The sequence below is a fragment of the Gemmatimonas aurantiaca genome (assembly GCF_037190085.1).
Lineage (GTDB): Bacteria > Gemmatimonadota > Gemmatimonadetes > Gemmatimonadales > Gemmatimonadaceae > Gemmatimonas > Gemmatimonas aurantiaca_A.
Genome location: NZ_JBBCJO010000001.1, coordinates 173014 through 230684 on the forward strand (window position 1 = coordinate 173014; position 57671 = coordinate 230684).

General features: G+C 63.9%; 39 protein-coding genes (2 of these 39 only partly in view). 20 read left to right on the top strand and 19 right to left on the bottom strand.

Features of this window, described 5'->3' with window-relative positions:
• Positions 1-757 carry the 5' portion of a hypothetical protein gene (locus WG208_RS00755; protein ID WP_337169398.1) on the bottom strand. It extends 77 nt beyond the left edge of the window, so 757 of the gene's 834 nt are visible here — the first part of the coding sequence; it begins with the start codon at positions 755-757; its stop codon lies off the left edge, out of view.
• 489 nt (positions 758-1246) lie between these two features.
• Between WG208_RS00755 and WG208_RS00760 the strand changes: the two genes are divergently transcribed.
• The 12 genes from WG208_RS00760 (at position 1247) to WG208_RS00815 (ending at position 20148) form a co-directional block, all read left to right on the top strand.
• Positions 1247-4114, top strand: a complete 2868-nt coding sequence (locus tag WG208_RS00760; RefSeq protein ID WP_337169399.1) for a lantibiotic dehydratase — start codon at positions 1247-1249, stop codon at positions 4112-4114.
• On the top strand, positions 4111-5052 hold the full coding sequence (locus tag WG208_RS00765; protein ID WP_337169400.1) for a thiopeptide-type bacteriocin biosynthesis protein: 942 nt from the start codon (positions 4111-4113) through the stop codon (positions 5050-5052). Before WG208_RS00760 ends, WG208_RS00765 begins: the two co-directional genes overlap by 4 nt.
• 109 nt (positions 5053-5161) lie before the next feature.
• Positions 5162-6985: a lanthionine synthetase LanC family protein gene (locus WG208_RS00770; RefSeq protein ID WP_337169401.1), complete on the top strand. Its 1824-nt coding sequence runs from the start codon at positions 5162-5164 to the stop codon at positions 6983-6985.
• On the top strand, positions 6986-7732 hold the full coding sequence (locus WG208_RS00775) for a S8 family serine peptidase (RefSeq protein WP_337169402.1): 747 nt from the start codon (positions 6986-6988) through the stop codon (positions 7730-7732).
• 167 nt (positions 7733-7899) lie between these two features.
• Positions 7900-9759, top strand: coding sequence for a hypothetical protein (locus WG208_RS00780; RefSeq protein ID WP_337169403.1), 1860 nt, complete (start codon positions 7900-7902; stop codon positions 9757-9759).
• Between the two features lie 481 nt (positions 9760-10240).
• The gene (locus WG208_RS00785; protein ID WP_337169404.1) at positions 10241-10924 is read left to right on the top strand and encodes a hypothetical protein; all 684 of its coding nucleotides are present in this window, start codon (positions 10241-10243) and stop codon (positions 10922-10924) included.
• 784 nt (positions 10925-11708) lie between these two features.
• Entirely contained in the window at positions 11709-15104 is a 3396-nt protein-coding gene (locus WG208_RS00790) for a SusC/RagA family TonB-linked outer membrane protein (protein WP_337169405.1), read from the top strand.
• Positions 15105-15116: 12 nt separating this feature from the next.
• On the top strand, positions 15117-16808 hold the full coding sequence (locus WG208_RS00795) for a hypothetical protein (protein ID WP_337169406.1): 1692 nt from the start codon (positions 15117-15119) through the stop codon (positions 16806-16808).
• 40 nt (positions 16809-16848) lie between these two features.
• A complete protein-coding gene (locus WG208_RS00800) occupies positions 16849-17286 on the top strand; it encodes a hypothetical protein (RefSeq protein WP_337169407.1) in 438 nt (145 codons plus the stop codon).
• A gap of 41 nt (positions 17287-17327) precedes the next feature.
• On the top strand, positions 17328-18206 hold the full coding sequence (locus WG208_RS00805) for a hypothetical protein (RefSeq protein WP_337169408.1): 879 nt from the start codon (positions 17328-17330) through the stop codon (positions 18204-18206).
• 126 nt (positions 18207-18332) lie between these two features.
• Positions 18333-19517 carry a hypothetical protein gene (locus WG208_RS00810; protein WP_337169409.1) on the top strand — a complete coding sequence of 395 codons (1185 nt, stop codon included), beginning with the start codon at positions 18333-18335 and terminating at the stop codon, positions 19515-19517.
• A gap of 34 nt (positions 19518-19551) precedes the next feature.
• Positions 19552-20148 carry a hypothetical protein gene (locus WG208_RS00815; protein ID WP_337169410.1) on the top strand — a complete coding sequence of 199 codons (597 nt, stop codon included), beginning with the start codon at positions 19552-19554 and terminating at the stop codon, positions 20146-20148.
• Between the two features lie 91 nt (positions 20149-20239).
• Here the strand turns inward: WG208_RS00815 and WG208_RS00820 are convergent, their stop codons facing one another.
• The 4 genes from WG208_RS00820 to WG208_RS00835 all read right to left on the bottom strand — a co-directional run bounded on the left by WG208_RS00820 (position 20240) and on the right by WG208_RS00835 (position 25880).
• On the bottom strand, positions 20240-21634 hold the full coding sequence (locus tag WG208_RS00820; RefSeq protein ID WP_337169411.1) for a carboxypeptidase regulatory-like domain-containing protein: 1395 nt from the start codon (positions 21632-21634) through the stop codon (positions 20240-20242).
• A 61-nt stretch (positions 21635-21695) separates the two neighbouring features.
• Positions 21696-22145 carry a hypothetical protein gene (locus tag WG208_RS00825; RefSeq protein ID WP_337169412.1) on the bottom strand — a complete coding sequence of 150 codons (450 nt, stop codon included), beginning with the start codon at positions 22143-22145 and terminating at the stop codon, positions 21696-21698.
• A 173-nt stretch (positions 22146-22318) separates the two neighbouring features.
• A complete protein-coding gene (locus WG208_RS00830) occupies positions 22319-25033 on the bottom strand; it encodes a carboxypeptidase regulatory-like domain-containing protein (RefSeq protein ID WP_337169413.1) in 2715 nt (904 codons plus the stop codon).
• Between the two features lie 79 nt (positions 25034-25112).
• Positions 25113-25880 carry a hypothetical protein gene (locus tag WG208_RS00835; protein ID WP_337169414.1) on the bottom strand — a complete coding sequence of 256 codons (768 nt, stop codon included), beginning with the start codon at positions 25878-25880 and terminating at the stop codon, positions 25113-25115.
• Between the two features lie 255 nt (positions 25881-26135).
• Here WG208_RS00835 and WG208_RS00840 point away from each other — a divergent pair, with 255 nt between their 5' ends.
• The 4 genes from WG208_RS00840 (at position 26136) to WG208_RS00855 (ending at position 32105) form a co-directional block, all read left to right on the top strand.
• Positions 26136-28004 carry a CocE/NonD family hydrolase gene (locus tag WG208_RS00840; protein ID WP_337169415.1) on the top strand — a complete coding sequence of 623 codons (1869 nt, stop codon included), beginning with the start codon at positions 26136-26138 and terminating at the stop codon, positions 28002-28004.
• Between the two features lie 39 nt (positions 28005-28043).
• Positions 28044-29354 (top strand): CitMHS family transporter, encoded by a 1311-nt coding sequence (locus WG208_RS00845; protein ID WP_337169416.1) that lies wholly within the window; start codon positions 28044-28046, stop codon positions 29352-29354.
• A gap of 56 nt (positions 29355-29410) precedes the next feature.
• Positions 29411-30961: a hypothetical protein gene (locus tag WG208_RS00850; protein WP_337169417.1), complete on the top strand. Its 1551-nt coding sequence runs from the start codon at positions 29411-29413 to the stop codon at positions 30959-30961.
• Between the two features lie 307 nt (positions 30962-31268).
• Positions 31269-32105, top strand: coding sequence for a hypothetical protein (locus WG208_RS00855; RefSeq protein ID WP_337169418.1), 837 nt, complete (start codon positions 31269-31271; stop codon positions 32103-32105).
• Here the strand turns inward: WG208_RS00855 and WG208_RS00860 are convergent.
• From WG208_RS00860 to WG208_RS00880, 5 genes are all read right to left on the bottom strand, one after another.
• Positions 32102-34822 (bottom strand): lanthionine synthetase LanC family protein, encoded by a 2721-nt coding sequence (locus tag WG208_RS00860; RefSeq protein ID WP_337169419.1) that lies wholly within the window; start codon positions 34820-34822, stop codon positions 32102-32104. The genes WG208_RS00855 and WG208_RS00860 overlap by 4 nt on opposite strands.
• Positions 34815-35699, bottom strand: a complete 885-nt coding sequence (locus tag WG208_RS00865) for a thiopeptide-type bacteriocin biosynthesis protein (protein WP_337169420.1) — start codon at positions 35697-35699, stop codon at positions 34815-34817. The genes WG208_RS00860 and WG208_RS00865 overlap by 8 nt, the downstream gene beginning before the upstream one ends.
• Positions 35696-38452 (bottom strand): lantibiotic dehydratase, encoded by a 2757-nt coding sequence (locus WG208_RS00870; RefSeq protein WP_337169421.1) that lies wholly within the window; start codon positions 38450-38452, stop codon positions 35696-35698. The genes WG208_RS00865 and WG208_RS00870 overlap by 4 nt, the downstream gene beginning before the upstream one ends.
• 644 nt (positions 38453-39096) lie before the next feature.
• Positions 39097-40488 carry a glycosyltransferase N-terminal domain-containing protein gene (locus WG208_RS00875; protein WP_337169422.1) on the bottom strand — a complete coding sequence of 464 codons (1392 nt, stop codon included), beginning with the start codon at positions 40486-40488 and terminating at the stop codon, positions 39097-39099.
• Between the two features lie 107 nt (positions 40489-40595).
• Positions 40596-41375: a thioredoxin domain-containing protein gene (locus WG208_RS00880; RefSeq protein ID WP_337169423.1), complete on the bottom strand. Its 780-nt coding sequence runs from the start codon at positions 41373-41375 to the stop codon at positions 40596-40598.
• Positions 41376-41718: 343 nt separating this feature from the next.
• Here WG208_RS00880 and WG208_RS00885 point away from each other — a divergent pair, with 343 nt between their 5' ends.
• From WG208_RS00885 to WG208_RS00895, 3 genes are read left to right on the top strand one after another with little or no spacing between them, the layout of a single operon-like run.
• Positions 41719-42546, top strand: coding sequence for a TPM domain-containing protein (locus tag WG208_RS00885; RefSeq protein WP_337169424.1), 828 nt, complete (start codon positions 41719-41721; stop codon positions 42544-42546).
• A 4-nt stretch (positions 42547-42550) separates the two neighbouring features.
• On the top strand, positions 42551-43267 hold the full coding sequence (locus WG208_RS00890; protein ID WP_337169425.1) for a hypothetical protein: 717 nt from the start codon (positions 42551-42553) through the stop codon (positions 43265-43267).
• Positions 43268-43304: 37 nt separating this feature from the next.
• Entirely contained in the window at positions 43305-43931 is a 627-nt protein-coding gene (locus WG208_RS00895) for a LemA family protein (RefSeq protein ID WP_337169426.1), read from the top strand.
• Between the two features lie 172 nt (positions 43932-44103).
• Here WG208_RS00895 and WG208_RS00900 read toward each other — a convergent pair whose 3' ends face one another.
• From WG208_RS00900 to dnaE, 8 genes are all read right to left on the bottom strand, one after another.
• Positions 44104-45036, bottom strand: a complete 933-nt coding sequence (locus WG208_RS00900; protein ID WP_337169427.1) for a prepilin-type N-terminal cleavage/methylation domain-containing protein — start codon at positions 45034-45036, stop codon at positions 44104-44106.
• On the bottom strand, positions 45036-45470 hold the full coding sequence (locus WG208_RS00905) for a prepilin-type N-terminal cleavage/methylation domain-containing protein (protein ID WP_337169428.1): 435 nt from the start codon (positions 45468-45470) through the stop codon (positions 45036-45038). Before WG208_RS00905 ends, WG208_RS00900 begins: the two co-directional genes overlap by 1 nt.
• Positions 45471-45487: 17 nt before the next feature.
• Positions 45488-46060: a type II secretion system protein gene (locus tag WG208_RS00910; protein ID WP_337169429.1), complete on the bottom strand. Its 573-nt coding sequence runs from the start codon at positions 46058-46060 to the stop codon at positions 45488-45490.
• A 12-nt stretch (positions 46061-46072) separates the two neighbouring features.
• Positions 46073-47938, bottom strand: coding sequence for a hypothetical protein (locus WG208_RS00915; protein WP_337169430.1), 1866 nt, complete (start codon positions 47936-47938; stop codon positions 46073-46075).
• Positions 47939-48225: 287 nt separating this feature from the next.
• Complete coding sequence (locus tag WG208_RS00920) at positions 48226-49761, bottom strand: methionine--tRNA ligase (protein ID WP_337169431.1); 1536 nt, start codon at positions 49759-49761, stop codon at positions 48226-48228.
• Between the two features lie 9 nt (positions 49762-49770).
• Entirely contained in the window at positions 49771-51063 is a 1293-nt protein-coding gene (gene ricT, locus WG208_RS00925; RefSeq protein ID WP_337169432.1) for a regulatory iron-sulfur-containing complex subunit RicT, read from the bottom strand.
• Positions 51064-51095: 32 nt separating this feature from the next.
• Positions 51096-52064, bottom strand: coding sequence for an acetyl-CoA carboxylase carboxyltransferase subunit alpha (locus WG208_RS00930; protein ID WP_337169433.1), 969 nt, complete (start codon positions 52062-52064; stop codon positions 51096-51098).
• A gap of 39 nt (positions 52065-52103) precedes the next feature.
• A complete protein-coding gene (gene dnaE, locus WG208_RS00935) occupies positions 52104-55601 on the bottom strand; it encodes a DNA polymerase III subunit alpha (protein ID WP_337169434.1) in 3498 nt (1165 codons plus the stop codon).
• A gap of 9 nt (positions 55602-55610) precedes the next feature.
• On the opposite strand from dnaE, the gene WG208_RS00940 reads away from it, so the two are divergent.
• Positions 55611-56723: an aminopeptidase gene (locus WG208_RS00940; RefSeq protein WP_337169435.1), complete on the top strand. Its 1113-nt coding sequence runs from the start codon at positions 55611-55613 to the stop codon at positions 56721-56723.
• 181 nt (positions 56724-56904) lie between these two features.
• On the opposite strand, the gene WG208_RS00945 is transcribed toward WG208_RS00940, so the two are convergent.
• On the bottom strand, positions 56905-57671 hold the end of the coding sequence (locus tag WG208_RS00945) for an insulinase family protein (RefSeq protein ID WP_337169436.1). The gene runs 2044 nt beyond the window's last position; the window shows 767 of its 2811 coding nt (coding positions 2045-2811); the start codon falls outside the window, past its right edge; it ends in the stop codon at positions 56905-56907.

The window sequence follows — 57671 nt, forward strand, 5'->3', positions numbered from 1 at the left end:
ATCTACGCAATACCATCTCGATCACCCATTGCCAGCCCAGCGTCGAAACGAAGAACCGTGGTGTCACGCCGATATCCTGTTGAACGATGGCGCGGATCGTTCGTACATCACGCTCGAGATCGAATGCGAGCCGTTCGAGAGAAACTCCACGCCCTGCGAAGGGTGCGATGATCATCACGTTCTTCCAGGCGGCCGGGCCCGTGGTGCTGAACCTCCGAAAAGCCTCGTAATAGGCCGATCGTGAGATCGCCTGTCGCACCCACGGTTCCTCCTGCAATGCCGAATGGATGAGCTCAGCGGTGGCAGGGTGCGCACACCGCAGCTTGAGATAGCGATACAACAACACTGGCGAAACGGACAGTTGGCGAAGTGCGGCAGCCGCCCGATCACACTCGCAGAGTCGCCGTGCTTCGATATGAACGGCAAGCGGAAGCAATCGCATCGCAAGGCGAATCTCTGCGCGGAGCACTCCGTCGTGCTCGACGATGACGGGGAGCCACGGACATCGCTCGGATTCACGGACGATCCGCTCCACATCGTCGGCAGAGGCGGACGCTTCGACGATCAGAATATCGCCGATGCGCTCGATGCTGTTGACGTATTCCGCCGTGGGGCCGTAGCTCGCCATCTGGCTGCGAATTGTCATGAATGAAGCGTCCTTTATATCGGCACGTCCACTGTATTCGGGACAATCCACAACGACTCTCTGTGGATATACGCGCTCAATCATTGGATACAGCGAAACGAATGTCAACATCGGAGCACATTGTAGTGCACTACAGCCTCGGTAGGTGAGGTTTCCACGCGGATGCGAAATCCGCGCAACACGAACGTCCGGAATGACGGACGGCATTGCATTGACGCTGGATCGAGTCACCCGAAGATTTGGTGTTCGCGCAGGCCTTTTGCTGTGCAACAACTCATGGGGGGACAAGAAAGTGGCCAAGAAGCTGAAGCTGGACCTGAGTGAACTCGAGGTGCAGGTATTTGCGGTCCCGGATTCGTACGAGAATGTCCGGGGCACCGTGCAGGGGCAAACCGCGGATGGTGATACCTGTGGTATTGGCGTGACCTGTCTCGAGGAACACACGTGTACGTGCACGTGCGACCCCGAATACACACAGCTCTGCCCGACCATAGGCTGTCCGACGGGCCAGTGTGGTACGCAGACACCTGGTGATACGGTCTGCTACGACACCATCACCTGCTGCGAGACCTGAGTTCGGTGAGTGCTCGCGAAGATCGGATGATCCTCGAGCGCGCATCGCAACGACCGCAATACACGGCACGATCGAGCGGTAGTGAGGAAACCTCCGTAGCCCATACGGAGTTCCATTCCTCATTGCCGCTCATCGATCCGTTGGTGTTCGCGCGTGTTGCCGCACTTCCGGTCTCTGCGGTGCACTCCGCGTCCGGCACGACGGCACGAAGGCAGCACGCGCTGCTGCAAGCGGAGCGTGCACTCGCCGCTGATATCCCGCGCGTGAGCGATATCCTGTTCGAAGCCGTGCCACAGACGAAAGATCGCGACCACCGGCGACATCTGTTATCCCTCCGTCGTCGCATTTTCCAGCTCGATGGAAGCTTCACCGATTCCGAGTTGCGAGCTCTCGATGTTGGACTGTCCGGTGAGAAGCGAGAGGAGGTCCGTCGATTCGTCGCGCAGCTGGATGCCCTGACGACCTGCCGCGGCGGGTTGGATGAGCAGTACGCCAATGACCGGATCGTTGCCCAGCGGGAGCTGGAGCGGGCGATTCGTGCCACCTCGTTTCAGAAAGGGTTGGCATCATCGAGCGACTCCCTGTTCAGACTGCTCTCTCGCGATGGACGACCGGATCGCCGAATGTCGGCGACCCGCAGCGCGCAACGAGCACGTGGTCTGCTTCGATATCTGTCGCGCGCCTCCATGAAGGCGACCCCCTTCGCGACGTTCTGCCAGTTACTGGGTGTGGTCATCGACGATGCGGAGGAGCCGCTCCGGCTTGTCGGAAGCCTTGCGACCGTACCATCGATCGTGCGCGTGAACAAATCGGCACTCAGAAGTTTGCGCGCGGTGCTGTTTCCGCTGCCATCGGTACGCGAATGCCTCCACGTCGCCCTCAATGATACCATCGAGGTGGATGGGAACTATCTGCGCGTCTTTGCTCTCTCCGGGCATCGCGAAGCCTTTGTCCGCCTGCGCCGCACCCCCGCGCTGCAATGCGTGCTCACTGCGTTGGAACGCTGCACCCGTGTACGCGTCCGCAACCTGATCGAGGCAGTCCTGCATGACGCCGAGGTGGATGCCACCCGAGAAGAGTGTGTACACTACATCGACGGGCTGCTCAACTGCGGGCTCCTGCGCCTTGTTTCACCAGTGGATGATCAGATTGCGGATTGGGAGCCGTTGTTGAACGCCTTTCTGCGCGACATCCGCGATGCACCGAGGGAGGTGACGAACGCGCGTCAGTTGTTGGATGCGTTGGCGACACAGATTTCGGTCTTTTCCGGGGCATCGGCGTGGGGCCGTCATGCCATGCAACAACGCAGTTTGCGCCTGATGCACCGGTATCTGCACGACGCGGGAGCGACACGCGCGGTACGCAAGTCGTTGATGTTCCACGAGGATTGTGGTGCGGCAGCCCACATTGTCATCGATCGTCGGTCGCTTGCAGGGGCACTCGATGATCTGCGGCGCTATGTCGCCGATTCGGCTCCGCTGGCCTATACACGGATGGAGGCCGCGGTTGCCCGCGAGATATTCGAGCACGCGAATCCCGGGGTGGCGCGCGTTCCGTTGCTCGCATTTGCGGAGCAGTATTCCCGGCATCGAATGGAACACAATGGAGGGAAAAAATCAGAAATTCCAACGAAGGCCGGCGAATCACCTCCCACAGTTCTTCAGACACTGCGTCAGGCCCGTGATACGCTCACGGGGGCTCTGGCGAGCGCATGGTTCCTCGCACCGCCGACCGCCGACGAGATCGAGGTCACGTCCGGCATGCTGCGGTATGCGGCGCAGGATGCACCGCCGGCTGGTCCGGGGCCGCGGTCGGTCAGTGTGTTCTGCAATCTGATACCACCGTGCGGCGACAGGGGATGGCGTGTCGTGGTGAACCAGGGGCGGTACCTGTCCGGCTATGGCAAATACATCTCACGGTTTCTCCCGGTGCTTCCACACCACCAGTGGACCGCAGTTCGCGAACGGAATGCCTCGTCTCCGTGGGGTCGGATCGTCGAGATTGCCGACGATGGCGATTTCAACCCCAATCTGCATCCGCGTCTCACCGATTCGATTATCCAGTATCCCACGGGATCCCATCACGGGCGATCCGATGCGATTGCGCTGACCGATCTGGAGGTCGGTCCGGATGCCGCAGATCCAGCCCGGTTGGCCCTGACACGGCGGAGCACCGGTGAGCGAATATGGCCGGTCGACCTGGGTTTTCTCAGTCCGCGGCTGCGTCCGCCATTGTTCCGGTTGCTTCGCACACTGGGGCCCGACGCACAGTTTGCGCTGTCGCTGCCCTGGTCTCTTCCTGACGCCAACGGTTCAGTGGGTCTGGATCGACTCGATACGATCGTCGTACGTCCGCGCTACACGTTCGGAGAGCACCTCATTCTCGCGCGACGCGCGTGGCATGTGCCCTCGGTCTGCTTTCCGCGACTGAAGTCGAACGAATCGCCTGCCAGGTATTTTGCGCGAGTCCAGCGATGGCGGTTCGAAGCGGACATTCCGGAGAGCGTGTACGTCCGGATCTTTTCGATTGCCCCAAAGCCTGAGGCCGCTTCCCTGGACAGCGGTGAGGAGGAGCGCGGAGAAGAGGCCGGGATGGATGCAGCCGAGATGGAGCTCGATGACACCCAGACGCCCACGACTCGAAAGACCAGTCAAGCGACGACACACGAATCGGCCGTACCTCGTGCGCCGCAGATTTCGGCCGATGCGCAGAAGCCGCAGTTCATCGATTTCACCAATCCTCTCTTCGTGGACCTGTTCAGCCGGTTGCCTGGTGGACTGGACACCTTTACGGCTTCCCTCGAAGAAGTCTTGCCGGAAGCGGGTGACTATCCGCGTCACGGCGAGGATACGTACTGCACCGAATTCATGGCGCAGCTGGATCTCGACTCATGAGCGGGATGTCGGCCTACGCAGACGTGCGATCCGATGAACACCGCTGGTTCAGCGTGCATCTCTATCCGGGAACGAAAGACTCGCTGTACGGCAGTGCATTTGACGGGTTCGTCATCCGGATCCTTCGACACCTGAACAACAGCGCCCTCGCGGGAGCATCGCGTTTTTTTGTTCGCTACTCGGATCCGTTGCCGCATTTGCGCATTCGCGTGCGTGTGCCGTTCGACATGTCCGATGATCAGGCTGTCGAGAACCTCGATCTTCCGGATGCCGGGCAGGGCGGGCTCTTCGCAAGGATGGTGGTCTGCGGCTACGAACCGGAGCATGGACGATACGGCGGTCCCGCAGGGGTGAGACTGGCCGAGGCGGCCTTCTGTGCGTCCAGCGATTGGGTGCTACTCCGGCTTGGTGCACTACACGATCGGGCGCGTCCGGCAAAAGTGGGTGCCGGTATTCTTGCGTCCTATGTTGCTCTCCAGGCGGCCTTCGGGACGCGTGCGACGATCGGAGAGATCTCCGCCTGGATTCGGGACATTGAGCTCGGATTGTTTGTCGAGCCCGGGGAGCAATACCGCGCCGCATTCGACGCGTCATTGGAAAGCCAGCTTGACACCATCGTCGATTTCCTGGACCAGGCTGATGAGTCGTTGACGCAGGAGCACGGTGCGGGATCTCTCTTCGAGTCATTCCTGCCCACATGGGAGGATGTCCTTCACCAATATCGACAACTCGGCAGGGACGGAAAACTGAAGTTTCTCGGAGACCCGGTGTTCAACGCGATGGAAGCGCAACGTCGCCTCATCCCCTCCTTCCTTCACATGACGAACAACCGCATGGGCCTTTCACGCCTCGATGAGGCATATGTCGCGCACGCCATAGCCGAAGCGTGTCGGTGTGCACCAGTCGTCGCGCAGCCGTTCGTGAAAACCGATGCGTGATCCTCTCGATGTCGCGGAAAGCATCGGGCAGCGCCTTATCCGGACGGCGGTGTGGGACGGCGACATGTGCGTGTGGGAAGCACCTGTTGTCCGCAAACCTCACTCGCAAATGACGTCATGGCAGATCGACACGTCCGTATACCGGGGCAGTGCGGGGATCGGCCTGTTTCTCGCCGAACTATACGGAGAAATCCACGATCCCGAATTGCTGCGCGTTGCACGAGGCGCCCTCCGGCATGCAGTCAACAACAGCGGAAGCGTCGTGTTGCCGTGGAGTGCGTTTTCCGGGATCGTCGGCATCGTGTACGCACTCGGCCGACTGGCCGCGGTCTCGGGTGATGGTCGGGCCGCGGACGACGTGCGCATGTTGTGGCGACGCCTCGAGAGCTCCAATACCCATGTGCAGGGTGACGTCATCAGCGGCGCGGCCGGTGCAATTCCGCTGCTCATGCAGCTCGAACACCTCATCGACCGGAAGACGATCGAACAGGTGGTGCATCGTCTTGGAACGACTATGCAGCGCGCGGCGGTGCATACGGTGTCCGGAACTGCGTGGAGGGGAGTGCCCACCGCGCATCGTCCACTAACAGGGTTCGCCCATGGAGCGTCCGGGTATGCCTATGCGCTGCTCGCGGCATGGCAATACTGTGGTGCCTCACGATTCCTGTATACGGCTCTGCAGGCCATCCTGTATGAGCGCGTGGTCTATGATCGCGGAATCCGCAATTGGCCTGACTTCCGACACTCCGAATTCGGCAAACTCATCTGGGATTTCGACGAAGAGACCTCCCAGTCGATGGTGCGATCCGGATGGGAACCCGCACCCTACCAACTGCATGGCATGCACGCCTGGTGTCACGGGGCTCCCGGTATCGGCCTGGTCCGTCTGCGCGCCGCCGAGCGATTGGGGCTTCCCTGGTTGTGGCGCGAAGCGCATGCGGCGGCCGATGCCACATCGGCATCGATCGATCGTGAAACGCACAACTGGTCGCTCTGCCATGGTATCGCCGGCAATTCGGAATTCCTCATAGCCGCCGCCGGGAGTCTTGGCCGGCCCGATCTCCGCGAGTGTGTGCTGGAACTGGCGGCAGCGGGCGACGAGACGTTCGAAAGCCGCGGTGTCCCATGGCCCAGCGGCTCGGCGGATCGCCTGCCGGATCCCTGTCTCCTGCTCGGCGATGCCGGCATCGGGCTGCACTACCTGCGACTGCACGCGCCTCACGTTCCGTCGGTGCTGTTTCCGGCGCTCCCTTCTCCCACGGGGGCGGCATTCACATTCGAGCAGTCCGACGCCATCGCGTATCGACGTGAGCTCATGCGCACACTGTTCCGGCACGCCGATGGGCTGCCGGACGGAGACGACCTGGACGGATTGGCGGGGGCATGGAACGTCAGGGCGTCGAGGCCCGACCTGTCGACGGTGGCATCGTGCGTCCGCCGGCGTCGATCCACACTCACCGACGATGCGGCGCGAGGTGCGATCGCTCGCGATCTCGCGTGCGTCGAACCGGGGGAGCGGCAACTGAGCGACGTGCAACGCAGGATGGACGGATTCCTGGTGCGTCCCCCGGGTGAAATCCTGTGGTCCGGGACGTGCTTCCGCTTGCGCGGAGACATTGCAATACATGGCGTCCGTGCTGAACGCCGCGGCGGACGGATCAGGCCGTATATGGTCAGGCCGGATCCGCATGGTCAGTGTGTCGCTGAGGATCTAACACCGTTGGCCGCGCTCGTTCTCGATGCGTATGGTTCGGCGGCCCGTATGGACGATGTCGCTGTCCGTATCTCCGTTTATGTGAATGGCGAGCGACGCGCCCGGATTCGCGCTCTTGTCGAGGAGCAGACACGATCGGCGTATGAGGCGGGCTTTCTGGTGTGCGCACCGGAACCCGATATGGAGAGTGCTGCCGGGAACGCCAAGCTGGCTGGATGAATGCAGGAGTCTCCCGGGTTCCTGTCGGCCGATCATGGGGTGCGGCTGGGTTCATTCACCGGACGTGGTATTGGCATCGCTGTCGTCGATTCAGGTCTGTCCTCTGACGGTATGCGTGTGCGCCACGGTGCCGGTGTGGCATTTCGCCGGGATCAGAGCAGTCGTGGAATCATCACATCGTCGGATACCAGCGACCGGATCGGCCATGGTACCCGCTGCGCCTTGCAGATTGTGCATGTGGCTCCGGATGTCCAGGTCATTCCGGTCAAGGTGTTCCATGAGAGATTGGAGGCCGATCCCTCCGTGGTGGAACATGCGATCGATTGGGCCACGGAGCAGGGGGTACATGTGATCAGCATGAGCCTCGCCACCACCCGTCGTGATGTGATCGGGCCGTGGTATCGGGCGTGTGCCCGCGCCGCTTCACGGGGGGTGACCCTGGTGGCGGCGGCCAGCCCGTCATCAGAACCTTCGTTTCCTGCCGCATTCGATTGTGTGTTTGGCGTGCGGCCAGCGAGAACTGCTTCACCGTTTGAGTTCCTGTTCCGGGCCGCCGATCGGTACGAGTGTGGCGCCTGGGGCAGGGCGCCGTCCGTCGATGCCGGAGCGACCGAAGGCGTGGGTGTCAGTAGTCTTGCCGCGGCCACGATGGCGGGGGTGATTGCGGCGATAATCGAGGGTCACGCACCCGAAAATCAGCAGGCATTGCGTGCTCTGCTTGCTCGTTGTGCATCGGACACGACCTGACAAGCGGAATCACGAGCCGCGACGAGTGACCACCCACTGGGTTGGACAGTTCTCGTCGTCGGCAAGTGGTGAGGGCGCCCGGGGGCGTCATACCGTCAGGACAAACGGCTTTGCGAATCGTCGAGTCGCCGGTTGCCACCCTCGTGTGCCCGTGCATCATTCAGTGCATGCCAACCCCCGGCACTTCCGCTGTTCCGTTCTGGCGCCGTCCGGTCGTGCTGGCTCTTGCCGCCGCGATGGTGACGGGATTGCTCCTGTGGTGGATCTATGCGCCGCTGTTCGGGGCCTCGTTTCTCAGATGGGACGACGGCCACAACATCACGCGCAATCCCCTGCTCAGTGGTGACACGTCGTGGACCGAGATGTGGGCCCGACCCTGGTTCGGGCTCTATATCCCTGTCACGCTCTCCATCTGGCGCGCGCTGCTGGATCTCGGGGCCGGCGCCGTGCCGTTCCGTGTGTTCAATGTGGTGGTGCATGGCTTCAATGCAGCGCTCGTGGCGCTGCTGACATGGCGTCTGTCTCGGTATCTCCACGGGAGTGACGGGATTCGTGGGCCCCACGAGCGCGCCCGTCTCATGGGTGCGGCGATCGCGGCGCTGCTCTTTGCCGTGCATCCCCTGCAGGTGGGAGCGGTGGGCTGGATCAGTGGGGGACGCGATCTCGGCGCTACGTGCTGTGCGTTGCTCGCGGTGGTGGTCCTTGGTACCTCCGCCGTGCCCACCGGTATCGCACTCGCCGTGTCATCGGTGCTGTTCACGGCAGGGCTGTTGTGCAAACCGTCCATCGCGGCCGTTCCGCTCGTCATGGGCCTCGTGGCCGTGCTGTTGCAGGCATCCTGGCGGCGACGTTTCCTGGCGGCCACTTTCATCTGGAGTGTGCCGACTGCAGCGGTGACGATCATCACCGCACGGACACAGATGGAGATGACACCGCTCGACATTCCGATCGGCGCCCGGTTGATCGGTGCCGTCGATGCGATCGGTTTTTATGTGACCAAAGTGTGGTGGCCGGCGCCGCTGCAGGTCGACTACGGACGTATCCCTGCCGCTATCGGGGGTGATCCATCGACGTGGCAACCGTCCATGATGCTGACGGTGCCGCTGGCGCTGGCCCTGTTCATTGCGATCGGTGCGGGTGTCGTGTTCGCCCGTGCGGGTACGTCTGCTCCTGCATTGCAGGATGCATCCGCGCGTGTGCTCACCAGATGGAGCGCGGTGGCCATCGTCTGTGCCATCGTGACGGCGGCGCCGGTGCTGGGGGTGATTCCGTTTTCATTCCAGCGCATTTCCACGGTGGCGGATCACTACATGTATCTCCCACTCGTGCCCATCACGATCGTGGTGGGGCTGACGGCAGGGAGACTCTTCCGCAGCCAGGCCGATAGTGGATTGCCGTCGCGTGCGTCGCGTGGGCCTTTGTCCGCTCCAGCCATCATCGTGATGGGCGTGGTTGCCGTGGCGCTTGCATTGCTGACGGCGACGGCACGTCGACATGTCGCCGACTATCGCGACGATGCCGCGCTGTTCTCGGCGGTCCTCGATCACCAGCCCACCTCCGTCTCCGCACTCTCGATGATCGGCATGATGGAATGCAGCCGAGGTGATCTTGTTGCCGGCACAGCGAAGCTCGCCCGCGCGATGGAATTGGCGCCCAGCAGACCGACGGTCCTGGCGAACTATGCGTTCTGTCTGTACCAGGGCGGCCACACGACGGAAACGCTGGCATTGATGGCTCGGCTCGATGATCCCCTCGTGCAGGGCGAGCTGGATCGAGACGATGAGCCCGCCGGCAATCTGTTGAACACGCTGGCTGGCGCGCTCTTCCAGGAGGGCAACCTGGGGGCCGGCTGGCCATTGCTGTGTCAGGCGTCGGTGCTCGCGCCCCGTGAAACGGGGATCATGGCCAATCTCGAAGATATTGCCGCTCAGGCCGCGGAAAGCGGTTTCACGCTGCAGTGTCCGCCACGGGTGTCCTGGGAAGTGCTGCTCCGTGTGGTGCGTGTGGAGAGAGGGGCACCCCGATGATGCCGGACGGTTGGGGGCACCACCCGCGCGGCTTCGGCGGGTCTTGGGGGAGCGGCGAGTGTTGGGGGCGCCCTGCGGGCGCGATAGGGGCAGGACAAACAGCGGATAAAAGCAGGATTGCTCCCCTGCGGGCGACCAGGATGTCGCGGGAGGGATTTTGAAAAGGAACAACGAGCGTGCGATTGAGCCCGTTGTTCCCCGCAGTTCAATTCAAAAAAACGAACTGGCCGCCACGCGACATTGCCGGCTTCATGCTGAGGACGGTCCTGCAGGCATCCTGTAGTTCATCCCGCCGGTATCGCGCCCGCAGGGCGCCCCCCAACACTCGCGGCCACAGAGAACTCGCCAAAGCTGCACCGGAACCCGACCGCCACTCGTCCGGTACGACGCAGGACACACACCGCGCATGCGCCCGCACACCGGATGTCGATAGTTTCCGGACAGCGCTTTCACTTCCATACGCCACCCGGTGGTCACTGCCTTGACACAGTCTTCCAGGATCGCATCCGTCGTCGCTCGTGCAGCGGCGGTCACACTGCTGACCGCATCGTCCCTCAGCGCCCAGGCCTTCAACTATCCGGCGCTGCAGACACCGTCGGCCAGTATCCGGGACTACACGGGCGCTCTCGTCGGTGGCGCAGGCACCACGTTGCTCTTTCAATGGCGTGAGGCGGCGGCTCCAGGCATGCACTGGCAGTTCGATGCCGGATTTGCCGATCCCAAGGGTGCCGCCGACCCACTCCTGTTCCTCGGGGCGGCCTTAGGCAAGGAAGTCGTCCGCGCCAGCGGAGATCAGCCGCTCGATGTGCTGCTCACCGCGGGCACCGGGGCGTCGTTCGGCAACGGGAGCTGGATTCGCATCCCCATCGGTGCGAGCATCGGCCACACCTTTCCCCTGGAAGACGACATGTCGCTGACACCTTTTGTGCATCCGCGCGTGTCCATCGACTATTGCAGCACTTGTCGGGGGAGTGCGATTGGCGGGCGTGGTCGAAGCAAATCGACGGCCAGTCTGAACTTCGACTTCGGCGCTCACTGGCAGGTGAACCGGGAGTTCGGCCTGCGGGTGGCGGCCACTTTCACCGGTTCGGATATCGTGGGCAGCGACGAGACGGTAGCTGTGGGACTCAACTGGACGCCGGCAGCCTTGTCGCGCAGGAAGTAACGGCTGGGATTGAGAGGTGGCTCCGGCTTTGAGGAGCCACCTGCGGCGACACCCGCAGGATGAACGGCAGGATACCATCGATATTTCCCGGATATTTCATCAATGGGGCGGGTGGCGTCCAGAGACGGCCCGTCCCATTGGACTTGTTGAATGACGAAAGCATCAATGACGCGGCCGACGTCCACGCCGGGATGTGTCACGACCATACGGACGGTCCCGGTTCGTTTCCGATTTTCATCCGGCCATGGGATATACCGCACGTGGGCAGGTTCTGTCCGGAAACGTGAAAAAACGTGATGTGACGCAGGTCCCAGCTGCACTGTTGTGGAGGCAGACACGCGTGCGCCGCGTTTCGTCCCCTCTCTGAGGGGTTCCAGAGGGAAACGGATCCCCTGATCCCTACTTGCGAACCGTTGGGGCGCGGTCGTACGTTGGCGCTTGCCGAATCTGGGGGCATTCCGGTCCCAGTTCATCGCGGGACGACCCTGCGATGCGGCGTGTCGTATGTGGTGCCGATAGTACCAATAGTCTTCAGGCAGTCCCTGTTGGTGCAGTGCGTAGTGACCTCCTCGTTTCCACCGGGTGTCCGACGATCGGTCCGTACCGTTTGCGCGCGATGAATCGCGAGCGAACCTCTGGGACCTGACGTGCTGGACAATCGGTTTTGCCATAGAACCGGTTGTCCCCCTCCGGCTCCGTCATGCAGATCGTGGGCAGGAGCCCCCACAGCAGCCGACGTGCCCCTGCCGTTGTACGTCCCTGTCCTCCACCCCTTGGGAGAGCGATGTTGCCCAATTCCTTCACAAGTCCTGCGAGAGCTGTCGCGACCGCCCTGCTCGGGTTGTTCGTGGCGGCCACCTCGGCCCGAGCGCAGGCAACCAGCGCGACGATCACCGGCAAGGTGGTCGGCGAAGCGGGTCAGCCACTCGAATTCGCCAATGTGTACATCACCGAGCTGGTCGTCTCGGTGCCGACCAACGCACAAGGCATCTACTCCATCGTCATCCCGTCGGGTCGTGTGTCGGGACAGGCGGTCACCCTCCGCGTCCGCGCGGTGGGGTACAAGCCGGCCGCTGCGCCGGTCACGCTCACACTGGGCTCGCACACGCAGAACTTCACGCTCGAGCGCGATATCAACCGCCTCAGTGAAGTGGTCGTGTCCGGCTCCATGGAAGGCACCGAGCGCAGCAAGGTGGCCTTCACCGTCGGTCGTGTGACGGCCGAGGACATTCCCGTGCCGGCGCTCAATCCGGTGACGGCGCTGCAGGGCAAGGTGTCCGGTCTGCGTGTGGCGCAGACCAGCGGGCGCCCCGGCGCGACGCCGGAAATCATGCTGCGTGGCCCCACCTCGATCAACACGGGCGGACGGGCCTCGGGCCCGATGATCATCGTGGACGGCACGATCCTGCGCAGCCAGAACCTCACCGAAATCGGCGGCCTCGACATCGAGTCGGTCGAAGTGGTGAAGGGTGCGGCCGGCGCCTCGCTGTATGGCGCCCAGGCGGCCAACGGCGTGATCGTGATCAAGACCAAGCGTGGGGCGTCGCGCAACGAAGTGCGGGTGGGAGCCCGGGTGGAGTACGGGATCTCCGACATGAACTCGGTGAACATGGCGCAGCCCCTCAACCACCACCTGCAGCTCGACGAAACGGGCACGCGCTTCTGCATCCAGGGGGCCGGGAACGTGGCGGCCTGCTCGCGCACGACGGGCTGGATGGAGGAGATCATGCGTATCAACAACGTGGCGGCTGATTCGGTGCGCACGCCGTACGCGTTGCAGTGGAACAATCCGGCCCTCGCGGGCGGTGAACAGCTCAACGTGTTCCAGGCGAACATGTGGCCCGGACAGCGCTACGACGCCCTGGCGCAGGTCACCACGCAGAACCCGGTGATGCTCAACTCGGTGGACGTGAACGGCCGTGCGGCCGGCATCCGCTACTACGTGACGGCGGCGTACACCGACGACCGCGGCGCCGTCAAGGAGCTCAACGGCTCACAGCAGCGCCGCGCCCGCGTCAACCTCGATTACGATGTGCGTCCCAATCTCACCGTGTCGGTGAGCTCGCAGTTCAACAACGGGCGGGTCGACAACCGCAGCGGTGGTTCCTCGAACGGTGGCATCTTCGATCAGCTGCTCCGCGGTGCGCCGGCCGGGACGAATTACACGGCGCGGGACACCCTGGGCCGTCTTCTGGTGCGTGGCGGTGGCGCCAACCTGCGCGGCTCCGGCAACGGCGGCGGCACCTTCCTGTACGATGGCGAGAATCTGAACGACTACACCGAGTCGAACCGGTATCAGGGCTCGGTGAGCATGACCTACACGCCGGCGCCGTGGGCGAGCTTCGAGGCGCTGTATGCCTACGACCAGCGCGGCACGTTCCGGAATCAGTATGTGTTCAAGGGCTACCGGACCTACACGGCCAACCCGAACAGCAATCTGGGCAACCAGCTGATGGACAACGGTGGCCGCAAGTCGCTCAACAGCTACATCTCGGCCACGTTCCGCAAGCAGATCACATCCGAGCTGAACGGCAAGCTCAATTTCCGCGGGCTGTTCGACCGCGATTATTCGTACACCAGCCGCGGCCGGGGCTACCAGTACGCCGTGTCGGGGGTCAACACCCTCTCCGCCACCACCAAGGATTTCACCGCCACCTCGAGCAGTCAGCTGGTGAAGAACATGGGTGGTGTGGCCGGCGCCAATCTGGACTGGAAGGGCAAGTACATCCTCGACGGCACATTCCGCTACGACGGGTCGTCGCTGTTCGGCGCCGGCAACCGGTGGGCGCCGTTCGGTCGTGTGTCTGGCGTGTGGCGTCTGTCGGAAGAGTCGTGGTTCAGCCTGCCGGCGGTGTCCGATCTCCGTCTGCGTGCCTCGCGCGGCTCGGCCGGCAATTCGCCACGGTTCAACGCCCAGTACGAGACGTACAATTGCTCGGCCACCGGCTGCACCCTGGGCCAGGCCGGCAATTCCAAGCTGAAGCCGGAAACCACGGTGGAAGACGAAATCGGTACCGACTTCACGCTCTTCGGCCGACTGGGTGTGGAACTGACGTACGCGCAATCCAACACCACGAACCAGATCCTGAACCCGAACACGCCGGCGGCGCTCGGCTTCGGCACGCAATGGGCGAACGCGGGCACGCTGCAGAACAAGACGTTCGAAGCGGCCCTCAATCTGCCGGTGGTGAGCACCAAGGACTTCCAGTGGAACATGCGCGGCACGTTCGACCGGAACCGCACCTACATCACCGAACTGTTCGTGCCGGAATACTTCATGGATGGTGGCACCGGACAGGGGACGACGTCGATGTTCCTGATCACGCCGAACACCGCGAAGAGCAACGGCTATCAGATGAACCGCTACGGCAGCCTCTGGGGCCGCAAGTTCTACAAGACGTGTGGCGACCTGCCGGCCGCTGTGCAGGGCCAGTGTGGTGATGGCAGGGCCTTCCAGGTCAACGATCAGGGCTGGGTGGTCTGGGTGGGTGAAGGCAACAGCTGGCGCGACGGCATCACCAAGAACCTGTGGCAGACCAAGCTGTCCGAGGTGAATTCGCCGTGGAACTACCCGCTCCAGTTCGGGCACCCCATCATCGATCGGCCGCTCCGCGGCGAGCCGGGTGAGGGGGCGGGCATCAGCCAAATCATCGGCAACACGCTACCCTCGTTCCGCTTCGCGTTCAACAACACGATGACGTACAAGAAGCTCTCTGTGTATGGCCTGATCGACGGCACCATCGGCCACTACATCAACAACCAGGGTGCGGGTTGGGGTCTGCTCGACTACGCCAACGGCTATTTCGACCAGGGTGGCAAGACGGTCGAGACCGCCAAGCCCATAAGCTATGGCTGGCGCGTGGGTGGCAAGGAAGGTGCGGGCGCGGGTGGGTTCTACGACATCCTCGGTCCGAACAACTGGAACGTGGAGAAGGGCTCGTTTGCCAAGGTGCGCGAACTCGCGGTCACGTACCAGTTGGGCAAGATCGCCGGCATCAACGACGTGACCCTGCAGCTCATCGGCCGTAACATGTTCACCTTCACGAAGTACTCGGGTCTCGATCCGGAGGTCGGTGCCTCGGGTGGTGCCGAAACGACCCAGAGCCTGGTCGCCCAGACCGATGCGTACGGGTTCCCGACTCTGCGGACCTATACGTTCTCCATCTCCACGCGCTTCTAGGACCGAGCCGACATGAATCGTACTTTCCTCCGGGTGGCCGCGATCGCGGCCACCATGGTCGGGCTGGTCGGCTGCGACGAGTCGCTCGCGGTGACCAATCCGAACCAGGCCGAAACCGCGCGTGTGCTTGCGACGGCGGACGATGCCGAATCGCTGGTGGGCAGCTACTACAAGCGGTGGTCCAGCGGCCTGCACGGCAGTGTGACCAATCTCGAGGCCATGACCTCCATCATGTCCCTCATGAATTACTCCTCGCTGGCGAACAACTGCGCCAATGCGCGCACGCCGTTCAGCGGGGCGGCCAACACCAATAACGCGGGCAATCCCTGCGCCGCCGAGCAGTACCGGCTGTTTTCGTACATGGCGGAAGTGAACCGGGTGGCCTCCACCTTCCTCACCCAGTTGAAGAACGGGCTGAGCCTGGGCTCCGACGCCCGCACGGCCAGAGACCGGGCCTATGCCGAGTTCCTGAACGGCCTCTCGATCGGCTACGCGGCGCTCATGCATGATTCGGTGGCCGTGGTTTCCGAAGGCATGACGGCGGAAGACAAGGGCGTGCTGATCGGCTACAAGGCGGCAGCCGATTCGGCGTACGCGGCCTTCCAGCGCTCGCTCGATGCGGCCAATCTCAACGCGTCGGGTGACCGCGGGTTCCCGCTGCCCGACACGTGGATTCCGTCGCCCACCTCGATGACGAAGGTGGAATTCATCAAGCTGGTGCGCAGCTACCGGGCCCGCATCCGGGCCAACATGGCCCGTACCCCGGCCGAACGCGCGGCGGTTGACTGGGACGCCATCATTGCCGATGCGCAGAACGGCATCACGGCGGATCACGAGATCATCACCAGCACCACGGTGGGTCCGGACAACAGTTGGCGTGCGCAGTGGATGGTGTTCGGCACGTGGCATCAGATGCCGCCGTTTTTCATCGGCATGGCCGACACGTCGGGCGCGTATGCCGCCTGGATTGCCACTCCGGTGGGAGATCGTGGGTCGGGCGGTGTGAGCTTCACGCTGGCCACGCCCGACCAGCGCTTTCCGCAGGGAGACACGCGTGCGGCGCAGCAGGCGGATTTTTCACTCACCTCCTGCCAGGCCGTGGGTTCGACGTGCAAGCGGTACTTCGTGAACCGCCCCAACGGCGGCGATGCGTTGAGCGGATTCGGCTTCGGCTGGTCCAACTACGATCATGTCCGCTTCTATCAGTGGAGGATCTCGGCTGCGGGCACGGCCCGTAACGGTCCGACGATCTTCATGACGAAGGCCGAGATAGATGGGCTGCGCGCCGAGGGGCTCTACCGCAAGGGCGATCGCGCGGGTGCGGCGGCGCTGGTGAACCTCACGCGCGTGAAGAACGGCCTGCCCGCCATCACGGATTTCTCCGAGACGGCAGTGGTGCCGGGTGGGAACGCCTGCGTGCCGAAGGTGCCCAAGGCACCGAGTTTCAACACGGTGGGCTGCGGCACGCTGTGGGATGCGCTCAAGTACGAGAAGCGCATCGAGGAGGCCTATACACACTATTCGGCCTGGTTCCTCGATGGTCGTGGCTGGGGGGATCTCCCCAAGGATACGCCGCTCTTCTGGGCGGTGCCGTACCAGGAACTGCTGGTTCGCGGGTACACGCTGGGTCAACTGTACGGCGCCGGTCCCGGTGTCGGCACGGCGCCGAACTCGGCGGCGGGCACAAGCGTGTACGGTTGGTGAGCCGCGGGTGCTGATGAGACGTACGGCAGGACTTCTGTTGATGGTGTCGCTGACGCTCGGCTGCTATTCCACGCGGCCGGTTGTCGGCACCGGGATCCCGGCGGGCACACAGGTCGAGTTGCAGTTGACCGACGCCGGGCGCCTGGCCATGGCCGAAACACTCGGCTCTTCAGCGGACGTCGTACAGGGGCGGTTGGTGTCGCGCGACAGCGCGGCGTGGACGGTTGCCGTTTCGTCGATTCAGCTCCTCCGGGGCGGCCAGCAAGTCTGGTCCGGTGAGCATCTCCGCATCAGGCCGGAGCACGTGGCTCTGGCGTCGGAACGCCGGTTTTCCCGCGGGCGCACCGCCATCGTTTCGGCGGCGGTCGTCGGGGTGATCGTCGGCATCGTGAAGTCCGGGCTGGTCGGAATGGGTCAGGAAGACGGTGGTCCTGCCCCCTCCGATTCCGTCGCCACGGTTCGCATTCCGCGCCCCTGATGTTCTCCTATCCATTTCGAGTCTCCCTCCACGGAGTTTTCATGCGCAGCATTCTTCGTCTCTCGGTCGTGGCAGCAGCGGCGGCGGCCGCGCTGAGCGCGTGCCGTCCCGACGAGGTCATCACGACACCTCTCGTGCCAACGGCCGGCGTCCGCTTCATCAACGCCTCGCCCGATACGGCAGGCGCCTATGGCGTGGACTTCCGGTTCGTCGACCTCCTCGAAAACTCGATGCACTTCCGGCAGCTCTTCCGCGAGCAGCCCACCACCACCTCCGGTGTGACGGCGTCCGTGCTGACCCAGTACAAGGCCAGCAACGCCACGCAGCCGCGACAGTACGTGGTGTTCCTCGACGACACCATCCAGTCGATCGCGTCGACCAAGGTGTTCACGGGGACGGCCAACCTCACGGCCGGCACCAACTACACCTACATCATGTGGGGCCGTGGGCGTGCCGGTACGCTCAAGCTGGCCAACTGGGCGGAAGACGTGGCCGATCCAGGCGCCAAGGTGGCGCTCCGGGTCATCAACGCCACTGAAGAAGCCATCGACGTGCGCGCCTTCGTGACCGGTGCCACCGCGCCGGCTTCACCGACGTGGGCCAACGTGCCGGGCATGTCCAAGTCGTCGTACGTGCTGGTCGATCCGGCCAACATCACGTACAACGTCCGCCGGGCCGGTGCCACCACGAACATGTTTGCCGACATGCCCGCACTGCAGGGTGTGAAGGCCTTCTCCTCGGCGGGCGCGAACGGCAAGATCGATACGCCGGCCACCCCGGGCACCACCGTGGCCGGATCGGCGATCTCCCTGATCGTGTATCCGGCGTCGACCCCGGGCGCGCGCACGCCGCAGACGGCAGCTTTCCAGGTGCCGGCCGGTGCGTTCGTGTGGGATCGTCGTCCGCCGTCGGGACTCTGAGTCCGACAGACGGACGAACACCACCCGTTTTGATGCACGGGTCGTGAGCTGTCCATCCACGGGGGCCGCCGGTATATCGGCGGCCCCCGTGTGTTTCCCGTCCCCTGTTTCCCCTCATCCGTCCTCATGAAGGCTCCGACCCGACGGGAACGGCGTGCCGCTGCCCGGGCCGGCATTGCCGGTGGTGGCGCCATCACCGGCAACGCCGGTACCGATGCGTCGACCCGCGTCGCGACCACGGATCCCGGCCGCGCTGGCCCTTCGGCGCGCCGCGGCTCCATGGTGTCACCGGTCTTCGACTGGCTCGCCGTTGGCGGGCTGTCGATGCTGATCATGGTGCCGCTGCTCCTGAGCGGGCGCACGGATCTCGTGCTCGTGGGCGCGGGTGTGCAGGCCTGGATCGCGGCGGCCATCAACATGCCGCACTTCCTGGCGTCGTACCGGCTGGTGTATGGCAGCCGGGCCATGATGCTCGAACACAAGTGGGCCAGCTTCGGCATTCCGGCGTTGCTCTTCGCGTACATCATCGCGGCCATCGTGCTGGTGGACTGGACACAGACGCTCGGCATCGGACTGGTGACCATCGCCAGCGTGTACCTTGCCTGGCACTACACCGGGCAGGTGTGGGGCATGATGGCGTCGTTTGCGTGGCTGGCCGGTACCGGGTTCGATGCCACTGAGCGCCGACTGATCCGCACCAGTCTGCGCATCCTGCTGGCCTGGCATCTGGCGTGGTTCCTGTACACGCAGCTCCGCGATCCCTCACGGGTCGAGATCGTCTACCAGGTGGCCAGTGCGGCCACGGTGGTGGCGTTCGTGCTGGGCGCCTGGGGGTTGCTGCGCATGCGCCGCCGGACGGGCGTGAATCCCCCGCTGCTGGCCATCACGGCCTGGCTGGCGATCTTCGTGTGGTACGCCGTCATGGCCCGCGATCCGAAGGCGTTGTTCTGGGTGCAGATCGCGCACGCCATTCAGTACCTGTCATTCCCCGTGCGTGTGGAGTTCAACCGCGCCAGTGGTGCCGGCACCGTGGTGCACGACCCGGACCATGCGGTGAGTGGTCGTGTGGTCATGCACATGGTCGTATACGCCGTGCTGCTGCTGGGCATCAGCCTGCTGGTGGCGCAGGTGATGCCCGTCGCGCTCATGGGCGTGATCGGCTCGGTGTTCGGCGAAGGTCCCGCCTACGCGGCGCCGATCCTCATTCTGATGTTCATCAACATCCATCACTACTTCACGGATGGCGTGCTGTGGAAGATCAGCAATCCGGCGGTGCGGAAGGATCTGTTCGCGCACGTGGCGCGGACGTGAAATTCCCGTTCCTCCCTCTTTCTCCGAGGTCACGATGACACGTGTCCCGATGGTGCGTGCTGCGGTACTGGCGGTGGTCCTGGTCGCGCTTCCGGCTGTTGCGTCGGCGCAACGTGGTGGTGGTGGCCGGGGCATGGGCTCGAAGGATGCCGACTGGAAGGCGGTGGCGGGGGATTCCCCCAAGGGGCCGTCGATCTCGGGCAAGGATTTTGTGGAAGCCAGTCCGCTGGCGATGCTGCTGGACAAGAAAAAGCAGCTCAAGCTCACGGACGCGCAGGTGACGGGCATCAAAGCCGCCGACGAGAAACTGCAGGCCGCGAACAAGGAGCGTTACCTGCTCGTCGATTCGCTGAAAAAGCAGATGCGGCCCAGCGTGGCCCCTTCAGCGGAAGACGAAGCACGATTGGCGGTGGCGCGCGAATCCATGCAGGGCGTGGTGCGCGACATCCGCGCGAGTCACGACGCCGATACGAAAGAGGTCGTGGCGACCCTCGATGCGGATCAGCAGAAGACGGCCACTGAACTGCTGGAGAAGCACCAGGAGAAGGTGCAGAAGATGTTGCAAGACAAGCTCGGCACCCGCCCGGGTGGTGGAGGCGGTCCCGGTCGCCGCGGACCCGGCACCGTGTGAGGATCCAGACAAACGACGACACCGGGCAATCGATGATTCATTGCCGGGTGTCGTCGTTTGACGGGCCCATCCCGACCAGCCGCGCGCGGTGTTACTTGAACGCCCGTTTCGTCCAGACGACCACCAACCCGCATGTCTGCTGGGCCCGCAACAATTCGGTCGGCACCGTCGTGCGTTGCTGATACACTTCGATGGCCGCGATGTCGGAGGGCGACATGGTGGCCAGGATATCCGAGTCGGGCTGCTGCATGCCATCGACCATGATGTTGGCCAGGCAATTGCCCATGCCGGTAGAATAGAGGTAGATGTCGAATCGTCGACCGTTTGCGGACCGCTGTTCGATCGTCACCCCCGGCATCCCCTGGAACGCCGCTGACAGCGTGGCGCGACGACCAATCTGCGTGGAATCCATGACACTGCCGTATCCCTGACGCCGCCGCTCCTCGAATTGCTGGAGACGGAAGTTTCCCGCTGCCGATGCAGCTCGCACCTTCATCGTGTCCAGCGCGGTCAACCGGTAGGTGCTGAGCGTGACCGTGACCGTGTCGTCGGCGAACAGATCCACCGCCGCGCTGGCCGGGTTGTATCCCACCGCGGCCACGTCGATCTGACTGGTGCCTGCGGGCACATTGCGCAGCAGAAAGTTCCCGTTGCCGTCGGACAGCGCCTCGACCGCACCGATCTTCACCCTGATGTCACGCAGCCCGTAACCGCCGCGGTCGAGCACCGTGCCACGCACCGTGCCGTGACGCTGTTTCGCCTCCGCCGATCCCGGCAGGACCACATCGATGCGTCGCACGAACTCGTGCACACCCGACATTTCGATACCCGGTGTCGAGCCCGCGAGGTTGAATGCGCGCAGCGTGAGCGCCGTACCCACTGGCACCCCGCAGATGGCATACCCTCCCTCGCGGTCGGCCTGCACTTCGCTCTTCCATCGACGCTGGGCGATGTTCACGCTCGTCTTCGACGGATCGACCTTCACGAGATCGAGCCAGGCCAGTTCCACCCACGCCTCGTGCAACGGGCCTCTGGTCACGGCCTCCCGCACCGTCCCGAACACGATACCCGTGTCGCGCTGAGGCACGGGCATGCCGGCGCACGCCGTACGCCAGAACGTCGCCAGACTCGGCACCGACAACACCACGGGCGCCTTGCCGTCGGTAACCGTGACCCGCGTCGTTGCCCCAGAGAGGCCAAGCGAGTCGAACGCCGCATGCTGCATCGCAAACGTGTACGTGCCCGGCGGCACCGAATCGAAGCGGAACCGACCGCGCTCGTCACTCGTCGTGCTGCGCGAACGCTCCTGCAGAATGACGAACGCGTTGCTGAGCGGTGTCCCACGCAGACTGTCGTAGGCGATGCCCGTCACCGAGACGCCGGGCGCACGCGCGTCGGTACCCTGGCCGGCGAGAGACACCGGATGCATCGCGATCAGCGAAACCAGGATGACCGAAGTGAACAGGAAATATCGAAAAACCTTCATCGACAACGGGGAAGAGTGGGGCGGGTGGCACTGCGTATTGGCACCATCCAGGGAGTAGCGATTACTTGGCCAGACGCGCCTTCACGACGTCGGCCAGCTTCTGTTCCAGCACACCCCTGGTGGAGCAGACACTGTAAGCCTGGTTGTACGTGGCCGGTCGCGCCTGGGCTTCGAGCAGCGTGGCCAGCCTTGCCGTCCCAGCCGCAGGCCCCGGGGTGACCTTGGTGGAGACGTTTAGATACACGTCGTACGAATCGGCGTTCGGGCCGATCTGCGAGTTGCCGCAATCGAGATAGGTGCTGATGGGCATCTTGCCGAGGCGATTGCGGATCTTGACCCCGCTGTTCTCGATGGTCTTCTTTGCCGGGTCGAGACCGGTGATCGGAATGCCCAGCGAATCGTAGGCGGCCTGCATCACGCGGTACACGGCATCGGCATCGTACGGGACCGTGATGATGTCGGCCTCCACGACGGACGTGACGTTGATCCGGCCGACCTCGGAGCGGCCCATGGATTGGGTCTGGACTCGCGTTTCCCGTTCGGACGGGTTCGAAGCACAAGCCGAGAGGCCGATGAGGGCTGCCATGCAGATCAGGAGGGAACGGTGCATTGTCGGGATTCCGGTCAGGGTGAACGAACGGACAACGAATAGCGAATGAACAGCTCTTGAACCGCTAGGAACCGCTAGTGAACCGCGAACGAACAACTGCAGGGACAATGCACGCCGGACGAGATCGACCGGATCCCTGCCACCGGAGCGGACGCTTCTTCGCGTCGACCCGTCCGGACCAGCACGATCTGCTGCTCAACGGCCTGACCGGGACCGATCTCCAGCGTGCCCGCCCAGGGTTCGAACCCCGGCATGCGAACATGCGCCAGATGTGGCCCGGTCGGCAATCCGTGAATCCGGAATTGCCCCAGCTGATTGGTCCGCAAGGTGACACCCAGATTGGTGAGGACCACATCCGATCCACTCACCGGGCTTTCGCCGGAGTCGGCGACCACCGTGCCCGACCACGTGGCCGGCGCGGTCGCGGTCGCGTCGAGCACCAAGTCCACGCGAGCCAGGGCATCCGGCGCCGACAGCGTGACCGCGCGGTGCGCCCATCCGCTGCCCGGATGATCCGCTTCGGCCGTGATCATCAGCGGACGGTCGACGGGCGCATCGCAGATGCGGAAGGTGCCCGAGTTGGGGTCGGGAATCACGCGCACGAACCCGCTGGCAGTCCCACCGGGAGTCCCACCGGTAGGCGCACTGAAAGGCGCGCCATCCCAAGCCGCCACGACCCGGTACCCTGAGAGAGCGGCGAGGTTGTCGCCGGGCGCGGACAGACGCCCAACGATGAGACTGCGGCCGGGCGTCCCGTTCGCGCGGCAGGCCACAGCGCGCGCGTCGGCCACGGCAGGCACGGTCAGGACGAGCGGCGGCAGATCCGCCTGCACCTCGAGCCTCCGCCGCGATATCAGACCGAGTGCATCCAGCGTCGCGGTGGCTAGCTCCACCACGTACCGGCCTGCGGGCAGCCCGCCGATCACGAACCGGCCCTGTTCGTCGGTAGCGCCCTCGAAAGGTGTGCCCACCACCCGTACGCGAGCGTCGGCCAGCGGCCGGCCTGTGGCCGAGTCGATCACCATGCCGGACACGGTGAGCACGCCGGTGGAGGAGGCCGTCGCCGGCGTGCTCACCTGCTGCTGCGCCACCGGGCGGGGCAGCCGGATCGCGACGGCCACCAGTGGAGCGTCCAGCACGCGGCGCACCCGCAGGACCTCGCGGCCACGCAGGGAGGCCGCCACTTCGATGGTCCGGCCTCGGCCAACGCCCCGGCAGAAGGCAAACACGCCATCGCGGCCACCGGCCACCCCGTCGCCGCGGGATTTCCACTGGCCGTCCTCACCCTCGTACACCCGCCAGCGCACGCCGTCCACCGGCCGACCGGCGTCGTCCAGGATGCGCCCGATCACCCAGCTTTCGTTGGGACGTGGCGCGTCGGTGCGTTCACACAGCGTCTGCGCCAGCGAGATCGGCGGCGGCAGTTCGACCCGCACCACGATGGCGGCGCTTCGAACGGCCACGAAGGCGCGCCGCGTGGGCAACGTCAGATCGAGCGTGCTCAGCAGCGGGTCTTCTACCGCAATCGTGTACGGACCGGGTAGGAGGTTGGGAATGATGGCGCGTCCGCGGGCGTCGGCGACCGCACGGTATTCGGTGCCCACCAGCCGGAGACGCGCATCGGGGGCCGGCCGGTTACCGTCGCCCACCGCCGTGATGTGCGCGGTGGCCAGCGACGCATGCCACACCCGCCCATCCGCCCAACGGGCTTCCGCCAGTTCGCCGCCCACTTCCCGCACCTGATAGGTCGCCACGGCTGGTGCGCCCGGTCCACCGTCGGGTGGCGCACTCACGAGCCGGAGCTGCCAGCGGTCGATGAAGGTGACGCCACTGGGCAGTGACCGGAACCCGATGTGTCCACCGGCGCCCAGGCTCTCCGAAAGCCGGTCGAGGCCCACGTAACGGAACGTGAGCTCCGACAACGCGCGCGTGGCCGTGTCGATCCACAGTGTACCGTCTATATCCACGCGACCGCGTCGGCGCTGCGCGGGCGCGAAGTGCAGGCCCACATGCGTGCGGTGCGCCGTGTCCGAGGGTACCACATCGAAGCAGTAGCCGCGGGGGAATCGTTCGTCCAGCAACACCTGCGCGTCGGGACTGTAGAACGTGTATTCCCCCTCCCGTCCGGCACGAAAACCGTTGGCGAGGAAGTCCGCCGTGGAATGCACCGCATTGAACGACGTCGCGGCCGCCGGTGACGAATCCACCCGCACCGACTGACGCACCACATCGAGGCCATTGGCTTCCAGTACGCGTTCGAACTGCAGCATTGTGAGCCGCGGCGGATCGTGTTCGCTGGCGACGACCGTGGCCAGCACACCGGCGCGTGCGGCGTCGAGCAACGTGAGTGAGCGGATATGATCGGCGCGCGTCTCACACCCACGCGCGACGGGCGCCGTCACTTCGATCTCGTCGAGAGGACGGACGAGCGGCGCCATGCGAACGTCCAGCATGTAACCGCCCGCCGGGCGACCGGTCGCCAGGTCCAGCGACAATGTCACGGGGACAAACCCCAGCCGGACCACACGCAGACGCCTCGCGTCCGGCAGGCGCAGGAGGCGATACAGGCCTCGCTCCGACACGATGGTGCGCGTCAGCATGCTGCCCGTCTCGTCGAGCAACATGACGACGGCCCCGGTCACCGGGGTGCGGTTCGCGCTGTCGATCACCGTGCCCCGGATATCCGGCAACTGGGCCAGGGCACGCTGCGGTGCGATCGCACCGGACAGCACGACCGCCATGCACAGGAACCACCGGAACCACGGGAGAGACGGGCGGCGCAGGGACATGGTGTCCAGTGGCTCGGAAGGGCGGGCCGAAGGATGCACCTCGGAGGGCGCCCCGGAGGGGACGCCCTTGGCGGGCGCGTCAGCGGCTCCGGGAATTCGGTGTGCGCGTCCAGATCGCGATCGTACCGCAGGGCGTGGTGTTCGTACCGATCGTCTGGAACTCGATCGGAATGGTGGAGAGGTTCGGATACAGCTCGAGGGCTTCGACCGATTGCGCGGAGATCTCGTCGACTTCCATGCCCGGCGCGCGGGCGCCGTCGAGAAAGACGTTGGGCTGACAGGTCGTGCCGCGACTGCCTGCGAACGCGGCAAACCGCAGACGGCCGCGCACGATCATCACGCCTTTCTTCGAGCGCAGGATGTCGGTGAGTTTCTGCGAACCGCGATCGACGATCTCATCGCGTGTCACGAACTGGCCGAGCCCACGGCCGCGTCGCTCCTCGAACCCGCGCACGGCACTGGCCCGGGTGGCGAAGGTTTCCTTCACCGCGACACTGCTCAACGTGGTGACCGTGGGATCCATCTGCACGATGACCGTGTCCCACATGCCGTTGCGTGTGCTGATGAATGCATCGAGTGGTTCGAATCCCACGCGGCGCAACGCGATACTGGCCGTATCCACCAGCGTCGTGAGCAGCGCGAACGCACCGCGCCCGTCGGTGGTGCTGCGTTGGCCATGCACCTCCACCGTGACGCCATCCAGGGGTTCCCCTTTGGCGTCGCGCACGAATCCCACCATCTGCCGGCGGCCGAACGGCACGGGCGTCGGTCCGGCAGCCAGTGTCGGGGCTTGCTGGGCCTCGAGTGATCCGGGTCCCGACGATACACCGCCGAGGGCCGGGGCCATGGTGACGAGGAGTGCGAGAAGGGGTGCGAGAGCCAGGCGGGAGGGCCTCATCCCTGAAACATGGGGCCTTTGTGGGCACGCCTCAAGGTCGCCGTGCACGCTCCGGCCCCGTGGTGACATGAGATGGCGTCCAATGGCGGGAACACCGACGCGGGCGCACTTTGGGCCATGGTCGGCACTTCTTTACGTCCCTCGTGTTCTGCCCGCGGAAACCGGCGCGCGGCTCGATGGTGGGTCCGTGGGACATGGTGCGTGGTGCTCCTGGGCGCCACACCGCCCGGATTGCCTGCGCAGGAAGCCCCGTACATGCCGCCCGCCGGCTGGCCCTCGTCACCCGCGCAGTACGGGTGCCGGCTGACCGAAGCGGACCGGATGATTCCGGTGCGCGATGGCCTGCACATGGCCACGGATATCTACCGGCCCGTCCGGAATGGGGTTCCCGTCGACGAACGGTTGCCGGTGCTGCTCAACCGGACGCCCTACAACAAACAGTCCATGCGCCCGCAGGCCACGTTCTACTGCGAGCGCGGGTATGTCGTGGCGGTGCAGGACACCAGGGGCCGCTACAAGTCCCAGGGCACATTCAGCAAGGTGCAGCCCGCCGACGCCACCGACGGCTACGATGTGATCGAGTGGCTGGCGCGGCAGCCTTGGGCAAATGGTGCGGTGGGCATGTTCGGGACCTCGTTCGCCGCGCATGAGCAGGCCGGCGCGGCGCAGTACAATCCGCCATCGCTCCGGTCGCTGCTGATCAACATGGGCGGCATGGCCAACGGCTGGGATCACGGCGTGCGCTTTCGCGGCACCTACGAGATGGGGCGGCAGCTCACCTGGGCCTGGAGCCAGCTGCTGGCGGATGCGCGCACGCCCGATGTGAAGGCGTTGCTGACGAAAGAGAAAGTCGAGGACTGGTACGGTGTGCAGCCGTTCCGTCGCGGGCTCAATCCGCTGTCGGTCGATCCGCAGTACGAGGGCTGGTATCTCGATTTTTTCGAGCGCGCCGACTACGACACGTTCTGGAAGGATCCGATGCTGGCCTGGAACGAACACTACCCGCAGACCGCCGATGTACCCATGCTGCATGTGGGGGGATGGTACGACATCTTCCTCGCCGGCACGTTCGAGAATTTCAGCGCGCTGCGCAGGCTCAAGCGCGCACCGCAGCGTCTCCTGGTCGGTCCGTGGACGCACCATGGCAACACCCGCGCCTTCGCCGGTGATGTGGCCTTCGGTGACAGCGCGGCGATTCCCGATTTCGAGGCCGACTACACGGTGCGGTGGTTCGATTTCACGCTGAAGAATACGCCCACCGGTGCGCGACAGGATGCACCGGTGCGGTTGTTCGTCATGGGCACGGGTGATGGACACAAAACCGCCGAGGGTCGCCTCATGCATGGCGGCTACTGGCGTGACGCGAACGAATGGCCGTTGGCGGGCACTCGTTTTCAGTCGTGGTATTTCCACGCCGATGGCTCGCTGTCGCAGAACAAACCCACCGCGGTGCGCTCGCAGACGGTGTACACCTTCGATCCGCGGCGTCCGGTACCGACCATCGGCGGCGGGGCGTCGGCGCGTCTCAGGGACGGCGCCTACGATCAGCGCGAGGATCCGCGGTTCCCTCCGTCGGCCGCGCCGTGGTTGCCGCTGCGCACCCGCTCCGATGTGGTCGTGTTCCAGAGCGAACCGCTGGCCGAGGACATGACCATCGTGGGACCCATCACGGTCACGCTGTACGCATCGGCGAGCACCGTCGACGCGGACTTCACGGCCAAACTCGTCGATGTGTACCCCTCCAGCACCGACTGGCCCGGTGGTTTCGATCTCAATCTCACCGACGCCATCGTACGCGGCCGGTACCGCGCCACGCGCGAGCATGCCGTGATGCTCACGCCCGGCGCCGTGTATGCCTTCACCATCGCCCCGTTTCCCACCGCGAACGTGTTCAAGAAGGGACACCGGATCCGCGTGGACATCTCGAGCAGCAACTTCCCGCGCTTCGATGTGAATCCGAATACCGGTGAGCCGCTGGGCCGGAACCGCCGCATGATCAGTACGGACATCGCGGTGCAGCACAGCGCGCGGTATCCGTCGCACATCGTGCTGCCGCTCGTGCCGGCGCGTTGACCGTGCAGGCCACTGCCATGACACTCGCATGAGAGGCCCATGACACTCACGGTGCTTGCGTACGCGCTCGTCATCGTGTTCATGACGGCGATCATGACCCGGCGCCTGTCGCCCATGACGGCACTCATTCTGGTGCCGGTCACGTTCGGTCTGCTGGCCGGGTTCGGCGCCTCGCTGGGGGAGATGATGCTGGCCGGCGTGACGAAGCTGGCGCCCACCGGTGTGATGCTGCTGTTCGCCATCCTGTACTTCGCCATCATGCTCGATGCGGGGCTGTTCGAGCCATTCGTGCAGCGGCTCGTGCGCCTGGTGCACGGTGATCCGGTCCGGGTGGTCGTCGGGTCGGCCGCGCTGGCCCTGCTGGTGTCACTCGATGGAGACGGGTCGACCACGTACATGATCACCACCGCGGCGATGCTGCCGGTGTATCGACGCATGCGATTGCGGCCGCTCGTGCTGGCCTGTGTGACGATGCTGGCGTCGGGTGTCATGAATCTGCTGCCCTGGGGTGGTCCCACCGCGCGGGCCTCCTCGGCGCTGGCCCTCGAGGTCGGAGAGGTGTTCACACCGCTCGTGCCATCGATGGTGATGGGTATCGCCTGGGTGCTGTATGTGGCGTACCGTCTCGGTGTGGCCGAACAACAGCGGCTGGCGGGCCTGGGGTCGCAAGAGGTGGAGGGAAGCGACACGCAGGGGCTCGTGGTGGATGACGACGATCACACACATCGCCGACCCGACCGTCTGATAGTGAACGCGCTGCTCACCGTGGTACTGCTGGCGGCACTGGTCGCCGCGGCGATGCCGCTGCCCGTGCTGTTCATGGTGGCGTTCGCCGTCGCGCTGGTACTCAACTATCCATCCATCGATGAACAGAAGGCGCTGCTCACGCGCCACGCGGGCAATGCGCTGGCGGTGGTCGGGCTGATCTTCGCGGCCGGTGTGTTCACGGGCATATTGAGCGGCACGAAAATGATCGACGCGATGGCCGACAGTGTCGTGCAACTCGTACCACCCGGTGTGGGTCCCCACTTCGCGGTGGTCGGGGGACTGTTGAGCATCCCGTTCACGTTCTTCATTTCCAACGACGCGTTCTACTACGGCGTGCTGCCCATCCTGGCCCGCGCGGGCGAGCAGTACGGCATTCATGGCGTGGAGATGGCGCGGGCCTCCCTCATCGGACAGCCGGTGCATCTGCTCTCGCCACTCGTGCCGTCGACGTTCCTGTTGGTGGGGCTGTGCGGCGTGGACTTCGATGCGCACCAGCGCTTCACATTCCGCTGGGCGTTGCTGACGGCGCTGGTGTTGCTGATCACGGCGCTGATCACAGGGATCGTGCCGTTCCATTCCTGAATCACTGTTGATCCACTGTTGGTCTGCTCCGCCTCCACTCTTCTTCCGGTTCGTTCGTGACATCAGTGTCTGGTTCCCCGGTTTCGCGAATCGCCGGGTGGCGGGAGTGGCTCCGGCTGGGTGTGGTCCTGGCCGTGGCGTATCTCATCGTCAGCAACGGGTTGCTGTTTTTTGTGGGCGCGCCGCAGATCGCGGTGTTTCTCGGGGTGAGTGCGGCCCTGTTGTCGCGCGACACGAATGGCGCGATCGCGACGGCGGCGGTGGTGGGCGCGGTGATGACCATCGTATCGCCGCCCCGTCTGGTGTTCGATCAGGCCGGTGCGGGCGTGTGGTTGCAGATCACGCTGCTGTCGGCCGCGGCGGCGTATGGTGTGCGGGCGTTGCGTGACCGGTGGCCTGCGCACGACGCGCGGATCGTTCGTGTCTGTGTGATCGGACTGATGGTGCTGTTGCTCGCGAACTTCTGGGTGCCGTTGCTGGTGGGCGGCATCCATCCGCTGGTGGCGTATGGTCCGTTGGCGGCGTCGACGTTGCGCGCGGTGCCCGAGGCGGGGACTTACATCCTCGATGATGAACTGTATCGGCGCTTCTTCCATCTGCTGCATGGGGGACAGGGGCACTACGAGGCATTCCGCGATGCGTGGCTGGGTTTGCATGTGCATGGAGACCTGCCGGCCACGGTGACATCGTATCGACTGCCCACCTACTACTGGCTGTGGCGTGCGGTGCCGGCCGATGCGTTTCTCATCGTGCCGATCTTTCTGTTGTTCGTTTCGGCGGGTGGCATCGCAGCGGGTGTGATCGCAGCCACGCTGGGGGGAGCCGCGTGGGCGCCGCTCGCGGCCGCGGCGGTGCTCACCTATGGCATGGGGGTCGCGATTTCGGTGTATGTGACCTACATCGATCTGCCGGCGGCCTGCATCGCGCTGTGTGGCATCGCGGCGCTCCTGTACGCGCGTCGGCATGGGTCGATGGGCTGGCTGTGGGCGGCGGTCGGCTTGCTGACACTGGCGGCGCTCACGCGCGAGATCCTGGCGTATCTGCTGGGAGTGGGAGCCGTGAGCGCACTGACGATATGGGCACCGAGGCCGAAGTCATCATCGTCGGGAGAGATGGCGACGGCCGGCAGGGCGTCGGTGATCTCATCGGCAGATTGGCGGGCAGTGCGGCCGTGGGTGGTGGGGCTGCTGGTGTTTGCGGTGGGCTACGCCATGCACGCGTGGCAGGTGATGACGCACATCACCGGGCGGACCGGCCATCTCGATTATCGGCAGGGCGGCGTGGCATTTTCGCTGACCGCGATCTCGGTGTTTGGCGATGTGTTTTCGGGAACCAACGGGCTGCTGTTTGCGCTCGTGGTGACCGGAGTGGTCGGCATCTGGCGTGGGACCCGTTCGACGGATGCCGAGGCGTCGGCGCGTGCGGGTCGGGTGTTTCTGTTGCTGGCAGTCCTTTCGCCGCTCGCGGTCATGCTGGTGTTCGGCAATCCGGGGCATGACCTCCGGGGCGGGCTCGTGAACTACTGGGGGCAACTGTTCGTGCCGATTGCGCTGGCGTGCTGGCCGCTGGCGTTTGGTAGGAACCAAGTAGGGGGCTCGAATTGCTAGGGGTATCACGGATTCTTCTGGATTGAAAGCGCATCAGGCAACCCAGCGACATTTGGACGTTCATGGAGAACACACCCTTCTTTACGCTGGATGGATGACGGGCTCGGCAGAAAGAAGAGTTCAGAAGATCTTTCAAATGCGAGATGCACCCAGCACCGGAGAGCGAGCCCTCACGCCTTTCAAAGGTTGCAGGCGTCGAATTTTCTTACCAGTATCAAGTTGACTGAAATACGCTCCTCCCAAACCGCTGAGCCGGGCTTACCACCATAGAAAGACTGTTTGCTGGGTCCTCATTAAGGCGGGCAATATGCACGATCAATTTTCCAACGACGGCTCGATTGCATCTTGTTCGGCTGCGATACGTCTGCGTCGTCGTATTACGGCCTTGTTGCCGGTACAGGCTTGCCGCCGGCTGACATCGACGTTGTGGAACGGAGACGATGTCGTGATTGTGCCGCATGCCGGAGCTGCCACAGAGCAGCTCGACCGGGGAGGCGCTTTTGTCTTCGATCCGCGAATGGCGAGTGAAAAGGCGCTGAGTGATCTGGTGCGCCACGCGATCACTTGTGGTCTTCCCGTCATTGCACTTTCATCGCCGGATCTGGATTCAGTGCGTGCGTTGCTGAGGATCGGATGGCAGTTTCGCATCGAAATCGTGTTGTGGGGCGCGCACGATGAGGCCGTGCGCATAGCGCGTGCCCTGGGGCCCTCGGCAAGTCTCAGTGTCCGATGCCTCGTATTGTATGAAGTCGTGGAGCAACTCCTGAGGCTCCCGCATCATCTGCTATTGCAGGTCGCAGGAGTATTGGGCAGAGGAGATATCCCTCCCTCGACGGCGGAGTTTATCGCTTCGCAAGACCGGAGTCGCCGCACGGCGGAGCGCCAACTGGTGGATGCTGGCCTCGCTGCCCCTTCCACGATCGTGCGTGTTGCGCGTGTTGTCAGGGGATGCGATGCTCTATTCGACGGTACATGGAAAGTCTCCGATGTGGTGCGGCAGATTCAATACAGTTCGATGCGTACGCTTCAGGCCGATGCACACGCCATTCTGGGGATGTCACTGCGAACCTGCGCAAAGACACTCGATCGAAAAGCCGCCGCCGATCGCATCGCCAGCGTACTGCGACGGGACAGGGAGTGTTAATGGGCGTCGGTCGCTGCCGATCCCTGCTGAAGATCTTCCATCTGCCGGTGCAGATACTCTCGGGCTTCGTCGATATCGAGGCGGCCATGTCTCTCGATCAGCTGTGCCAGCAGCCCCGAGACAAATGCCGCGGCCAGGCTGTTGCTCACCCGGCCGTATCGATGGCTCACGTGTCGTCGGAATGTCCGGATGGGAATTCTCACGTCCAATTCGAACGGTGTCTGCGGTTGGGTCGCCATGGTATCCGTATCGAGGCCCACTCCTATGACTGTGTCGAAGATGGCTGGATAACCTGCACCCGTCTTATTGCAGGCGGCAGCAACCACCAAAGTGCCACGATCCCGAAGTCGATTGATGAGCCAATAGAGTCGATCGCGCGTGTCGGACGCTGATGTCGCAAGGCTCAAGTTGAGGACGTCGAAACGTTGTCTTTCCGCCCACTCCAGTGCCGCATACAACACCTCGGCGGATGTTTCCAGAGCACGATTGAATATGCGCATCGGGACAACCTGTATGTCTTGGGCAGTGTCGAGAATCAAGCGGGTGCAACGTGTTCCGTGGCCGAAACGATCACGGTGATCAATCGAGGGTCGATCGAGGCATAGTCCATCGTCGTCGACGAAAGCACATCCGCTACTCACCCTCCCGTCAGCCACTCGATCGTCCCATCCGCTGTCGACAACCCCTACACGAATGGGCGCCCTCCATACCCGACGATCCGCCTTTCGCCGTGATTCCGATGCGTGAGCACGGGCAATGCCCGCAATGGCCGCATTGCGCACAAGATCTCGCAGCACCGGAATGAGATCGCGGCGTGCACGATCCGTGAAGTCGGCGGCGGCCTCAACACGCGCGTACAACTCATCCATCGTCACCGGTTCGCGCATCAGCTCCATCACCAGAGCTTCGAATGCGCCGAGTGGTTTCAGAATGATCTGGCTGCCCCATCGGTACAGAACCCAGGATTCGTCCTGAAGCTCCGGGAGAGCGCTGTCGTCATGGTGGCTCTCCAGCCACGATCGCCAGGCCCATTGCGTAGTGACGATTCTCGTCTCCGGCGCGAGACCAATACGTGCGGTATCCCACTCGATCTCATCGGCAGCCAAAGCGCGCAATTCGGCAATTCTCTGTGACCGATAGTCGTCGAAGCCGATGTGTTCGCGAAGACGTGCCGCGTCTGGAGCGAGCGCGTCGGCCAGTAAGCTCGCCGTTCGAGCGCAGGGAATGGTGCTGATGGCGGTCGTGATCGCGTCCAGCGTACGCTCCGGCGTGCTCGCACCGGCATCCAGTGTCGCCTGGAGGGTCGCCGGTACGGCCTGCTCGCCCAAACGGGAGGCCACGAGGGAATATCGACGGAGAAAGGTCATGGCATCCTTCATCCGCAAGGCTTCGATATCTCCAGACTGCGTGGCGACTGGTGGAGTCCATCCTGAAAGAAATGATGCGGATGGGACGGCAGGATCGGTAAGCTGCAGAAGCACCAATCCTATTCCCGCGTCGCCGAGCATGAGACTCGGTTCCGGGACATTGAGCATTATACCGGAAGGCCAGGGAATGCCTTTCAGTTCGAACTGCTCGACTCCCACCAGCGCCGCTTCGCGGGCGATGTCACCGAATTGCCAGCCGGCAATGCGTTCGGCGTGTAGCAGCACCTCGGCATTTCCCAGCACGCCATGACAGACGGAATAGCCCCGGGGGATGGTTTCATCGAGAGTTGTCGCCACGAGCGTGAATGCGTCGAGCGCTTCCTCACGGCAATTTTCCGCATCGACGCCGAGCGTGACCGCACGTAGTCTCACCATCCCGATTCCAGGCGCGCCGTGACACCAGACCCGCATGGCGTTGATCGGTGAAGGGGCGACATCTGCAGTCCGGAATTGCTCGCGAAGCTTGATGCCATCACTGGTGCTTCGTGCCCAGTTCCAGAGCTTCATGTCACGAAAGTCCGGCCAATCTCCGCGTACATTCACGTCTCGATGGCGGCGCTCATATTCGATGGCTCTGGTCGCTCCGTGATGCCAGCGCGCGTCTCCGGTCACCGCGAACAGTTCCAGGAAAGCGTGCGCATAACCGGAAGCGCCATGGGAATAACCACAGAGGTGCTGTTTCACGGACCATCCCCCGAACTCCCAGGACCAACCGTAGGGGTGGACAACGGCGTCCCGTGCCAGCTGTTCGCCAATTTCCATGGCGGCGTCCAATGCGGTGGAACCAACGAGATGCTGGGGGAGATGCAACAGACCGAGAAGTGCTCCGGCACTACCGGTAATGACGTCACCGGATGTCCGAGTGGGGATCGCTGAACGCACACGGTCCACCACGGACCGTGTGATGGAGGCCCATTCGTCATCACCGGTGATCTCGACCAGCCGTGAGGCCACATACGCCACACCAACGGCTCCCGAGTACAGCGAACAGAGCAGAGGAGTGGCGTCCTCTCGCACGGCGTGTCGCATCGCCCCGCGCGCACAAACGAGCAATGAGCGTTCCCGGGTGATTCGCCAGAGTTCGGCAAGAAAGAGGCCGATACCGGCTGAGCCTTGATAGAGCGTTCCGTTGGCAATCGTCGGAATCATTGTGTATCCGTCAGGTCGATCAGTGTCGATCGTCGAGATGGACCATGAACACGCATCCTGATCCCACAATGCCGTCTGCACCAGGCGTTGCCCAATCCGAGCCGCCCCCTCCAGAAGAAGACCGCGGGTCGCGTCAGTCATTGAGGCACTCCCATAACAATAGCGTCAGCAGGTTCTCCTCCAGTCGCTCGATGCCGATCCGGTTGTTCGTCATATGGACCAGGCTTCCTGCCAGTGCATCCGATACCAATCCCCAATTCTTCAATTTGCCATATACGCAGAGGCGCCCCGCATCGCACAGCGCCTTCAGGTCGCCTCGCGCGACAGAGACCTCTCTCCCGAAAGCGGAGAACGGCCCTGGCGGCAAGTCACCCGCCTCGACGTCTGCGACGATGCGGAGAATGTCGGATCGTTGTGCGTGGCTTCGGGCACGTACGGCGTCCAGAAGCTCGACACGGGCCTCCTCTGCGCCGTCTTGTGTGTGCAGGAGACGATGGGCATGTCGACGAACGACATCGGTCCATTCCCGTCGATCATCGAAGAAATGATGAAAAAACACGATGGTGGCAAGCATTGCCTTCCCGAGGCGAGCACTGCGGTCGCCGATCACACTGGGCGTCAGGATATCGCCGGCCAAGGTGGAAGATGCTTCGAACAGATGTTCGATGGCCGGCATGGCCTCTATCCCGCCATAGCGCTGCGTTTCGCGTTCGTATGGAGTCCATCTGAGCATGCCTCGTGCCTTCAATCGACCTCCAGTATTCCATTGACGCTCGATGTGGTCGGTCACCTTCGATGCTTCCGTTACGTCCGTGAGCAAACGCAGGCGAACATGCGACCGTGGATCAGGGTAGGGGTCACGGAAACGGACAAAAAATGCTCGTTGCACGAGGCCGTCGGTGCGTAACTTGGTGACAATTGGTTGAACAAAGGACAGCAGTATGCGATCGCAAGTCGTATCGAACGGGTCTCCTTCGAAATACAGGTGTGCACTCATCCATTCCATCGTCGATGTCATGAAGAAGCGCTGCCTCCCTCTTTCCAGTTGACCTGCATCACCAACTCAACGGCATGGGGCTGACCGTTGACATGTGGCAACTGATCGGTGGTCGGATACTGCTCCTCGATTCGCACGACATAATCGGTCAGCGTCCCGTGGATACGCGCGAAGAGGGCAGTGAGAATCGGACTTTCGAAGTCGATGAACTGAGGCTTCTTGTAGTCACGTGAGGCCCGTTGTGCCGCAGTCGAGGGTGCGGGTTGCGCATCCGAATCAGTCTTCGACGTATCCTTGGGGATTCCCCGTTCGAGCGGGAATACCCTCACATAGACACGTGCAGGTATACGAAGTGCCGTTCTCCATTCATTGATCCTGACAAAGTAGTCGGATGCCGATTCATCCGATCCTCGCTCAGGAAAGTGAGCCGCCGGTACGGTCCAGCTTCGCCGCGCCACGACGATGTGACCACCCATGGAAATACGGGGGCGGTAAATGATGCCTGCGTTGTCTATCGACTCGATGCCGTTCGGAGACGTGGGCAGCGGAATACTGATCGGACCGGCCACGGAGAAATTGAGTAAAAACTGAAACAAGGCCGGCCGGCGAACCTGACTGAGAAATCCGAGATCGACCGGATAGACACGCTCTCCCGTCGATGCGCAAATCAGCACCAGAGAATGCTCGTCGGAAAGATCGCGCCGCACGACGATGTCGTCCCATCGCACGATATTGTGGGGCAATGAAGTGTCTCCGGTCGGATATGCCATCTCCCGACGAAGGAGGGGGGGATGGAAATTGGCGTTGTGGTTGCCATCACCAGCAAGCTCCACAAGGGCATCGCCACCCAAGTCGGCGTTTTCGTTCCGCACGGCGTCGGTAAATTCTTCAGGCAAGACGGAAAGAAAACGCGAAAAGTACTTCCCAAACCCTTGAGCCAATCGGCCGTCCGGGACAAGAATGCGGGTGCCGCGTCCATCGTGTGCGAGTTGACAGAATAGGGAAACGGATCGCGGAATCGGTGTGTCGCTCATCATCGTCTTGCCGATCGATGGAAAGTCAGCAAGTGGAATGTCGATCTCTTCGGCATCTGGATTCGCTGTCCAGCGTGCACGGATGAGACTCGACCAGTTCTGAATGGTCTCACGGATCTGGGCGACAATCGGGACACCAAACGGATTTTTCGTGTCATAGCCATCGAGTGATGGGTCTTTGGCGTTGGACCGCATGCGATCGATTCGCGTCAGATGCTCATTGCGATGCTCCCGGTAATAGTTTTCGTACAACTCCAGGAGCGGTACTCCACCAACACGATCCGGAAAGTTTCCATCGAAAAAAGCTCGAAGGCCTGCCATTTCGGACCGAGGGTACGACAGCGAGTGCGTCCGTCGAACCCACTCCGTCAACACCTCGAAGCAGCGTGTATTTTCCTTCGTTTGCGGAATTGTCAGCTGGAGGGCTGCACCACAGTCTTCGAACAGCAGTGGATCGGCAAAGCTGCCGGCGGGGTGACCGGCACAAACGAGCAATTCGTCCAACGAGCTACGAAGACACCGATCGAGGGAAGCGCGCTGCTGCAAAGGTGCCGTGGCATACTCTTGTACGGCCGTGTTCACCTGATCGAGAAATCGTGTCGTCGTGCGGACGAAAGCGTCGTCGATATGAGCGATGGCGCTCCGGAGTGGGCCGACCCATTCCGTGTCCTGTGAATGAACAGGCGATCGAGGACGCAAAAGTCCGACATCGACCAGCGCCAGGAGGAAGCTCTCGACATCCTCGGACGTCGTCTCTATCGAGGGAATCGCAGCCAATACCTGGGCCAGTTGCGCCGGTGAGGCGGGGCCATGCTTCCGTACCTCATCGACCACGAATGCCAGCTCCTCGTTCTGGTCGATACGTTGGAGGACCTCGGCATCGTCGAGGACGGCCAGAAATGTCAATGAGCCGTCCACGACTCGCAGTGTGGGGTTGAGTTCCACAATGAGATGAGGTCGGACTGCGGGCCGCACTCGCAATGTAGACCAGATGAGGTCAAACAATTGTTTGTTGATTCGAACGACATGAGGGCCATCGTCCAGCGTTCCAATGGTGGAATACAATACGGGCGCATCCGATCCCTCGGATATGCCATCGTATGCCTCAACCCGCCCCTCAACGATCTTGCAGAAAGATGCAAATGGTGTTGCCTTCGCCGCCGCGCGCGTGAGATACCGCAGCAAGCCACGTTCGATCTGCGCCTCCCGTGCTCTGAAGCTTTCCGTCACTCCACGCTTGTAGCGCGCGAAGCTGGCGTACAATGAAGGGGAAGCCATGAGCACACCCCCACCGAGTCTTTCGTCATCGAGCAACGTCGCCAGGCTCTTTCGCGATTCGGCGAGCACCGTTTCGTGGGCGGCGACAAGACGGTCCAGATTTGCAGAGTATCGCTCCAGTGCGGTGACCATAGGCGCTATGGCGGTACGTTCGTCCGGCCATGAAAACTCGAAAGCTCTCGCGAGATCATCAGGACGTGGTAGCCGCTCATTGAATAGGTCGCGGCGCAGCCGAAGCAGCGATGCACGGACACTCGAATCGGTCGCGCGTGGAACAATACGGAACAGCGCGTCATTCGCCGAAGCAGCACTCTCCCGAACATTCGAAGAGGCCAGAACGAGGTCAGCGACACCGTCCCTGAGTTCTGACGAAGTGAGCAGCTCCAGATGCGTCATGGAGAGAGCACTGAGCCTGGCGACGAACAATGGAGAGACCGAGCCGTTCACCGACGATGCAGACACGGAACTCCCCATGGAGAAGTCTGAAGGCGCCGGCGCAGGGGAGGCGCCGGCGCCTTGGTGACAGGCGTTCGGAATCACCAGAACCTCTTCAACAGACCGCCTCACACGACGTGGAGCAGACCGAGCAGGTGTAACCGTTGAAGTTCGTGTGATCGCAGGTCGGCTCGGTGTCCGTGGGAATGCATGTGGCCTGTGCGATCACATCCGCGCGCTTTCCGGTGTGCACCGCAGGCTTGAATGACTCGATCCGCAGGTCTTTCTGATCCAGTTGCAGTTTTTTCATGGCCACGGCCTCCTGTTGCTGGTGTTCTCGAACAATTCATGTCGTTCGAGCCCGCACGCGTGCGCGGTTCGGCGAATGTAAATTCACGGGGACTGCCTGCAATCACTATTCGCGACGTGATGCGCAGCCGCGCGACACAACCTACGCATTCGCGACAATGTCTCGCTGGAGATCACTTTCAGTCGCGAAGAATACGATCACCTTTTCACAGTCGACCGTATGTCATGACATTTGCGATATCCAAGGCCAGACATTCCTTCAAAGAAGATGCGAAGATGAGAAATGGCCACGGGTCATTGGTGCTCCACGGCGTGTCTCGGGAGGATGATCCCCCCGCAAGTCGAGATACGACTCCAGGACGCTAAGCCATGCCGGTGATCGGAAGCCTCAGACGTCCTCTCGCTGTTACGATCGCAAGAGCCCGCGCCGTCGCGCCGAGCTCCTGTTCCACAACCGCACGCGCGTGGGCTCCAGCCGGTTGCCACGCGTCATCGAGCAGCCACCGGCGCAGCGCGGTGCTCAATGAGTCGATGTCCACGGGCGATTCCGCGCCACCGGCAGCGAGCAGCAGGCCGGCCTCACGGCTCATATCGTGACGGGGCCCGAACAGCACCGGTACGCCGTAGGCGGCCGGTTCGATGACGGAGTGCAATCCGGCCGAATGGAAACCGCCGCCGACGAATGCGGTGTTGGCGAGCGCATAGAGGTCGCCCAGGACGCCAACCCGGTCGACCAGAACGACATCCACGTTTTCGATGGATAGGTCATTTGCCTGGCGATGTTCGATGCCAGGCTCTCCGTCCCGCTCGATGTCAGGTTCGATGTCGCGTTCGATTGCGGAGAGTGTCGACAGGGTCAGTCCTCGTGCCGCAGCCCAGGCGATGATCGGCGCGTTGTGTTCTGCGGTGGGCTCGTGCGGTGCGATGATCAGGCGTGCGTCGGGTTGTGCGGCGCGTATACGATCCCAGGCCGGCAACAACACGGCTTCATCGGCGGGCCACGTCGATCCCGCCACCAGCGTGGGGCGATGGCTGGCCAATGTCTTCAGCAAGGGGCTTTCTCGGTTCACCTGCTGCGCGCGCTCCCACACCTGATCGAATCGCGTGTCGCCGGTGATGTGGAGCGCGTCGCGTCGCACGCCCAGTTCGACGAGACGTTCACCGTTGGCCTCGTCGATGGCGCCCACGGCATCGAGCGCGTGATATGCGTCGTGCAGCAACGCGCGCGCGAATCGGCCTCGACGACCGGAGGCCGGCGCCACCGTGCCGCTCAGCAGAATCACCGGCACACCAAGTGCGGCTGCGCGCTCCACCAGCGTCGGCCAGATATCCAGCTTCGCAAAGACGAGCGCCGAGGGGCGGAGCGCGTGCAACAACCGGTCGGCCGCGTCACGCGTGTCGAACGGCAGATAGTCGCTGAAGTCCGCGCCGATCGACGAGGCGAACCGTTCGGCGCTGGGCGAAAAGAACGAGTACGCGAGTTGCACCGACGGGTGTTGCGCACGAAGCGCGTGCGCCACGGGACGTGCTTGCAATCCCTCTCCGACCGATGGGGCGTGCATCCACACCAGCGGGCGTGAACCGTCACGGTGTTGCGCGGCCAGCGCTTCCCATCGTTCGATCACTCCGCGACGGGCACGCAGCGTGCGAACGAGCTTGTTCCCGTCTCCGGCGCCCAGGGCCAGGGTTTCCCCCACGACCGGACCGGCATGGGTGGCGAGCGATGCCGCTCCGGCATAGAGAGGACGCAACAAGGGGTGCATCGTGGTGCGCGCGACGGGAGATGCCGACGATGGATGCCTACGATCTCGGATCCGACCGGGACGGGTCCACGGCGCGGCAGGCGGGACCGACGATCGACTCAGCGGGTGGCGCCGGGCCCTGCCGACTGTCCGGCGGCCATGCGCTTGCGGAACAGCACGAGCGCGGTGTCGACGGCCTGTGAGAAGTCCGCATAGGGCAGAGCGCCCCGCACCATGAACTCGCCGATCACGAAGGACGGTGTCGATTCCACCCCGGCCTTCTGGGCCTGCTGCAGGTCGGCTTCCACCAGCGAACGGATGGCCGTGGACTGCCGGCAGGTCTCGAATTGTGTCATGTCGAGTTTCTGCTCGCGTGCGATGCGGTTGAGCAGTGGGGTCACGTCGTTCATGGTGCCCACGGTACGCTGTGCCGCGAACAGGGCATTGGAGAACGGCCAGAACTTGCCCTGCGCGGCCGCGCACATCGCCCCTTCCGACTCCGCGCGTGCGTGCGGATGAATGGACGTGAGCGGCAGGTGCAGGTAGGCAAACCGCACCTTGCCCGTGTTGATGTAGTCCCGTTCGAACCGCACCATCGACGAATCGTGCCACATCTTGCAATACGGGCACTGATAGTCGGAGATCATGACCACCCACATGGCGCCCGGCTTGCCAAGCAGACGGCCCTCGTCGGCCCGCAGCGTGAGCGCGGAGTCGGCCCCCGTCGGCACGAAGCCAGTGGAGGTGCTGGTGGCGCCGGATGTAGCGGGCGCTCCCGCCGCTTCCGGCGCGGCGTTGCTCTTCTTGTCGCCGGACTCGGCGCTGGCGCGATCGCACGCGCTGGTGGCGAGGCTCAGGGCGCCGAGGAGAAGGGCGAGCAGGCGGGGGGAACGAGGCATCCCTGAAGGGTAGTGGAAGAGGAGGAAGGGGACCACGGGCACGGGGGGAACTACGGGGACTGGGGAAACGGGAGCTGGAACTACGGGAGCTGGAACCACGGGAGCTGGAACCACGGGAGCTGGGACCACGGGAGCTGGGACTACGGGAGCTGGGACTACGGGAGCTGGAACTACGGACACCCGTGGGTCCCCCGTTTTTCCAGCCACCGTGGTGCCGTGGTTCCCCGTCGGTCCAGCTCCCGTGGTCCCAGCTCCCGTTTCCCCAGCTTCCGTAGTCTCAGCTCCCGTGGTTCCAGCTCCCGTAGTCCACGCAGTTCTCCCGGATGATATCTTCCCCAAGGTGATGATCTCTTTCCGACGGTTCCGGGTCGCGCTGCTGGCGGGCATGGTCGGGGTGGCCATGGCCACGCAGGGGCTGCCAGGGCAAACGCCCCTGCCGCAGCCGGTCGGCTATGTGAACGACTTCGCCGGCGTGATCGCGCCGGCGGCGCGGGCGCAGATCGACTCGCTGGCGCAGCGCGTGAACGCGGCCACGCGGGGAGACATGGTGGTAGTCACCCTGCCGGATCTGGGCGGCCGGCCGGTGGAGGAGGTGGCCCTGCGCCTCGGCCGTGAATGGAAGGTCGGCGCAGATGTGGCCATCGGCGATGCGGCGCGCAATGCCGGGGTCATCATTCTGCTGGTGCCCAAGGAGACATCGGGCGACGGGCGAGGCTACTGCCGGATCGAGACCGGGCAGGGCGCGGAGGGGTTCCTGACCGACGCCACGGCGGGCGCGCTGTGCCGGGCCCAGACCCCGCTCTTCCAGGCCCGCGACTATTCGACGGCGCTGGTCCAGCTCTCGGCGCAGGTCGCCGACCGGTATGCCCGGGCGTTCGGCGTGACCCTGGACGGTCTGCCGATTCCGCCGCGACAGGCGTCCCGGGACAGCGGGGAGGAGTCGCCCTTCGCGATGATCGTCCTCCTGGTCATCATCGTGATCGTGGTGAGTTCGATGAACCGCCGCCGAGGCTGCGTCGGGTGTATTCCTTTGCCGATCCCCGGTCCGGGGTTTGGTGGTCCGCGCCATGGCGGCTGGAGTGGTGGTGGGTTCGGCGGTGGTGGCGGAGGCTTCGGCGGGTTCGGTGGCGGCGGTGGCTTCAGCGGAGGTGGCGGTGGCTCGAATTGGTAGCAGGATGACGCTGGACGATCTCGTGCGGCAGTTGCAGCACGTGCATGGTGACGCGCTGCATGCCGTCGTACTGTATGGATCGACCGCCAGCGGCGAAGAGGTGGCCGGCCACTCGGATTTCAACGTGATGCTGCTCGCCGAGTCATTGCCGTTGGCGCATATGCGGGCGTTGGGGCAGACCATGCGGGGCTGGCAGGAAGCCGGCAATCCGCCGGTGCTCGAACTCACGCTCGACGAATGGCGCGCCTCCGCGGACATCTTTCCGATGGAGTACGCGGACATTCTCGAGCGTCATCGCGTGCTGTTCGGAGAGCTGCCGCTGGACGGGATCACCGTGAATCGTGCGGACCTGCGGCTGCAGCTGGAGCAGGAGGCCATGGGCAAGCTGCTGCGGCTCCGACGCGGCGTCATGGTGGCGGGCACCGATGCCGGCCGTCAACGTGATCTGCTCCGGCAGAGTGTGAGCACACTGCTGGTCATCTTCCGGGCCGTGTTGCGACTCGCCGGCGAGGTGCCGCCGAAGGACGGTCAGCAGGTGATCGACGCCGTGGGGCAGCGCTGCGGCTTCGACGGAACGCCATATCAGCGTGCGGCCGCATTGCGTCGGGGCGCGACCGTGGCCGATGCCGAGCTCGAAAGGGTACTGGAGGGGTATCTGGCCGGTATGACCGCTCTGGTTCGTTATCTCGATGCGTTCGACGCGCCGCCGCGCGAACGCTGATCATATTTTTTCACGACAACCTCCGAGGAGCATCCCGATGATTCAGGCCCTGTTGCACGAGCCGCTGCGCCCCTTCCATCGTGTGTCGCGCGCGGTCCGGCGTGCGACCCTGATGCTGCCGTTGGCGCTTTCGCTGAGCGCGTGCGGTTACAACACCATCCAGAGCTTCGACGAGCAGGCGGCGCAGGCCAAGCAGAACATCGATGCGCAGCTCCAGCGGCGTGCCGATCTCATTCCGAACCTCGTGAACACCGTGAAGGGCTTCGCGAAGCAGGAAGAGACGGTGCTCACCCAGGTGACGCAGGCGCGTGCGGGACTGGTGGGCGCTCTGCAGAAGCCGGGCGGGTCGGATCCCGCGGAGCTGGCCAATGCGAACCAGCAGCTCACGACGGCTCTGGGGCGGCTCAACATCGCCATCGAGGCGTACCCCGAGCTCAAGTCGAACGCGAATTTCCTGCAGCTGCAGGACGAGCTGACGGGCACGGAAAACCGCATCGCCGTTTCGCGCACGGACTACAACGCCGCCGTGCGTCAGTACAACGAATACATCCGCAAATTCCCGCAGGTGTTGACCGCGAAGGTGACCGGCGCGAAGGCGCGGGAATACTTCGAGGTGACCGATCCGGCGTCGCGGGCGGCACCGACGGTGGATTTTTCGAAGTAAGGACGGCGCTGCGCGCTTTTGTATCAAGAGGGAGCAGGAAGGAGCTGGTCAGGATGGAGATCAATAGGACAACCGTTGTCCTGTACATCTCCTCCCTGACCAACTCCCCCCTGCTCCCTCTTGAAATAAAAGCGGGGCGCCGCCGCAGGCGGCGCCCCGCCATCCTCAACCCCTACATGCGGTTCTTTTCGTACAGCAGATTCCGCGGCGCGATCTTCCATTCGTACCAGCGGGACACCGGCACGCCGCCATTGACGGCCGGGTCGGCACGTTGACTCTTGATCTTCGCGCGGATCTTCATGCCGATGATGTCATTGCCATCGTTCGTGGTGTCGGCATCGATGCCACTGTACGTGGGATGCTCACTCCCACTGATGAAGAGCAGTCGCGCCTGGAACTGTTCGACTTCGTTGGCCATGACCGCGCCGATGGGCTGCCCGCTGGCATTCAGCTGATCCGCGCGCATCAGCTGCTGTTTCAGGGGATCCCGCCAGTACATGATCATGTTCAGCTTCTGGATCGACGTCCCCGAGCGCATCAGCAGCAGACTGTCGAGTCCCGATGGACGATTGACGACGGAGCTGGTGTTGAGGAAGTTGACCCGGAACAACGTCGCCGATCGGTTGGTCACGGAGGTGAGGAGCAGCAGACGCCGGGTCGATCCCACCTGCAGTTTCACCAGATCGCCGGCCTTGAGATCGTAGCCGCCGCTGACTTTCTGGAAGTCGATGCAGGTGGCGCCGCAGGTGCCGCCGACCGGATAGGTGGGGAGCGTGTCGCCATCGTTGTAGATGGGATACACCGGCGCTTCATCAGGAGAGAACGGCACCGACAGCACGGTGATCGTATCCCCCCGGGTGTCCATGGACGAGAAGACGGGCGTGCTGGTGATGGCGATGCCGGCTTCCTGGACATCGCGGGCCAGTGAGAGGCCCACGAAACGGGCATCACGATCGACCGTCTCGCGCACGGTCCAGTTGCGCCGCGTCTTCCAGCTTTGCATGGAGAAAGAGGTGGCGCTGGCGATGACCACCATGGCGACGGTCATGGAGATCAGGATTTCCGCGAGCGTGAAGCCGCGACGGGTACGCGTGGATCGGCGCATCAGGCCTCCCCGGAGAGACCGTTGCCGCGGAACATCAATGTGGTCAGCAGCACGGGTTTGGACGCGCGCGGAAAGTCCACGCGTACTTCGATGCGGATGAGATTCTGGCGCAGTTCCGTGACGGTCAGGGTGCGGCGATAGGCACCGGACGCGCTCACCGCACCGTCGCCATCGAGCCGCACCGCCGATTCGGTCTCGATGAGCCAGGGGTCACGGGTGCGCACCTGCTCCACATACGCGCGTGCGATGGCGATGGCATTGGTGCGATTCTGCGCGACGGTCTGCAACGTGAGCGTCTGCGAATTGGCGCCGGCCAGCGACATCAGACCGACCGTGAGCAGCACGATGGCCACGATCATGGAGATGAGCGTGAAGCCGGCGCGACGCCTCCTGTGAAGGCGCCCGCGCGAAGCGCCGCGCAACGGTGCGCTCATTCTGTGTGAAGAGCGGATCACTTCCAACCTCCTTCCGGGCTCCAGGTCCAGAATCGTGTATTGCCGGACGGCGCCACCGAGATGGCCACGACGGCCAGTGGCTCGGCATCGGCGGTGAGGTAAACGACACCGGACGTGCCCATGGGTTTGACCAGACCGCGGGAGTCGAACTCCACGCGGGCGCTTTCGAAGGTGATGGATCCGCTGCCCACATCGTCGGGCAGCTTGGGAGCGGCACCTTGCCCGAAGGAAATGCCTTTGGGCAGTTCCCGCTCGCCGAATCCGCGCAGCGCCTGCCACTCGGCCGCGGACTGAGTGATCGTGCCATTGCCATCGTGATCGAGATAGCCGCCATACCGGTGCAGATCCGCATCGAATGCGACGCGCGCGAGCTGTCGGGTGGACAGCGCGCGCGTGCGCGTCACATCGATGTCCTGCGCCATCTGCATGCCGGCGAGCTGCAGCTCGGTGCTGCGCGCGATGCGGAAGCGGGGCGCCATGATGGCCATGATCACGCCGACGATGGTGACGACGGCGAGCAATTCGAGCATGGTGAAGCCCGCGCGGCGGCGGGCTGTCTCACGAGGCATGAGGGATAGGCCTCAGTAGAGGGGACGGAAGGCAGTCTGCAGCACCGTCCCCACCGAAGGCGTGCCGGGCGGCAGACGTTCGGGGAAGCGGAAGTTCACGTCGAAGCTCCACTGACGCGCCGGAGGATCGTAGTAGGCCCGGTTGCTCCAGGCGTAGCGATTGGCCACGCGGCTCTGGAAGAGCGAGACCAGCGATCCCGTGTACCGGAAGACACGGTCGCTGCCCCAGTTCTCGAGAAAGCGCGGGAAGTTCTCGAGTCCTCCACCGTACTGCGGTGAGCTGCAGCCGGCACGGGCATAGTCGCAGGTGGTCGCCGAGTGTCCGGCAAGAATGGCGGCGTTCACTTCCGTAGCCCGGGCCTTTCGTTTGGTGAACGTCGTCTGCAGGATGTCACACCATCCATCGGGGTGCTTGGCTGTCGTGCACCGATAGTCCCCGTACGCGGACGTGGTGTCCATGTTCGGATTTCCGATGGGCGGATTGGACAGGAAGGTGACCGCGTCGCCCATGATGGCGGCGGGCCGCCACACATCACCCACCTGGGAGTTCCTGTTGTAGTCACCCAGCACATAGACGGGGCGATTCGTCGCGATGGTCAGACCGCCGGTGTCCGCGAGTGTTCTCGACTTGGGCAGTCGGATACCGTTGCGCAGCCGGATGGCGACGTAGTCATAGTTCGCATGGCCGGCGCCGCCCTGGATCTCGAAATACATGATCCCCGGGGACCGGGACGTCGGTGCGGAATCGCTCCAGACGCGCAGCATGCCGATGTCCACATCGATCAGATCCGCACCGATGCGCTCGCGGCCTTCCTCGAATGCGTTGGGCTTGGCCTTGAAGATCTTCTTGCACATCGTCGAGTCGGGCAACGCCAGTCCACCGGTGCGTTCCTGCAGCATGAACTTGCAGATATTGCCCGATGCCATGCCGGTGGCATTGACGGTGATGTACCAGTCGGCCTTCCACGCCATCTTGACGGCCTGCACCATCGGGTCGTCTCCGCCGGCCTTCGGCTCCACCAGCGCGATCGGTGGCACATTCGCCGGCAACGGCAGCTTGAGCGGACGCACGCCGTGGGCATTCGTCATCAGACGGCCGTTGAACTTCTGCTCGCTGCGTGTCTTGAACGCGGGACCGGAGAGGCTGCGCGAATCGAAGTCCAGCTTGACCGCCGTGCCCGCGTTGTTGTTGATGTAGACGCCGCTCAGACGATCGTTCTTGTCCTTGCGCTGCCAGAATGCGCTGTCGGGCGTGGTCAGATTGCTCTGGAAGGTGACGTTGTTCGACGAGAGGTACAGATTGCCGTTCGTATGCACCCATCCGGCGAAGGTCATCACCTGACCCGGCAGAATCTCCAGGTCCTCCTCGTAGAACACACCGAACTGGAAGAGCGGGATGGTCTGGGCGTTCACCGAGAGCACGGCCATGGCGCGGCTGCCCGCCGAATCGCGCGCGGTCACCTGGATGTCGATGGGCTGGTTCAGCGAATAGAGGCCGGAAAATGGCCCGGATGTGATCGTCCGGGTGACCGGTGTGCCCGTCGTGCGCGTGGTCTGCGTGATGGCATAGCCGGGAATCTCCGGCGTCTGGATCGACGCGATGTCGGCGCCGTTGATGATGCCGTCCTGCATGGCGGCGTCGAGCTGCGACATGATGTCGTCGGCACCGCCCTCGGAGGCATAACTCACGCGCGCGCCACGGTAGTCCGCATCCGATGTCCGGGAGATCGTCGTCACGGCCGAAAGACCGGCGAGAATGATCACCGAAAACATCACGAGGATGAGCAGGACCGCCTCGAGCGCGAACCCCCGACGATCACGAATGACCGGACGTGTCGGGAGCGGCGTGGCGGGTGATGGGGTGGACCGATACGACATGACAGCGTTCTCCAAAGGTGGCGGCTGATGGCTGCACACCACGAGAACGAATATGGCCGACGGCTGCAACACCGATGCTGGCCCTGCATTCCACGACGAAACAGTGGGGTGTCACAATGAAATGGAGTGGTGTCACAAAAGGAGGGCGCTGCGCGCTTTTGTATCAAGAGGGAGCAGGAGGGAGCTGGTCAGGATGGAGATCGATAGGACAACCGTTGTCCTGCAAATCTCTTCCCTGACCAGCTCCTCCCTGCTCCCTCCTGATACAAAAGCGCGTAGCGCAATCCTTATACCGCTGCGGGCCTCGGGAACAACCCTTCTCCCTTGCTCACCCGCCAGCCGCCCACGTCGAGGCTCTCCAGTGCGGCGAATGTCTGCGCTCCGATCTCGCCGGGGGCGCCGAGCTGACGCCAGAGCTGCGCGGTCTTCTCCGGCATGAAGGGCGCGAGCAGCAGGGTCTGTCGGGCAATGCGCCGGATCAGCGATGCGAGGATCACTTCGAGTTCCGCCCGACGTGCGGTATCCTTGGCCACCGTCCACGGTGCCGTGGCGGCGGCGTATTCGTTTGCCCGTGCGGTGAGACGCGCCGCGGCGGCCAGCCCTTCGTGCAACTGCCACCCCTGCTCACCGTGCATGGCGCGGTGATAGGTGGCGATTTCCTCCGCGTCCGCCCGCTCGGCGTCGGGCGTCGCTGCCACGGGCACCACGCCATCGCAGTACTTCTCCACCATGGCCATCGCCCGACTGGCGAGATTGCCGAAGGCGTTGGCGAGATCCGACGTATACCGCTCCTCGAAACGCTCCCACGAAAAGTTGCCGTCGCCGTCGAACGGCACTTCACGCAGCAGCACATACCGGAAGGCATCCGCCCCGAAGCGGTCCACGGCTTCACCGAGATCGAGCTTCACACCGGCGCTCTTGGAGAAGCGCTCACCGCCCAGCTGAACGAACCCGTGGGCCCACACCTGCTTCGGCAGCGGCAATCCCGCCGCGTGCAGCATGGCGGGCCAGATCACGACGTGGAACCGCGTGATGTCCTTGCCGATGATATGGAGATCCGCCGGCCAGCGGGTCTCGTACCCGGCATCGGGGAATCCGGTGGCCGTCAGATAGTTGGGCAGTGCATCGAACCACACGTACGTGCCCTGTGTCTCTCCTGTGGAGAGCGGCAGGGGGAATGGCACCGCCCAGTCGAGCCGGGCGCGTGAGGCCGAGATATCCTCGAGACCCTGCGCGAGCAGGCCGAGAATCTCGTTGCGTCGACTGGATGGTTCGATGAACGATGGGTTCGAGGCCAGCAGGTCCTGCAGGAACGCCTGGTACTTCGACAACCGGAAGAACCAGTTGCGTTCCTCCACTTCCTCGAGTGTACGCGTGGGGTGCAACACGCATTTCCCGTCGACGATATCGGCGTCCTGCTTGAACGACTCGCAGCCCACGCAGTACATGCCCGTGTAGGACCGCTCGTAGAAATCGTCCGGATTCCGTTCCGCGATGCGACGGATCAGCGTCTGCACACCGACCTTGTGATGGGGTTCGGTCGTGCGGATGAACTGATCGTACGAAATGCCGAGCCGGGCCCACATGGCCTGAAAGCGCGCCGCGATCGTGTCGGTGAATGCCTGCGGTGCCACGCCCTCCTTCGCGGCCGTCTGCTGCACCTTCTGCCCGTGCTCGTCCATGCCGATCAGCAGATGGACATCGTCGCCGCAGAAACGGCGATAGCGGGCAATCACATCGGCGCCGATCTTTTCGAGCGCATGGCCAAGGTGCGGATCACCGTTGGCGTAGTCGATGGCGGTGGTCAGGTAGAAGCGAGACATCTTTGAAAGTTAATCGGCCTCGCCGTCTTCGCCCTCGTCGGCCTGCTCCGGATCATCCGTCGACTCGCCGGTCTCGGCACGCCGCCGCTCTTCCGCCGCGCGCAGGCGGCGGCCGCCGCGCCGTCCGCGCCGTCGCTTGCGCCGGGGCGCGTCGGCAGCGGCCTCCGCTGGAGCGTCCGCGTCCGCGGGCGCGTCGCTTTCGTCGCCCGTGTCTGGCTTCACCTCACGCTCCGCCCCCGCCTCGGTCTCCGCCTCGGTCTCCACCTCGGGAGACGCCGTCACGACCGCACCGTTCTCTGCCGGCCTGGCCGGCCGGTGCAGATGTTCCGCCGACACTTCATCCGCAAAATCTGACGAGGCGAGAAGGACGGTCTCAAACTCCTGTGTGTCGAGCATGGACATCGTGCCCGCGTCGAGCGCCCCGGCCAATGGCGACGCATGCTCCATGGTGGTGGAGAGTGTCGACGCGTCGAACCCGTCCACTTCCGCGCGCAGTTCGGCCAGCGTGATGACCCGGCTGTCACCTTCGGACGTACGCAGCGTCACCCGTTCGTGGAAGATGTCACAGGTGATCACCTTCTCCTCGCCACGGGAGGTGTTGAGGATCTTCCCTTCCTTGGGGAATTTGCGACGGCTCAGCACGTAGAACTCGTGCTCGTAGCGCAGGCAGCACATGAGACGGCCACAGGCGCCCGAGATCTGCTGCGGATTGAGCGACAGCCGTTGATCCTTGGCCACTCCGAGATTGACCGGACGGAGATCGGGCAGCCAGGACGACGAACAATACTCGCGGCCGCAGCGGCCCACGCCGGAGAGCCGCTTGGCTTCGTCGCGCACGCCGATCTGCTTGAGTTCGATGCGTGTCTTGAAGAGGGCGGCGAGATCGCGCACGAGGGCGCGGAAATCCACGCGCCGTTCGGCCGTGAAATAGATCGTGAGCTTGCGACGATCCCACTGCCATTCGGCGTCGGTGAGTTTCATCACGAGCCCGTTGGCTTTCACGCGTTCCATGGCCGCGCGCCGCGCCTGTTCGTTCTGGGCGGTCAACTCGCGATCGATCTGCTCGTCGTCGCGTGTGGCCAGACGCAACGCGCGTCGGGCCGGCGGCGCCGTGCCGCAGCCATGCGCGCAGCCGCGACAGCGGATGTCGGCCAGTTCGCCGGTCGAATGCACGCGTCCGAGATCTTCCCCACGGTCGGCATCGACAATGACCGCCGCCTTGAGTGGCGGCGGCGTCTCGCCGTCCCAGGAGAAGAACTCCTTGCGATTGCCGCGGAATGCGACTTCGATGAGGTGCGCCACGGCTCTGTCCTACCGCGCGCGATGCGCCAGGTTCACTCGGTGAACTGCCCCATGCGGAGGAATTTCTCGCGGCGTCGGCGCACGAGTTTGTCCGGCTTGAGACGACGCAGTTCTTCGAGATTGCGCGTGAGGGTCTCACGCAGCGCCCGGGCGGTGGCGGCATGATCCGCGTGGGCACCGCCCACCGGTTCGGGGATCACCTCGTCGATGACCCGCAACTCCACGAGATCGGCGGCCGTGACGCGCAGCGCAGACGCCGCCTTCTCACGCATCTCCTGGCTCTTGCCGTCCTTCCAGAGAATGGCCGCACACCCTTCCACCGAGATGGTGGAGTACACCGAATTCTCGAACATGAGTACCCGATCGGCCACGCCCAGCGCGAGTGCGCCGCCGGATCCCCCCTCGCCGATGATGGTGGCGATGATGGGCACCTGGAGCTGGCTCATCTCGAGCAGATTGCGCGCGATGGCTTCGCTCTGTCCGCGTTCTTCCGCGCCCAGTCCGGGCCACGCGCCCGGTGTGTCGATGAATGTGAGCACCGGCACCTGGAACTTCTCGGCCAGCTTCATGAGCCGGAGCGCCTTGCGATACCCCTCGGGGTGCGGCATCCCGAAGTTGCGCTTGAGATTTTCCTTGGTGTCGCGACCGCGCTCGTGCCCGATCAGCATCACCGTTTCTCCCTCGAGGCGCGCCCAGCCGGCCATGATGGCCGCGTCCTCGCGGAACAGGCGGTCGCCGTGCAACTCGATGAAATCGGTGAAGGCGTACCGGATGTAGTCGGACGTGAACGGACGACGCGCCATGCGCGCCACCTGCACCCGCTGCAAGGGCGTCAGATTCTGATAGATCTGAACCCGCAGGTCGCCCAGTTTTCTCTGGAGCGGAGCCAGTTCCTCGGCCACGTCGAGTGAGCGGTCGGAGGCGAGTCGCTTCAGTTCCTCGATCTGTTTTTCGAGTTCCGCAATGGGACGCTCGAACTCGAGAACCGGGGCAGCAGCCATAAGAGTCCTGAAAGAGTGACGCGGCTTGAAAACGGCTCGTCAGCCACCGGTGCGCACGAGGCGCACCCGGTCGGCGCCAAGCAGCGCGCGAAGATCCGAGAGAATTGCCGGGGATGCCGTCACGGTGAGTGACTTGGACCGGAAGCGCACGGGCTTCCCGTTGCCATCACGCCACCGCACTTCGAGCGGAGCCGACCCTTCGTGGGCTTCCACCCGGGCGCGGACATCCTCCATCACCGCCGGTGGCAGATCGAGACTGGAACCCAGATCGATCGCCACCGCCAGATCACCGCTGGCCCGCAGCTCCGCAAAGCGCGTGACCTCGTTCACGATGAACGTGGCGTTTTCGACGTCCTGATCCTTCCGGGAGTAGCCGCCCTTGAGGAGCAGCGGCACGTCGAGGCGAACACGTTCGGCGATCACCCCCCACGCTTCCGGAAAGACCAGTACTTCGGAAGATCCGGAAAAATCCTCGACTGTCAACCGGGCGAACTCGGCTCCGTTGCGTTTGGAGATCTGCCGCTTGATCGATGTCACCACCACGCCGATCGTGACTGGTTCCGCCGTCCAGGTGCCGAGCTGCGATACGGTGTGGCTGGCGAAGAGTTCGCACTCTGTTCGGTGTGGCTCGAGCGGATGGCCGGAGATGTAGAAGCCGAGCAGCTCCTTCTCGCGCTGCAGCCGCTCGCTTTCCGTCCAGGCCGGGATGTTCGGCAGCGCTGCCGGCTGACGGCCGTTGCCCGACGGTGTGTCGGACGTGTCGCCGAGCAAATCCCCGAACAGCGATCCCTGGCCGCGTTCCGCCTCCTCCTGCTGCAGGGCGGCCTCGCTGATGGCGTGATCGAGCGCCGCGAGCAGCTGCGCGCGATGCCCCCCGAGGGAGTCGCACGCGCCGGCCGCCACGAGGGCCTCGAACACCCGTTTGTTGCAGAGGCGCAGATCGACACGGCCGCACAGATCGTGCAGCGATGCGAATGGCCCTTCGACGCGCGCGGCCAGCAGGGAATCGATGGCGCCCTTGCCGACGTTGCGGATGGCACCGAGCCCGAAGCGGATGCGCTTGTCGCCCACCACGGTGAAGCGCCACCCCGATTCGTTCACGTCGGGCGCGAGCACCTCGATACCCATTTCGCGCGCTTCGGCGATGTACTTGATGACTTCTTCCGTCTTCCCGATGTTCGACGACAGCAGTGCGGCCATGAACTCGGCCGGGTAGTGCGTCTTGAGGAAGGCGGTGTGATAGGCGACGACGGAGTAGGCGACGGAGTGTGACTTGTTGAACCCGTAACGCCCGAACGTTTCGATCTGCCCCGCGAGTTCCTCGATGATTTTCGGATCGTACCCGCGCGCGATCGATTTCTCGGTGAACTTGCCGAGTTCCTTCTTGATGAGCTCCGCGTCCTTCTTGCCCACGGCCTTGCGCAGCACGTCGGCTTCGGCGAGCGAAATGCCGGCGAGCACCTGTGCGATACGCATCACCTGTTCCTGGTAGGTGATGACGCCGTAGGTGTTGGACAGGATGGGCTCGAGTTCCGGCAACGCGTACGCCGTGGGCTCGTCGCCACGCTTGCGCCGGATGTACACGTTGTGCATGCCGGCATCGAGCGGACCGGGGCGCAGCAACGCATTCGACGCCACGAGGTCGTCGAAACGGTCGCAGCGCATGCGCTTGAGCACGTCCGTGGCCAGCGGCGATTCGAACTGGAACACGCCGCCCGTGCGTCCCGCACGCAGTACCTGGTAGGTCTCCGCGTCGGTGAAGCCGCGCTCCTCGAGCTGCACGTCCCGGCCGGTACGCTCCTTGATGTTCCGGAGCGTATCGGTGATGACGGTGAGTGTGGTCAGCCCGAGGAAGTCCATCTTGAGCATGCCGGCCTTCTCGAGCGCCGTCATGTCGTACTGCGTCACGATGACGCGTTCGTCACCGTCGCCGCCGGCACCCTTGGACGCCTGGGTGCAGATGGGGACGAATTCATCGAGCGGGCCGGGCGCGATCACCACGCCGGCCGCGTGCACGCCGGTGTGCCGCGAGAGGCCCTCGAGCTTGACCGCGAAGTCGAGCAGTTGCCGGTACCGCTCGTCGTTCTGGTAGAACGACTTCACTTCGGGCACCTGCTCGATGGCTTCCTTCACCGTCAACGAGAAGTTCGGCGCATTCGGAATGAGCTTGGCCAGCGCGTCGGTTTCCGCCGGAGAGAAGCCCAGCGTGCGCCCCACGTCCTTGATGGCGGCGCGCGACTTCATGGTCCCGAACGTGACGATCTGACCGACGCTGTCCTTGCCGTACTTCTGCCGCACGTACTCGATCACTTCCCCGCGGCGCTCGAAGCAGAAGTCCACGTCCACGTCGGGCATGGACACGCGTTCGGGATTGAGGAAGCGCTCGAAGAGCAGATCGAATTCCAGCGGACACACGTCGGTGATGCCGAGCGAATACGCCACCAGCGAACCGGCGGCCGATCCACGCCCGGGCCCCACGGGAATTCCCCGATCACGCGCCGCCTTGATGAAGTCGGCGACGATCAGGAAGTAGCCGGCGTATCCGGTGCGCGTGATGACGTCGAGTTCGTACTCGAGGCGCTGCCGGACTTCCTCGTTGAAGGGATCGCCGTATCGCCGTTTCGCTCCCTCGGTGGAGAGCTGTACCAGCAGGTCGTTCTCGGTGGCGACCCCCTCGGGCAGCGGGAACGAGGGCACGTAGTACTTCTTCGCGAACTGCACGTCCACCGTGTCGGCGATGGCCAGGGTGTTCGTGAGCACATCCTCGCGGCCCGGGAAGAACGAGCGGATCTCATCGGGACTCTTGAAGTACAATCCGTCGTCGTACTTCATGCGATCGCGGTCGTTGCGATCCTTGCCGAGCCCGATGCAGAGCAGCACGTCGTGCGCGTCGTGATCCTCGTGCTTCAGGAAATGGGCGTCGTTGGTGGCGACGACCGGCAGGTTCAGCTCATCGGCGAGCGACAGGATCTTCGCATTGAGGATGGGCTGTCCTTCGCTGGTGTGGGCCTGGACTTCGAGGTGGTAGCGCCCCTTGAACAGCTCGGCGTACCACGCGGCGGCCTCACGCGCCTCGTCGAGCCGGTCCTCCATCAGGTGCGTGGCCACTTCGCCGGCCAGACAGGCGGAGGAGACGATCACCCCTTCCGAATACTGGGCCAGCAGCTCGCGATCGATGCGGGGCTTGGTGTAGAAGCCCTCGGTGTACCCGAGCGAGGTGAGCTTGACCAGATTGCGGTAGCCCACGATGTCGCGGGCCAGCAGCACGAGGTGGTAGTACGGCTTCACTCCCGGCGCGGGGCGTCCACGCTGGCGGCGGTCCCCCGGCGCCACGTAGGCTTCCATGCCGAGGATCGGCTTGATGCCGGCCTTTTTCGCCTTCTCCTGGAACTCCCAGGCGGCGTGCATGTTACCGTGATCGGTGATGGCGAGCGCAGGCATCTCATAGTGCTGCGCGCGCTTGATCAGATCGTCGATACGATTCGCGCCGTCGAGGAGCGAATACTCGGAGTGGCAGTGCAGATGAACGAACGACATGGATCAGGAATGATATCGCAGCACGGGGAGGTGCGGCAGGACTTGTCAGGAGCGGATCACATCGTCCGGCGCGCGTGGGGACGCTGGGCACGGCGCGCGGCCGGCGGGTTGGCGGCGGCGCTGGTCGTGCTGCTCACGCTCACGCCGATGGGATGTTACATCTCGCGCGCCGCCTACGAGGAGGCGCGCATCCTCGCCCGGCGTCAACCGATCCAGCGGCTGGTGGTCCGCGACAATACGGACCCTGCCTTGCGTGCCAAACTGGCATTGGTGCTCGCCGCCAGGCAGTTCGCCGTGGATTCGCTCGGGCTCGAGGCGGGCAAGAGTTTCACGACGTACTCCCCGCTCGATCGCGACACGCTGGTGCTGGTGGTTTCGGCGGCGTATCGCGACCGGCTCAAACTCAAGACCTGGTCGTTTCCGGTGGTCGGGAGCTTCCCATACAAGGGGTTCTTCGATTTCGACGAGGCCAAACGCACCGCGGCCCAACTGCGTGCCGAGGGGTTCGATGTCAGCCTCGGCGCCTCGAGCGCGTTCAGCACGCTCGGCTGGTTCAACGATCCGCTGGTGAGCACCACTGTGCGCCAGGATTCGGTGACCCTCGTGAACACGGTGCTGCACGAACTGCTGCACAATACGTACTTCGCCAAGGGCAAGGTCTCGTTCAACGAGTCGTTCGCGTCATTCGTGGGAGGACGTGGCGCCGAACACTTCTTCCGCATGCTCGGCGACAGCGTGCTGATCCGCCGCGCGCAGGACGACTGGCAGGACGATCTGGTGCTGGGCGCCTTCTGGGGACGCACCGCGCGCGAGATCGACAGTGTGTTCTCCGCGCTGCCTGACTCGGCGACCGCTGCGCGTATCACGGCGCGTGATTCCGTCTACGCGCGGGCACAGCGACGCCTGGTCGATTCGGTCGGCCCGCTCCTGCGCGGCTACCCACCGGGCTGGTCAGGCCGGGTGGTGCTCGACAACGCCGTCCTGCTGGCCCGCCGGGTGTACGCGGATGGTTTGGACCGATTCGACTCGGTCTATGTCGCGTCGGGGTCCGATCTGCGGCAGGCGATCTCGCGGATCATCGCGGCGCATCGGGATTCGACGGCGAGATCAGATAACAGATGACTGCGTTGCCGCGGATTGCGCGGATGGGGCGGAAACAGCACGGATAACTACGGGAACAACATTCTTTGTTGACCCGTTGTTCATTTTGTTCAATTTGTTGCTTGACCGTTGTTCATCCGTGCTGTTTCCGCCCCATCCGCGTGATCCGCGGCAACGCCGTTCTCTGACTATCTGAAAGCTCTCACCGGGAGCTTTCCGGAAGCAGCACAAACCGCGCCCGGTTGGTCTCGACGAGATATCGCTGCGCCGCCGCGGCCAGCTTGTCGACCGTCAGCCCCGCGATCCGCGTTTCGTCTTCGATCGGACCATCGAGCGGGTCGCCGTTTTCGACGCGACCGCGGATCAGGTTCACCCAGTACCCGTTCTGTTTCTTCGCCACTTCGAGTTCGCGGCGCTGCTGTTCACGCACGCGCTCCACCTCGGCCGCCGAGGGCGGGACGCGGCGCAGCGAATCGAGTTCCTGCTCGACAGCCTTGAACATCGGATCGGCGTTGTCGGGCGCGGAACCATAGCTGATGGCGATCTGCCATTCCTGCCGGAGACGACGGGAAAATGCCGTGCTCACGGAGACGGAATAGGTGCCGCCCAATGCCTCGCGCAACCGGTCCAGCAGACGCATCTCCAGTACTTCACCCACCGACGACAGCAGATAGGCCTCTTCCCGTGACCAGGGAGCCGTGCCGGCTAGCAACACCGCCGTCTGGCTCTGCGGAGCGATCCCCTTGTGCACGGCCTTGTCGATCTGTCCGGTGAATTGTTTCGGCCCCACGTCGCGCGGCGTTTCATGACGACCGCTGGCCGGCAAGGATCCCAGCCATTGTTCGACGAGGGGTTTCAGGATGGCCGGGTCTACGTTGCCGACGAAGAGGAATGTGAAATCGCTCGCGTCCCCGAAGCGATCGCGGTAGATGGCGAGCATTTCCCCGAGATCGAGTTCGCCCAGCATGT

Bases quoted from the DNA above. Each gene is read 5' to 3' on its own strand.
- WG208_RS00760 (WP_337169399.1), top strand. From the start codon at position 1,247: ATGATCCTCGAGCGCGCATCGCAACGACCGCAATACACGGCACGATCG.
- WG208_RS00765 (WP_337169400.1), top strand. From the start codon at position 4,111: ATGAGCGGGATGTCGGCCTACGCAGACGTGCGATCCGATGAACACCGC.
- WG208_RS00770 (WP_337169401.1), top strand. From the start codon at position 5,162: ATGACGTCATGGCAGATCGACACGTCCGTATACCGGGGCAGTGCGGGG.
- WG208_RS00775 (WP_337169402.1), top strand. From the start codon at position 6,986: ATGCAGGAGTCTCCCGGGTTCCTGTCGGCCGATCATGGGGTGCGGCTG.
- WG208_RS00780 (WP_337169403.1), top strand. From the start codon at position 7,900: ATGCCAACCCCCGGCACTTCCGCTGTTCCGTTCTGGCGCCGTCCGGTC.
- WG208_RS00790 (WP_337169405.1), top strand. From the start codon at position 11,709: ATGTTGCCCAATTCCTTCACAAGTCCTGCGAGAGCTGTCGCGACCGCC.
- WG208_RS00795 (WP_337169406.1), top strand. From the start codon at position 15,117: ATGAATCGTACTTTCCTCCGGGTGGCCGCGATCGCGGCCACCATGGTC.
- WG208_RS00800 (WP_337169407.1), top strand. From the start codon at position 16,849: ATGGTGTCGCTGACGCTCGGCTGCTATTCCACGCGGCCGGTTGTCGGC.
- WG208_RS00805 (WP_337169408.1), top strand. From the start codon at position 17,328: ATGCGCAGCATTCTTCGTCTCTCGGTCGTGGCAGCAGCGGCGGCGGCC.
- WG208_RS00810 (WP_337169409.1), top strand. From the start codon at position 18,333: ATGAAGGCTCCGACCCGACGGGAACGGCGTGCCGCTGCCCGGGCCGGC.
- WG208_RS00815 (WP_337169410.1), top strand. From the start codon at position 19,552: ATGACACGTGTCCCGATGGTGCGTGCTGCGGTACTGGCGGTGGTCCTG.
- WG208_RS00820 (WP_337169411.1), bottom strand. From the start codon at position 21,634: ATGAAGGTTTTTCGATATTTCCTGTTCACTTCGGTCATCCTGGTTTCG.
- WG208_RS00825 (WP_337169412.1), bottom strand. From the start codon at position 22,145: ATGGGCCGCTCCGAGGTCGGCCGGATCAACGTCACGTCCGTCGTGGAG.
- WG208_RS00830 (WP_337169413.1), bottom strand. From the start codon at position 25,033: ATGTCCCTGCGCCGCCCGTCTCTCCCGTGGTTCCGGTGGTTCCTGTGC.
- WG208_RS00835 (WP_337169414.1), bottom strand. From the start codon at position 25,880: ATGGCCCCGGCCCTCGGCGGTGTATCGTCGGGACCCGGATCACTCGAG.
- WG208_RS00845 (WP_337169416.1), top strand. From the start codon at position 28,044: ATGACACTCACGGTGCTTGCGTACGCGCTCGTCATCGTGTTCATGACG.
- WG208_RS00855 (WP_337169418.1), top strand. From the start codon at position 31,269: ATGCACGATCAATTTTCCAACGACGGCTCGATTGCATCTTGTTCGGCT.
- WG208_RS00860 (WP_337169419.1), bottom strand. From the start codon at position 34,822: ATGACTGACGCGACCCGCGGTCTTCTTCTGGAGGGGGCGGCTCGGATT.
- WG208_RS00865 (WP_337169420.1), bottom strand. From the start codon at position 35,699: ATGACATCGACGATGGAATGGATGAGTGCACACCTGTATTTCGAAGGA.
- WG208_RS00880 (WP_337169423.1), bottom strand. From the start codon at position 41,375: ATGCCTCGTTCCCCCCGCCTGCTCGCCCTTCTCCTCGGCGCCCTGAGC.
- WG208_RS00885 (WP_337169424.1), top strand. From the start codon at position 41,719: ATGATCTCTTTCCGACGGTTCCGGGTCGCGCTGCTGGCGGGCATGGTC.
- WG208_RS00890 (WP_337169425.1), top strand. From the start codon at position 42,551: ATGACGCTGGACGATCTCGTGCGGCAGTTGCAGCACGTGCATGGTGAC.
- WG208_RS00895 (WP_337169426.1), top strand. From the start codon at position 43,305: ATGATTCAGGCCCTGTTGCACGAGCCGCTGCGCCCCTTCCATCGTGTG.
- WG208_RS00900 (WP_337169427.1), bottom strand. From the start codon at position 45,036: ATGCGCCGATCCACGCGTACCCGTCGCGGCTTCACGCTCGCGGAAATC.
- WG208_RS00905 (WP_337169428.1), bottom strand. From the start codon at position 45,470: ATGAGCGCACCGTTGCGCGGCGCTTCGCGCGGGCGCCTTCACAGGAGG.
- WG208_RS00910 (WP_337169429.1), bottom strand. From the start codon at position 46,060: ATGCCTCGTGAGACAGCCCGCCGCCGCGCGGGCTTCACCATGCTCGAA.
- WG208_RS00915 (WP_337169430.1), bottom strand. From the start codon at position 47,938: ATGTCGTATCGGTCCACCCCATCACCCGCCACGCCGCTCCCGACACGT.
- WG208_RS00920 (WP_337169431.1), bottom strand. From the start codon at position 49,761: ATGTCTCGCTTCTACCTGACCACCGCCATCGACTACGCCAACGGTGAT.
- WG208_RS00930 (WP_337169433.1), bottom strand. From the start codon at position 52,064: ATGGCTGCTGCCCCGGTTCTCGAGTTCGAGCGTCCCATTGCGGAACTC.
- dnaE (WP_337169434.1), bottom strand. From the start codon at position 55,601: ATGTCGTTCGTTCATCTGCACTGCCACTCCGAGTATTCGCTCCTCGAC.
- WG208_RS00940 (WP_337169435.1), top strand. From the start codon at position 55,611: ATGATATCGCAGCACGGGGAGGTGCGGCAGGACTTGTCAGGAGCGGAT.